A 40690-nucleotide genomic window follows, 5' to 3' on the forward strand; every position below is an offset into this window, starting at 1 on the left:
TGGGCAAGGTGCGCAACCTGAGCCGTATGCTGCAACGCCTGCAAGGGGCCAAGACCCTCACCGCACTGTATGAAATCTGCGTGCGCGAGATCCAGGCACTGACGGGCTACGACCGGGTTCTGATCTACCGTTTTCAGGATGAAGGCCACGGCCAGGTCATCGCGGAAGCCTCCTCGCCAGAGATGGAATTGTTCAACGGCATGTTTTTCCCTGCCTCCGACATCCCTGAACAAGCCCGCGAGCTGTACCGCACCCACTGGCTGCGCATTATTCCGAACGCCGATTACCAACCTGTGCCGCTGATTCCCACATTGCGCCCGGACACCGGCGAGGCACTGGATCTGAGCGGGGCCGTATTGCGCAGCGTTTCTCCGATTCACTGCCAGTACATGAAGAACATGGGCGTGCTGTCGTCCATGAGCATCTCGCTGATGGATGGCGAGCGCCTGTGGGGACTCATCAGTTGCGGGCATCGCCAGACGCTGCATGTCCCCCATGAACTGCGCATGGCCTGCCAGACCATCGGTCAGGTGCTGTCCCTGCAGATCAGCGCCCTGCAAACCCTGGAAATCAGCCGTCAGCGCGAAGCCAAGATGGATGCCCTGGTGCGCCTCAACGCCGCCATGGTGCAAAGCACCGCAGCCGTGCTTGAAGGCCTGGCACAAATGCCCGAAGCCTTGATGGATCTGACTGGCGCCAGCGGTGTGGCGATTCTGGAAGACAAGGTGCTGCACCGTTATGGTCAGTGCCCCTCCCCGGAAGACACTCGCGCGCTGTACCAATGGTTCAAGGACAGCGGCCAGCCAGTCTTCTCCAGCCACAACCTCAGCACCCTGCACGCCCCGGCAGCACAGTACAAGGACATCGCCAGCGGCCTGCTGGCCATGACCCTGCCCAAGCCCGTGGACAACGCCGTGCTGTGGTTTCGCCGCGAAGTCAAAGAAAGCATCCAGTGGAGCGGCGACCCCAATAAACCGCTGAACCTGGAAGCCGGCAGCAACGGCCTGCGCCTGAGCCCGCGCACCTCGTTCGAAATCTGGAAAGTCGAGATGGACGGCATCTCCAGCAAATGGAGCCACGGCGATCTGTTTGCTGCCAATGACCTGCGCCGCTCGGCCCTGGAAAACGACCTGTCGCGCCAGGTGCTGCGCGAGCAACAGGCCGTGCGCGCACGCGACGAGCTGGTGGCGGTGGTCTCCCACGACCTGCGCAACCCCATGACCATTATCTCGATGCTCTGCGGCATGATGCAAAAGGCCTTCAGTAGCGACGGCCCGCACACATCGCGACGCATCACCTCGGCCATCGACACCATGCAGCAGGCCAGCAGCCGCATGAACGTGCTGCTCGACGATTTGCTCGACACCTCGAAAATCGAAGCCGGACGCTACACCATCAGCCCGCAGCCACTGGAAGTCAGCCAGATTTTTGAAGAGGCACTGTCGTTGCTCGCGCCGCTGGCGCTGGACAAGGCCGTGGAACTGACTTTCCACGCCGAGCCCGACCTGAAAATCAGCGCCGACCCCGAACGCCTGTTCCAGGTGCTTTCCAACCTGATCGGCAATGCGATCAAGTTCACCCCCGCACAGGGCAAGATCGGCGTAGCAGCCATGTCCAACGGGGACGATATCGTGTTCAGCGTGCGAGATTCGGGCAAGGGCATAGCCCCCGAACAGCTGCCCCATATCTTCGACCGCTACTGGACGGCTAAAGAAGGCAACGCGCTGGGCACGGGCCTGGGGCTGTACATTTCCCAGGGCATCATCAAGGCCCATGGCGGCCAGCTACTGGCCGAAAGTACACCGGGAGAAGGCAGCGAGTTTCGCTTCACGGTCCCAAGAATGGTCTGATGGTTAACAGCACAATGCCCTGCAGCTATCACACCTGAATGCTGCATAAAAACGGCCGCCTCCTTGACGGGAGAGCGGCCGTTTTACATTCAACCCGTCAGCTGAAGGCGTTGATAAACCAGGTGATCATCGGGATCGCCACGATATCGATCAGCACCGCCCCACACAGCGGCACGATGATAAAGGCCTTGTACGAGAAGACTTTGTAGTGATCGCAGATGGCCCCCATATTGGCCACGGCATTGGGCGTCGCGCCCAGCCCGTGCCCCATGAAACCAGCGCACAAGACCGCGGCGTCGTAGTTGCGGCCAAACAGGCGGAACAGGACGAACACGCACAGCAGGATCATGATCACCACCTGCACCACCAGAATCACCAGCAACGGCAAGCCGAGCTTCTCCAGCTCCCAGAACTTCAAGCTCATCATGGCCATGGTCAGGAACATGCCCAGGCACACATCACCGATAGTGCTGACGGCATGGTCGGGCACCTCGATCAGCTGAGCCCGGTCATTGAGGTTGCGCAGGATGATCGCGACGAACATGGCCCCCACATAGCTCGGCAAGACGATACCCAGATGCTGCTGCAAGCTGGAGCCCAGCCAGAACCCCAGCACCATGATCACCACAATGCAGGTCAGCAAACGCAGCAGGGTTGCGGCATCCAGCGCGGCCACAGGGGTGTGGACCACGTCTTCGAACGCCTTGAGACTGCCCGCGGCTTCGGCCTTGACCACCAGTTTGTTGCGCTCGATCAACCAGCGCGCCAGCGGGCTGCCGAGCAAACCACCGGCCACCATGCCAAAGGTTGCAGCGGCGAGCGCGGCAGTCGTAGCCCCGACCGCCCCCAGGTTTTCAGCAATCGGCCCAAAGGCTGCCGCCGCACCAAAGCCGCCCTCCAGTGACACCGCCCCGGCCATGATCCCCAGCAGCGGGTCGATGCCCAGCAGCTTGGCCACACTCACTCCCACCACGTTTTGCACCAGCGCCAGGCCCCAGCACGCGCCCAGGTAGATAAACAGCAGCTTGCCGCCCTTGCGCAACAACCCCAGGCTGCCACCCAAACCCACGGTGGTGAAGAACGCCACCATCAGCGGGGTTTGCAGGCTGGTGTCGAGGCTCAGGTTGAGCAGTTGCTGATCCCGTAATAACCAGATCACCAAGGCAAACCCAAAACCACCGATGACCGGTGCAGGGACACACAATTGACGCAGCCAGTAGCTGCGCTTTTTCAGTTGGGCACCCAGGCCCAGCAGGAGCAACGCGAGAGCAAGGGTGCTCAGCGCATCCAGTTCGAATGTCAGCATGGCGAATTTCTCTTTTTCTTATGATTCAACAAGCGGTTTCAGGGATTTGCGCAAAAATTAATCAATCAGGCTGGCGAGCAGACGCGCGCCAATGCGGGCGGTTCGGTTGTCGATGTCCAGGCTCGGGTTGAGCTCGGCGATGTCGGCCATGCGCAATTTGCCGCTGGCTTTGGCGTGGCGTACCAGGTGCTCGACGATCTGCATGTCCACCCCATGGGCAGACGGCGCACTGACGCCGGGGGCCTGGCTGGCGGGCAGGACATCGAGGCAAAGGGTCATGTAGAGGTGATCGACGTCTTGCAGAAAATCATCGATCAACGCTTCGCAGGCGGGGATGTCCCAGCTGTTCATTTGCCGGTCGAGGCGGTAACGCACATTCAGGCGCCCGGCCTGTTCAAACAGGGCCTGGGTATTGTTCAACTGGCTGACACCCAGGCAGCAATAGGTGAACGGCATATCGAAACGCTGGCAAGCCTCGGCAATCTGCCGGAAGGGTGTGCCTGAGCTGCTTTGTTCGGCGTGGCGCAAATCGAAATGCGCATCGAAATTGAGAATGCCAATGCGTGGCTGCGGGTGTTTGCGGCGCAAGTGATCGACCAGACCACTGAAACTGGCAAAGGCGATTTCGTGCCCGCCACCCAGGCCCAGCGGTAAATGCCCCTGGTCGAGCAAATGGCTGACCTGTTGGCCATAGCCTTGCTGCGCGCCCTCCAGATCATCGCCCGCGCAGCTCACATCACCGGCGTCGTACAGCGGCGCGTGACCGTGCCATGCCAGATTGGCCAAGGCCTTGCGCAAGGCCACCGGCCCCTTGCGGGCACCGGTACGGCCCTGATTGCGCCTGACCCCTTCATCGCTGGCCAAACCAATCAATGCAGCCCCCGCTGGCAGGCCATCGGCCACAGGCTTGACCCATTGATGCCAGCGCAACGCGCCCTGCCCTTCAGCGGCATCAATACGGCCTGTCCACAAGGACATGTCGGGTACAACCGTCATGTTTGAAACTCCAGTCAAATTCAGTCGAGCCGGGCGCTCAGGCGCAGGGCAACGTCCTGGGTCCAGCGGATCAGGCGTTCACTGCGGGTGTGTGCCCGGGTAGCCGGGGCCATGAGGCTGATGGCGCCTTGCAGGCGATTGCGGCTGTCGAGCAACGGCGCGCTGATGCCCCAGATACCGTCGTCGATCTCACTCACACTCACGGCATAACCGGCAGCACGGATTTGGGCAAAGCTGCGCTGATAGGTGGCCACTTCTTCAGGCTCGACGCCTTGCGCCAGAAGCGCCGACACACTGTGCGCTTCATCCATATACGCCAGCAGCACCCGCGCAGAAGCGCCGACCAGCAGCGGCTGGGCCAGCCCCTTCTGGTAACAGCAGCGCAGCGGCTGCGGGCTGTCGACCAGCTCAATGCAAATCGCCTGACCGTTGCTCGGCACCATCAAGGCCACGCTCTCCTGGCTTTGCTCGGCCAGACGCTTGAGTTCAGGATTGGCCAGCGTTACCAGCACCGCTTCGCGGTCAAACTTTTTCGCCAGCTGCAAACAGGCTGGCCCTGGCAGATAGCGGCCCTGGCCGTTCTCTTCGGCCAGGCCCCAACGCAACAGGGTGTTGAGGTGGCGATAGGTGCTGCTCAGCGGTTGCCCCAGTTGCTCGGAAAGCGCCTTGGCGGAGATCGCCTCGGCGGATTGCCCCAGGCTGACGAGGATTTGCAGCAAGCGATCAGTTGGCGTGTTGTAGTTCATTATCGGCCCCATGCTCTTGCCTGCATGGTGCACGGTGTTTCCCATTAGCTGAAATTCGATTCCCACTGAATGGGAAAAAACCGCCAGATAGTGATCAGCGGTCGCAAATTGCCCCCCTTACAGGCACAAAAAAACCGCCATCCCGAAGGATGACGGCTTTTCTGGGTATTCAACCGCGAGAACCGTCCTGGCCTCAGTTGAGTACCGGTGCCCCCAACTTCTCAATGCGACGACGGCGTGCCACCAGCAGGCCTGCCACCACCACCAGAATGCTCAGCATACCGGTCGCCATGATTTCAACGCGATGCGCTTCCTGGAACAGCATGACCGTCAGAATAGCCACGATAAAGACGATTACCGCATAGGTCAGGCCCGGGAACAGCCACATCTTGAACGAGATGTTCTCGCCCAGGGCCGTACGCTTCTGGCGCATGCGCAGTTGCGACACGGCAATCACCAGATACACCAGCAGCGCGATCGCGCCAGAGCTGGCCAGCAGGAACTCGAACACGGCAGCCGGCGCCACATAGTTGGCAAATACCGCTACAAAAGCTGCACCCGTGGACATCATCACCGCCCAGTAAGGCGTGCCCGCAGCATTGGTGCGCTTGGCCGCAGCCGGTGCATCACCACGTTTGCTCAGGGAGTAGAGCATGCGCGAAGAGGTGTAGAGCGCCGAGTTCAGGCAGCTGGTTACGGCGATCAGTACCACGATATCAACGATCAGCTTGGCATTCGGGATGCCCATGCGATCAAGTACGGTCTGGTAGGAACCCAACTGCGCCAGGCTCGGGTCGTTCCACGGCACCAGGGCCACAACGATGAAAATCGATACCAGATAGAACAGGCCAATACGCCAGATCACCGAATTGGTGGCCTTGGTGATCTGCTTGCTCGGATCTTTGGATTCCGCCGCCGCGATGGTGACAATTTCAGTGCCCATGAACGAGAACATGGTGGTCAGCATGGCAGCCAGAACAGCGCCCATGCCATTGGGCATAAAGCCGATGGTATCGGACAGATGCGCGACACCGCTGACCTGGCTGGTAGGCAGATAGCCGAAAATGGCCAGCAGACCCAAAATGATAAAGCCAATAATCGCCAGCACCTTGACCAGCGCAAACCAGAACTCGAACTCACCGTAGTTCTTGACGCTGAACAGGTTGGTGGCGGTCAGCAACAGGGTGATGACCAGGGTAAACACCCAGATCGCCGTACCCGGGAACCAGGCATGCAGGATGGTACCTGCGGCGACAGCTTCCAGCGGGATCACCAGGACCCAGAACCACCAGTACAGCCAGCCAATGGTAAAACCAGCCCAATGCCCGATGGCACGGTCGGCGTAAGTGGAGAACGAACCGGTATCAGGCGAGGCAACGGCCATTTCGGCCAGCATGCGCATCACCAGCACGACCAAGGTGCCTGCTGCGGCATAAGCCAGCAACACGGCAGGGCCCGCTTGGGCAATCGCGTGTCCGGAACCGACAAACAAACCGGCGCCGATAACACCGGCAATCGACAGCATGGTCACATGCCGTGGTTTGAGCCCTTGTTCCAGGCCGCTAGAGGATTGCGTATTGCTCATTGGGACTACCTTTCATTGAAGCCATTCCGAGCACCCGCGTTGACTTTCGTAAAAAGTAACCAACGGGGCGTTTAGAATCCTTGACGCAATAACTGAGCCAGAATGTGACATATGCACGGTTTCCGCGGGCTGCAACGATTTGCAACAGACATTGCAAGCCATTGAGCGCAATGGCATTTCGCCAAGTCGTTACCGAAACACTCAGCTACAAGGGTCTCGACGCACCAAAAATACCCAAAACACCCCATATGGCCCAAAAGCAGTGCACATCTTTAACCTTTAGTAGGTTCGCGCTTCCAACACCGGGCCAAAGCTGGCAACATCGCGACCTTTTTTAAGCGACACCTGTCTGGCCGAACGGCGAATTACAGGGTCGGTTGTTGTCGGCGCGACACTCTGCTGTAGCGATGCGACAAACTGCCACCCTCGCGCCTTTTGTGTCTTCAGGGCGGCTGGTTGCCTCTGCAACCCTATGCTAGCTTGGCCTGCGCCAGGAAGGCCGCCCAACAGCAGGATCGCACCCGAACACAAAGAGGAACGCACATGGCTTTGGCCACGCCCGCGCTTGAAATCCGCAACTTGCACAAACGCTACGGCGAGCTTGAGGTACTCAAGGGTATCTCGCTGACCGCACGCGACGGCGACGTGATCTCGATCCTGGGTTCTTCCGGTTCCGGCAAGTCCACTCTGCTGCGCTGCATCAACCTTCTGGAAAACCCCCACGAAGGCCAGATCGTGGTCGCCGGGGAAGAGCTCAAACTCAAGAAAGCCAAAAATGGCGAACTGATCGCGGCCGACGGCAAGCAGATCAACCGCATGCGCAGCGAACTGGGTTTTGTGTTTCAAAACTTTAACCTGTGGCCGCACATGACCATCCTCGACAACATTATCGAGGCGCCACGTCGCGTACTGGGGCAAAGCAAGGCCGAGGCCATCGAAGTGGCCGAAGCATTGCTGGCCAAAGTCGGCATTGCCGAAAAACGCCATGCCTATCCGTCCGAATTGTCCGGTGGCCAGCAGCAACGCGCAGCGATTGCCCGCACCCTGGCCATGCAGCCCAAAGTGATTCTGTTCGATGAACCGACATCGGCACTTGACCCGGAAATGGTTCAAGAAGTACTTAGTGTGATCCGCGCACTCGCCGAAGAAGGTCGCACTATGCTGTTGGTCACCCACGAAATGGGCTTTGCCCGTCAGGTGTCCAGCGAAGTAGTGTTTTTGCACCAGGGCCTGATCGAAGAGCAAGGGTCGCCAGAACAGGTGTTCGACAACCCGGTTTCGGCGCGCTGTAAACAATTCATGTCCAGCAACCGCTAACGGAGCAACACGAATGCAGAACTATAAAAAGCTTCTCATGGCCGCTGCCGCCACACTGGTTTTCAGCGCCAACGCCTTGGCTGCAGACAAGTACAAAGTCGGCATTGAGGGCGCTTACCCACCGTTCAACAACAAGAACGCCAGTGGTGAAGTCGTGGGCTTCGACCCGGATATCGCCATGGCCCTGTGCGCCAAGATGAAAGCCGAGTGTGAAATCGTCACCTCCGACTGGGACGGCATCATCCCGGCACTGAACGCCAAAAAGTACGATTTCATCGTGTCGTCGCTGTCGATCACTGACGAACGCAAGCAGGCGGTGGACTTCACCGACCCGTACTACTCCAACAAGCAGCAGTTCATCGCGCCGAAAAAAGTCGACTTCAAAACCGACCTCGCGTCCCTCAAGGGCAAGGCCCTGGGCACTCAGCGTTCAACCCAGGCTGCGACCTGGCTGGATGACAACCTGGGTACCGACGCCACCATCTCCCTGTACGACACTCAGGAAAACGCCTACCTCGACCTGACTTCGGGCCGTGTAGACGCGCTGCTGGCTGACAAGTACGCCAACTACGACTGGCTGAAAAGCCCGGCTGGCCAGGCATACGAGTTCAAGGGTGAACCGGTCAACGAAGACGACAAGGTCGGCATCGCCCTGCGCAAAGGCGACAACGAACTGCGTGCCAAGCTGAACCTGGCCCTCAAGCAAATCGTTGAAGACGGCACGTACAAGAAGATCAACGACAAGTACTTCCCGTTCAGCATCTACTGACCTGCCTGACCGGTGCGCCTGTAGGCGCGCCGGTCCCTAGCAAAGCCTGCCTACCCCATGACTATCGATTTATACGGATTCGGCCCGGCGCTTGCCGCTGGCGCGCTGATGACCGTCAAACTGGCACTTACCGCGCTGTGTCTGGGCCTGGTGCTCGGATTGCTCGGTGCCTTGGCCAAGACCTCCCCCTTCAAACCGCTTAGATGGTTGGGCGGCGCCTATTCGACCCTGGTTCGCGGCGTGCCCGAACTGCTCTGGGTGTTGCTGATCTACTTTGGCAGCGTGAACCTGGTGCGCACCATCGGCGAATACATCGGCATGCCCGACCTCACCCTCAGCGCCTTTGCGGCGGGTGTACTCGCGCTGGGCCTGTGCTTTGGTGCCTATGCCACCGAAGTGTTCCGCGGTGCCATCCTGGCCATTCCCAAGGGCCACCGCGAAGCGGGCATGGCACTGGGCTTGTCCAAACCGCGGATTTTCACCAAGCTGGTGCTGCCGCAAATGTGGCGTATTGCCCTGCCCGGCCTGGGTAACCTGTTCATGATCCTGATGAAGGACACCGCGCTGGTGTCGGTCATCGGCCTTGAAGAAATCATGCGTCAGGCGCAAAACGCCGTGACCTTCGCCAAACACCCGTTCACCTTCTACATGGTGGCAGCCGTGATGTACCTGGGCCTTACCGTACTGGCCATGGGCACCATGCACGTGCTTGAAAAACGCGCAGCGCGCGGCTTCGTGAGGAGGACGTAATGGAGTGGGAAGTAATCCTCAAGTGGCTGCCCAAGCTGATGCAGGGTGCGACCCTGACCCTGGAGCTGACCGCCATCTCGGTGATCGCCGGTCTGATCGTGGCCATCCCGTTGGGCATCGCCCGCTCATCCAAGCTCTGGTATGTGCGCTCACTGCCCTACGCCTACATCTTTTTCTTCCGCGGCACGCCGTTGCTGATCCAGCTGTTTCTGGTCTATTACGGCCTGGCGCAGTTCGATGTGGTGCGTGATAGCGCGTTGTGGCCGTACCTGCGCAGCCCGTTCTGGTGCGCGATCATCACCATGACCCTGCACACCGCTGCCTACATTGCCGAGATCCTGCGCGGCGCGATCCAGGCCATCCCGCCAGGTGAAATCGAGGCAGCACGGGCCCTGGGCATGTCGCGTTTCAAGACCCTGGTGCATATCGTCCTGCCACGCGCTGCACGCATCGGTCTGCCGGCCTACAGCAACGAAGTGATCCTGATGCTCAAAGCCAGCTCGCTGGCGAGTACCGTGACCCTGCTGGAACTGACCGGCATGACCCGCACCATCATTGCCCGCAACTACCAGACCGTGGACATGTTCCTGGCTGCCGGGGCAATTTACCTGGTCATGTCGTTTGTGCTGATCCAGGGCTTCAAACTGCTGGAGCGCTGGTTGCGCGTCGATGCCTGCCAAGGGCGCTGACCTGCTTGCCCGCTTCGAGGCGCTGGACGGGTTTCTGCAAAACCACCAGCACCTCTGGCGCCCACGGCCCTTCACTCAGTTGAACGTGCCGTGGGAAGCGCAACACCCGAAACTGGCGCAGTGGTTGCGCCAGCGTTCGCTGCAAGACGCCGAAGCCAGCCACAACCACCCCCAACACCTGCCCGCCCCTGCGCCGTTCCCTGAACTGGCGGCGACTTCCCTTGCCCTGAGCGCAGTGCCACGACTAGCGGCCCAAGCCCTTGCGCCCGCAAACCCGCGCTTACAAGTGGATGTACCCGGGCGCAAATGGCAACAGATCGAGGCCTTCGCCCAGAGCCTGACCTTTGCACAAGCGCCAACCCACTGGCTGGACTGGTGTGCGGGCAAGGGGCATTTGGGGCGCCGGCTGTTAAGTGCCGGGCAACAACTGACGTGCCTGGAATATGATCCGGCATTGATCGAATCCGGCCAACACCTGAGCCAGCGTCATCAACTGGCGGCCCGTCATGTTCAGCAAGATGTGCTCGCTGAAGCAGCAGCCCGGCAGCTCACACCCCAAATGACACCCGTGGCGCTGCACGCCTGCGGCGATTTGCATGTGCGCCTGCTGCAACTGGCCAGCGCGGCGGGTTGTGCACAACTTGCCGTATCCCCCTGCTGCTACAACCGCATCGGCGGGTCGCACTATCAAGCGTTATCCACAGCCGCCAAGGCATCTTCCCTGCAACTGTCGCTGGAAGACCTGAGCCTGCCCATGAGCGAAACCGTGACCGCCGGCACCCGCGTGCGCCTTCAGCGTGACCAGTCGATGGCACGGCGCTTGGGTTTTGATCTGTGGCAGCGCCAGCGCCGTCAGTGTGATGAGTACTTATCCACACCCTCGCTGCCCAGCAGTTGGCTGAACAAGCCGTTTGCCGAGTACTGCTCGGACTTGGCGGCGCTGAAGAACTTATCCACAAGTGGCGAAGAAGACTGGCCGGCGCTGGAAGCCGCAGGCTGGGAGAGGTTGGCGCAGGTGCGCAACCTGGAATTGGTGCGCGGGCTGTTTCGCCGCCCGCTGGAACTGTGGTTGGTGCTCGATCGGGCGCTCTACCTGGAGGAGAACGGCTATGCAGTGCAGGTTGGCGAGTTCTGCGACAGCCAGCTGACGCCGCGCAATTTGATGGTGCTTGCGCAGCGCTGTGGATAACCCTGTGGGAGCGGGCTTGCTCGCGATTCAGGCGCTGCGGTCTGACAGTTAAACCACAGCGATCTCATCGCGAGCAAGCCCGCTCCCACAAAGGGTTTCGCAGGACTACGACCCGCGATATGTCGAAAAACCATAAGGGCTGAGCAACAACGGAATGTGGTAATGCTGATCCACATTCTTCACTTCAAAAATCACCGGGATTTCCGGGAAGAACGTGTCACGCCCTGCCTTCTTGAAATAATCGCCGGTCTTGAATACCACCCGGTACTCCCCCGCCTCGAACGCCTGTTTGCCCGGGAACAACTCGCCAATACGTCCCTGCTCATTGGTCACGCCTTGCGCCAGCGGCTGCCAATCCTTGCCCACATGCTTTTCCAGGGTCACATTGACCCCCGGGGACGGCAGACCGTTTTCAAGATTCAGCACATGCACGCTCAACGGATTGCCGGCAGCCAGCGCCAGGCTCGACACAGCGCTCAGGCTTAAAGCCGCCAGGGTGATTCGCAACGATTTCATGGTAAGTCCTCAGTGGTTAAAATCTGATCAACGTTGAATGGTCAGGCCAACTTGCCCGGCAGCCTTGATCGCGCAGGCTTCGTCCTGCTCAGCACCGCCCGCCCCGGCCACGCCCAGCGCGCCCACCAGTTCACCTTCGGCGAACAACGGCACACCGCCGCCCAGCAGCAACAGCTCGGCAATGGAGTTGAGATTGGCGGCCTCGGGGTTGTTACGCGCACGCTCGGCAAACAGCCGGGTCGGGGTTTTGGTCGACAGCGCGGTATACGCCTTGCGCTGGCTCGCCAGCAGGTTGTGCGGGCCAACGCCTTCCGGACGCTGCGCCATCAGCACGTTGCCACCCCGGTCGAGCACGCTCAGCGCCCCGGTGCAGTGCTTGAGGGTCGCGTCGGCCAACTGGCGGGCGGTGGCTAGGTCCAGATCGGCATGGCGCGCCAGATTCGGCGCCGCCTGGGCCACGCCGGCAACGCCAACGGCAGTCCACAACAACAAGGTTTTCAACATCATGGGCAAGCTCCTGTACGAATGGGCCCACCTTAACCAGCGCTCCTCGTCAGAACCCCGTCAGTTGCATTACAAGTTTGTAATAGGCAACACCGACGAAGGCGCCTAGCCTGTGCAGACGATTGATCGAGGTGTGCGATGCGTTTGCTAGTGGTTGAAGATGAAGCCAAGACCGCCGATTTCCTGGCCAAGGGCCTCAAGGAGTCCGGCTTTGCCGTGGATGTGGCACTCAACGGCCTGGACGGGCGCTATTTTGTCGAACAGCAGGAATACGACCTGATCATCCTTGATGTGATGCTGCCGGGGCTCAATGGCTGGCAACTGCTGCAACTGATTCGCCAGCGCGGCGCCACACCGGTGCTGTTCTTGACCGCCAGGGATGCTATCGAAGACCGCGTGCGCGGTCTGGAGCTAGGCGCCGACGATTACCTGCTCAAACCTTTCGCCTTTGCCGAGTTGCTCGCCCGGGTACGCACGCTGCTGCGTCGCGGCCCGCTACGCGAGGCCGAGTCGTATGCCATCGCCGATCTTGAAATCGACGTGCTGCGCCGCCGGGTCAGCCGGGGTGGCCAGCGCATCAGCCTGACCAACAAGGAATTCGCCCTGCTGCAACTGCTGGCCAGCCGCCAGGGCGAGGTGCTGTCCCGCACCCTGATCGCCTCCCAAGTGTGGAACCTCAATTTCGACAGCGACACCAATATGGTCGAAGTCGCCGTGCGTCGCCTGCGGGCCAAGGTCGACGATCCCTACATGCCCAAGTTGATCCACACCGTGCGCGGCGTTGGTTATCAACTGGAAGCACCCGATGAGTAAATCCATCGCCTGGCGTCTGGCGCTGGCGATCGCCATGACCTGCGCGTTGGTACTGAGTGTGATCGGGGTGTTCCTGTATCGCTCCCTGGCCTCGGAACTGGCGTTTCGTGATGACCAGGCGCTGCTCGGGCGCCTTGAACAAGTGCGCGCCCTGCTGCATGACAGCGATAGCCTCGAAGCCCTGCAAGAACGCCCGCGCCTCTACCAGAACATGCTGGGCAACCTGGACAGTGTGCTACTGGTCAAGCGGGCAGATGGCAGCCCGCTTATCGCCATTAACCCGCACCGGCAGGACTTGCCTGATATACCGCCCATTGCTCAGGACCGGGCGTCACAGCGTGCCGATATCCAGACACTGGACCAGACGGTGCTGCTCGCCGGCATGGCCCGAGGCCCGGCCGATGAAATCCTCAGGGTGACCGTAGGCAAACGCCTGGATGAGCGTGAGCAAATGCTCGCTAGCTACCGTATGCGTTTATATGGCGCCGTGGGCCTGGGCGCGCTGCTGGCTTTCGGCCTTGGCCTGTTGCTGTTGCGTCGCGGCCTTGAGCCTTTGCGTGAGCTGGCCCACGCCATGGCTGGCATCGATCCGCGCAGCCTTGACCAGCGCATGGCCACACATGACGTGCCTGCCGAACTCAAGGAGCCGGTACAGGCTCTCAACGCCATGCTGACACGCCTTGAAGACAGCTTTGCGCGGCTGTCACAGTTCTCCGCCGACCTGGCCCATGAAATCCGCACGCCGTTGCACAACCTGCTGGGCAGCAACAGCCTGGCACTGAACCAGTCACGCAGCCCGACTGAGTACCAGGAAGTACTTGCGTCGAATATCGAAGAGTACGAGCGGCTCAACCGTATGGCCGAAAACCTGATGTTTCTCGCCCGCGCCGAACACGGCCAGCGCCCGTTGCAGTTGCAAGTGCTGGACCTTGGTGAGGTGGGCGACGAGCTGTGCGATTACTTCGAAGCACTCGCTGAGGACCGGCAGCTGCAGTTGGACAATCAGCTCAGCGGCTCGCTGATGGCCGATCAACAGCTGCTGCAGCGGGCACTGGGCAATTTACTGGCCAATGCCGTGCGCCATGCTCAACCGGGCTCTACCGTACGCTTGCAGCGCCATGACGATGCCGGGTTTTGCTGGATCGGTGTGCACAACCCTGGCCCGCCGATTGAGGCGCAGCATCTGGGCAAGTTGTTTGACCGTTTTTACCGGGTCGATCCTTCACGGGCCCAACCGGGGGACTCGGGCGGGCTCGGGTTGGCGATTGTGCATTCGATCATGCAATTGCATGGCGGCCAGGTGCGGGTGGTCAGTGATACCAGCGGCACGCTGTTTGAACTGGGGTTTGCTCAATAACCTTTTTAGTTTTCCTGTGGGCGCGGCGGTGCGACGAAGTGTCGGCGCTGACCAATTCGGCGAAAAATCGGGTCACGACGGAGCGCTTGCCCCCCTCCTTCACCGAGCGCCGGTCAGAAACGTGAAAATAGTCTGTTATCAGGGGTTTACAAGCCCAAACATCCGGGTATACTCGTCGCCCATAACGCCGGTATAGCTCAGTTGGTAGAGCAACTGACTTGTAATCAGTAGGTCCCGAGTTCGACTCTTGGTGCCGGCACCATACGCAACACCAGAAGAGGCTCACCGAAAGGTGGGCCTTTTTTGTTTTCAGGGTTTGGAGAAGACTCAAGAGCACCACATGGTGATGGTCTTGAGCCGATTAAAAATTCTGAACGCTCAGCTCGCGCAATGCAGCTGTTGCTAGAAACCCCGAACGGGATGCATAGCGGTGGTCCCTGCTCACTCGTTCATCAATGCGCTGCAACAGGTTTTCTGGCAAAGAAGCGTTGAACCGAACCGACTTGCCAAGGTAAGGCGTCAAATCGAAGTCAACGATTGCCCATATTCCACCGACAAAATCCGGGTTCTCCAGGTGGGCATCCACGTCCTTGCCCTGCGGCAGCTCGCCGCCGTCCGCAACAATGCCTTCCAGATGCAAAGCCAATGCTTCCTGCACGTTATCCAGCGCTTGCGAAAAAGTGCTCCCGGCAGAAAAACAGCCTGGCACATCAGGCACCGTTAGGCTGAATTCGGAATCTGCGTCTTTATGTATGACCACTGGAAATTTCATGACCGTAACTCTCCCTTGAGACCTGCGGATTTGAGAATGTTGTGCAGCGTCCCTATGGCAATTTCTGACTTGGGATGTGGAACCGTTACCCGACCCGCTTTGGCTGGATGCTTGAACTGATGGTGACTTCCCTTGATTGCGATCTCAAACCATCCATCTGCCACCAATAATTCAATAAGCTCACGACTTCGCACTTGATCACCACGCATTGTGTGTACGCTACACACCATTGAAAAATGGTGCAATCGGAAAATACACACACTACACACCAAAACACGCGATCGGCTTAGAGTTGTGTTACACCCTGTGCACCCGAACGACTCTATCTCCAGCAGTATTATCGCTGTCCGCCCCCCCCTCCAATGAACCTCCCCCTTGCATAAATACTGTCCCATCACAATAATGCGATCGATTACCAATTACATTTTGGTTGCATCATTATGTCGGCGCTCGACCCTTCAGCTCTTCATCGGTTGTACAGCGATCACAACAGTTGGCTAAAGGGCTGGTTGCGCGTGCGCCTGGGCAATACGGCGGATGCCTGCGACCTGGCCCAGGACACGTTCCTGCGGGTCATGACTGCACGCCATGACACACCCATTCGGGAGCCCCGTGGTTATCTGAGCGCCATTGCCCGCTCGCTGTTGATCGACAAAGTGCGCCGCCGCACCATCGAGCAAGCCTATCTGCAGGCGCTGGCACTCAAGCCCGAGCCTGTGGATATTTCGCCAGAAATACGCCTGTCGATTATCGAAACGCTGATTTCGATCGACAGCCTGCTCGATGAGCTGGGCCCCAGAACGCGGGAAATTTTCCTCGCCGTGCAGCTCGAAGGCTTGAGTTATGTTGCCGTCGCCGAGCGTTTCGAGGTGTCGGTTACCACGGTGAAAAATCATTTGATTCGCGCCATGACCCGCTGCCTGTTGCTGGTCGACAATTGATGTCCCCTGCCCCGGATCTCAAGGCGCTGGAGGCTGCTGCCACCTGGTATGTACAACTTAATGACGGCACCACCGACGAGGCTCGCACCCGGGACTGGCAGGCCTGGTTGAGAGCCTGCCCACAACATGAAGCGGCCTGGGCACGGCTTGAGAGGTTCCAGCGCCAATGGGCATTGATGCCCCAGGAGGCCGCTCTCTCCAGCCTCGACGCCGCGAAAACCCAACGCCGTGATGTGCTGAAAATCCTTGGCATGCTGCTGGCCGTTGGCAGCGGTACCTGGCTGGCGGCCGAGCAGGTGCCCTATCGCTCGATGCTTGCGGGGCAGCGTACCGGCGTCGGTGAGCGGCGTTCGCTGCGCCTTGAGGATGGCTCACAACTGGAGCTCAACGCCAACACGGCGCTGGATATCCACTTCGACGCCAAACAGCGTGTGATTCGTCTGCACCAGGGTGAAATCTTGATTCAGACCGCCAAGGATCCTGAGCAGCGTCCTTTTATCGTGCAGACCGAGGACGGCAGCGTGCGCGCCCTTGGCACCCGTTTCAGCGTGCGCCAATTGCCCGAGCACACGCGAGTCGGGGTGCTGCAATCCGCCGTGGAAATTCGCCCGCTTGAGCTGATCCATCAGCCCCTGCGTCTGGAGACCGGACAACAAGTCACTTTCGATAGCAATGCAATCGGCAGGGTTCAGCCTTTGCCTGCGGCCTCAACCGCCTGGGTACAGGGCATGTTGAGCGTGGACGACTGGCGCCTGGGCGATTTTATCGAGGAGTTGGGCCGTTATCGTCCGGGCGTGCTGCGTTGTGCAACAGCCGTTCAGAACTTACGCATCTCGGGGGCCTTTCGTATCGATGACACCGATACGGTGCTGGAGAATCTGGGTAAAACCCTGCCAGTCAACGTTCGTTTCTTCACCCGCTACTGGGCCAGCATCGAACCGGCATAAGCTCAGGTGCAAATGGCTTGAACTTTAACCTTGCTGATTTAGATTCTCATCCGTCAATGACATAAGCCGCGACTACAGCGCGTTTGTGCCATGACCACGCAAGGATCATCGAATGCCCCCGCTCCCCCTCAATACCACCACCAAAATAGCCCGCGCTGTGCGCCTGGCGGTATTTGGCGCGTCCCTCGCCAGCCTGTCCGGTCTGGCGCTGCTACCTACCCAGGCCGCAGCGCAAAGCCAGGCGCAGTACCAGATTGCCCCTGGCCCTCTGGGCAGCGCCCTGACCCGGTTTGGTGTGCAGGCTGGGGTTACGATTTCGTTTGATACCGAACAGGCCCGTCACCTCAAGACCGGCGGGCTTGAAGGTTCATACAGCGTCGAGGAAGGCCTGGAGCGCTTGCTTGCCAATAGCGGGTTGCAAGCCGAGCGCCAGAGCAACGGGGGTTATGTACTGGTCGCCAGCAACAGTGAAGCCGCGCTGGAGCTGGGGGCCACTCAAGTTGTCACCAACCAGTTGGGTACCGTTACCGAAGGCACCGGTTCCTACACGCCGGGCGCTATCGCCACGGCCACTCGCCTGGTGCTCACACCGCGGGAAACGCCGCAATCGATCAGCGTAATCACCCGCCAGCATATGGATGATTTCGCCCTCGACAATGTTGACGATGTGATGCGCCATACCCCGGGCATTACCGTCTCGGCCTACGACACGGACCGCACCAACTACTACTCGCGTGGTTTTTCGATCAACAACTTCCAGTACGACGGCATCCCCTCCGCCGTCCGCAACGTTGCCTATTCAGCGGGTAATACCCTGAGCGACATGGCTATTTATGACCGTATCGAGGTACTCAAGGGCGCTTCAGGTTTGCTCAGCGGGGCAGGGTCCCTGGGCGGCACCATCAACCTGGTGCGTAAAAAACCCACCCATGATTTTCACGGCCATATCACCGCAGGCGCAGGCTCGTGGGACAACTACCGGACTGAAGTAGACCTCAGCGGCCCATTGACCGAAACCGGTAATGTGCGCGGTCGTGCGGTAGCGGCCTATCAGGACCGGCAATCGTATATCGACCGCTACTCCAACCAGAGTTCGGTGTTCTACGGCATCCTCGAAGTCGACCTGACGCCAGACACCTTGCTGACCGTGGGCGCCGATTATCAGGACAACAAACCCCAGGGCTCCACCTGGTCGGGGAGCTTCCCGCTGTACAACTACGCGGGCGAGATCAACAGCGCCAAACGCTCATTCAGCAACGCCACCGACTGGAGCAGCTGGCAGCAATACACCCGCACGGTGTTCGCGACCCTGGAACAGGACCTGGGCAGAGGTTGGGTGGGCAAGCTGCAACTGGACCACAAGATCAATGGCTACGATGCCCAGCTGGGAGCGATTCAGTTCAACCAGCCTGCGGCTGATGGCACCGCCAATATCAATGCTCAACGTTACAAAGGCGAAACCACCAGCGACGCGGCCGACCTCTATGTCAGCGGCCCCTACGAATTTCTCGGCCGTGAACACGATTTGGTGTTGGGTGGCTCCATCAGTACCGCCAACTGGAAAGGCAAAGGCTATTGGGACGTGACCTTCTCCACCCCCAATCTGGTGGATTACTTCAACTGGGACGGCCATCTGGCCAAACCTGACTGGGGCAACGCATCTCAAATCAGCGATGACACCGTGCGCCAGACCGGCATGTATGCAACCACGCGTCTGAATGTCACAGATGAGCTGAAAGTGTTTCTGGGCGGGCGGGTGGTCGACTACACCCTTACGGGCACCACCAATACCTATCGCGAAACAGGACGCTTGATTCCCTATGCGGGCATTACTTATGACCTGACCGATTACCTGACGGCCTATGCCAGCTACACCGATGTATTCATGCCCCAGGAGTTCTACAACCTGGATCGCAACAGCAAAATGCTTGACCCAGACGAGGGTGAAAACTACGAGATCGGCCTCAAGAGCGAGTTCTTCGATGGCCGCCTGAACGCCAGCCTGGCGTACTTTGAGGTCAAGGAAAGCAACCGTCCCATCCCCGACGATGCCTGGAACAACCTGCAACCCACCCCGCCCAACTATGCCTTCAAGGGCACTGCGGCTAAAACCAAGGGCTACGAGCTGGAGATATCCGGCGAGCTGAGCCCGGGCTGGAGCCTGCAGGCCGGTTACACGCACAAGGTGGTACGCGATGACAACGGTAAAAAGATCTCGACCTTCGAACCCGAAGACCAACTGAGCTTCTACACCATCTACAAACTGAAGGGCGACCTCAACAAAGTCTCCGTGGGCGGTGGCGCACGCTGGCAGAGCACGGCCTGGCAAGAGATGTTCAACGGCCCCAAGGACAGGTACGAAGACTTCTCGCAAAAGCCCTACTGGGTGGTGGACCTGATGACCCGTTATCAATTCACGGAAAACCTGTCGACCACGCTTAACGTCAACAACGTGTTCGACAAGTATTACTACACCAATATCGGGTTCTATAACTCGGCGATTTATGGCGAGCCGCGCAACTTTATGCTGACCACTCGCTGGGATTTCTGACACGCATATCCAATTGTGGGAGTGAGCCCGCTCGCGAAGGCCTGCAGAGCTTCGCAAGCAGGGTAGCCCCACGATTTTGGGGCTTCGCGAGGTGGCCTTTACTCCGGCCTACGCTTGTTGCAGAACCTTTAATGCTGCCGAAGCCAGAAATCCTGAACGGCTCTTTTGCTCAGGATGATGTTTCACATAATCATCGATCCGATTCAGCAAGATTGCGGGCAAGGTGATATTCAGCTTTTCCGCCTTTCCGAGGTATCTGGTGATATCGATATCGACCAATGCCCAGATGCAGCCCTCATACTCGGGGTTGGAAACATGAGCGCTTACAGGGGTTGCAACAGGAATTCTGGCGCAATCCTCTGCCAAAATCTCCAGATGCCCTTCAATGGCTTCGCGTGCCATGGCCATCGCGTCGTCAAGATCCTCCCCCGCAGAGAAGCACCCAGGGATATCCGGCACGTCTACACCCCAGGCATGTTGTTCATCGCCAGGGCGAATCGCTATTGGGTAAAGCATGTTCAAAACCTCCACAGGGCGGGTTAAAGCAGCCTGCTAGTCAAAGCTGAGCTTGCTTCAAAATACTGTTGATCGTTTTGGTCAGTAAATCTTTCTTCGGATGAGGAATCGTTACCAGCCCCGGCTTCGTCGGGTGCTTGAAGTGGTGATGACTTCCCTTGCTCCGTACCAGATACCAACCGTCAGCTTCTATTGCGGTTATCAGCTGTCGGCTATTCAAATTCGTCATCCCCAATAGTGGTTACTATAACCACCGCATTCATAAAATGTCATCCCCAATCATGGCTCCGGTAGTCTTTGCGCATGGATACCTCCTGACAGATGACCCCACATCATCTGTACCGTGAAAAACCATCCTTTGTCAGCCTACGGAGATGTAACCTCTAATTGCCGGAAGCAAAGTGACGACGATCACTTATTTCAACAATAAAAGCGCTTCCCGGAGCACCTCCCATGCACAGCGGTCCCACTCTTTTGCTGGTGTTGTTTTGCGCCATCGCGCTGATCATTTTCCTTATCGTCAAAGTCCGCGTTCATGCCTTTCTGGCCTTGACCGCTGCGAGCTTTGTGGTGGGAATCGGGTCAGGCATGCCGTTGGTAAAAATTGCTTCGTCGTATGAAGCCGGTGTCGGCGGAACCCTCGGGTTTCTGGCCACGATCATTGGCCTGGGCGGGATTCTGGGCAAGATGCTGGAGGAGTCCGGCGGTGCGGAGCGCATCGCTCAGACGCTGTTGAACACCCTGGGCAAGGACCGCGCTTCGTGGGCGATGATGCTCGTCGGATTTATCGCAGGCATCCCGGTGTTTTTCGAGGTGGGGTTCGTGCTTCTGATTCCGCTGATTTATGTAGTGGCCAAAGAGACTCGCATCAACCTGCTGTACTTGGGCGTACCTCTGGCGGTGTCGCTGATGGCGGTGCATTGCATGTTGCCGCCACACCCTGCTGCGATGGCGATCACCGGGATGCTGGGCGCCGATGTCGGCAAAGTAATCATGTACGGTCTGATTGTCGCGCTGCCGACCGCCATGATTGCCGGGCCGCTGTGGGTCAAACTGGTGTGCAAGACCGAAGCACCAGCCACTCAGGAAGCTTTTTTGAACGAGCATTGCGATGACAGCAAAACCCGCGACCTGCCAGGCCTAGGCGTCACCCTGCTGACCATCGCCCTGCCGTTGCTGCTGATGGTCGGTAAAAGTTTCGCTGCCGGCCTGCCCCATGAATCCACCGCATTCAGCGTGATTTCGTTTATGGGCACCCCGCTGATCGCACTGTCGATTGCCGTGGTATTCGCTTATTGGGCACTGGGCTTGCGCCGCGGTTTGACCATGGCCGACCTGCTGGCTTACACGCAAAAAAGTTTTCCGCCGCTGGCCAGTATCCTGCTGATCATCGGTGCCGGTGGGGCATTCAATGGCATTCTGATCGACAGTGGCGTGGGTAGCGCGCTGTCCGCCTCGTTGACCCAATTGAATATGAACCCCATCGTGCTGGCCTGGCTGGTGGCCGGTTTGATGCACTTCGCGGTCGGCTCGGCAACAGTGGCCATGATCAGCGCCGCAGGCATGGTATTGCCTATGCTGGGAGCTCACCCGGCCGTGAGCAAGGAGATCATCTGCATCGCCATCGGTGCCGGAGCCATGGGCTGGACCCACGTCACGGATTCGGCCTTCTGGGTGGTCAAGGAGTACCTGGGTGTATCCCTGACCGACGCCCTGAAAACCTTTACCACCGCCACCGTACTGGCTTCATCGATCGCGCTGGGGCTGACCCTGCTGCTGTCGCGCTTTGTTTGATTCAAACCGTATATTCAGACTTATCGTTTAAAGGACCCCGCCATGATTTTGGGCAGAACACTTGAAAACTGGTGCGCCAGCTTCCCGCTGATCCGCGAACTGGTCGCGTTGCAAGAAACCACCTGGTTCAACCCCGGGGTGGCACCGGTGGCGCAGGCGCTTGGCGATACAGGCCTGACCAGTGCCGACGTGGCCGATGCCAGCGCACGCCTTGAGCGGTTTGCTGCCTACCTGCGGGTTGCCTTCCCTGAGACAGAGGGCAGTGCTGGCATTATCGAGTCGGACATTCTGCCCCTGACGCATTTGCAGCCGTTGCTCGGCGAGCGTTACGGGCAAAGCCTCAATGGCGCGCTGTGGCTCAAGCGCGACAGCCATCTGCCCATCTCCGGCTCGATCAAGGCCCGCGGCGGGATCTATGAAGTGCTCAAGCATGCCGAAGACCTGGCCCTGGCCGGTGGCCTGATTAAGCTCGACGACGACTACGCGCTGCTGCACAGCGACAAGGCCCGGGCCTTTTTTGGCCAGTACAAAATCGCCGTCGGCTCCACCGGCAATCTCGGTATGTCGATCGGCATCATGGGTGCTGCGCTGGGCTTTCAAGTGACCGTGCATATGTCGGCCGATGCCCGGCAATGGAAGAAAGACAAACTGCGCTCCCATGGCGTGACGGTGGTCGAATACGAAAGTGATTACAGCGTGGCCGTGGCCCAGGGTCGCCAGCAGGCTGAGTCCGACCCGAGTTGCCATTTTGTCGACGATGAAAACTCGGTCAATCTGTTCCTCGGCTACGCAGTGGCCGGCGAGCGTTTGAAACAGCAGTTCGCGGCGGCGCAAATCACCGTGGATGCCCAGCATCCCCTGTTTGTGTACCTGCCCTGCGGTGTGGGGGGCGCTCCCGGCGGCGTGGCTTTCGGCCTCAAGCTGGCCTTTGGTGATGCAGTGCATTGCATCTTCGCCGAACCGACCCACTCGCCCTGCATGCTGCTGGGTGTGTACACCGGGATGCACGACGAAGTCAGCGTGCAGGATTTCGGCATCGATAACGTCACCGCCGCAGACGGCCTCGCCGTGGGCCGCGCTTCCGGCTTTGTCGGCAAGGCCATGCAGCGCATGCTCGACGGCTTCTACACCGTCAGCGACGAGGAAATGTACAGCCTGCTGGCCCTGATGGAACGCAGTGAAGGCTTGCGCCTTGAGCCTTCCGCACTGGCAGGTGTGCCAGGTATTGCCCGGGTACTGGGCGAGCAGCAAGGCTATCTGGCCCGCACTGGCCTGAGCCCGCAGGCCATGGCCAACGCCACCCATCTGGTGTGGGCAACAGGAGGAAATATGGTGCCTGCGGCCGAGATGGACGCCTATCTGGCCAAGGGTCGTGAGTTACTGGGCTGACTCAGGCGTAAAGCGGATGTGGCAAGATGGACTCATTGCCACATTCTGCAAGAAGTCGGCCTTTGGCTTGAGGGCAAACTACCGTGCTTAATCTTCCTCCCCGCATCAGCTCACGGCTCAACAGCAGCCAGTTCGCCAACCTTCATACCTTTCTGGTGGCCGCCCGACACCTGAGTTTTGCCCGCGCTGCGCAGGAACTTTGCCTGACCGCCAGCGCCGTAAGCCACCGCATCAGCCGGCTGGAAACGGCGTTGAATATGAAGCTGTTCCAGCGCCTTACCCGCCAGGTCAGCCTGACTGACGAAGGCGAGCGAATTTTCGAAATACTGCAAAGTGCGATGGGGGAATTGTCCGAAGCCCTTGAACGCTCGTCACAGCCAGAAATTGCCGGAGCCATTGCGCTCTATGCCAGGCCATCGGTGGCCCAATGCTGGCTGGTGCCCCGGCTGGCCGACTTTATCGAGCGTTATCCGCTGGTCTCACTGGACCTGCGGGTGGGCAATGACAATGTCGACTTTCGCACACGCAAAATAGATCTGGCCTTGTACTACGCCAACGGCGAATTCCCCGGCCTCACCAGCCAGCGGCTGATGCGCGAATGCATGGCGCCGGTGTGCAGCCCGGAATATGCGCAGCGTCACCGTCTGCACGAAAACCCGCAAAACCTGAGCAACTGCACCACCCTGCACGACTCCCTGGCCTGGGACCATGCCGCCTATGATGCCGAGTGGACCCTGTGGGCCGAACAACACAACCTGCTCGCGGCACTGCCCAAACGTACCCTGACCTTCGACCGTTCGGACCTGTGCGTCACGGCCGCTATGAGCCACGCGGGGATCGCCATCGGGCGCCAGCAACTGGTGCAAAAACGTGTTGATCGCGGTGAACTGGTGCTGCCTTTTGGCGGTTTCAGGCAGTACGGTCACTATGATTATTATCTGGTGCACCCACCGCTCAATGTGGTGCCCAAGCGCTTGCAGGTGTTTATGAACTGGCTGCACATGTGCGCTCAGGAACAGACGATTGAGCAACGGCCAAACTGACCCTGATGGTGGTGTTTGGCGCCTGTACGAACGCTACATGACCACCTGCGTTTTGCACGATCTGACGCACAATCGCCAGCCCCAACCCGGTACCTTCGCTGCTTTGCCGGCCCTTGCGAAAGCGCAGGAACATGGCTTCGCGCTCCTCTGGCGCAATACCCTGCCCCTGGTCGCTGACCTCCAGCTGCAAGTGCCCGACAACCCTGCGCAGGGTCACCTGAACAGTGCCCATGCCGTGGACCAGCGCGTTTTCCAGCAGGTTGCCCAAGGCTTCACGCAACTGATCGGGATTGCCCCGGCATTCGCAACCTGCGGTGATATCCACCTCGATTACCCGACCACTGGCCTCAAAGAGCGGTAACAGCGCGGCACAGACTTCGCGAGTGAGACGCGAGAGATGGGTGCGCTGCTGCCCGTTATGGCCTTGGGCGGCCTCGCCTTCCTGACGCGCCAGTTCGAGTAGCTGAGTCACCAAACGGCGCATCTGGCGCATTTCCATGTCCAGCGCAGGCCACTCGACCTGCCCTGTGCGCCGGGCTGCTTGCAAGCGCAAATCCAGCACGGTCAACGGCGTGCGCAGTTCATGGGCTGCGTCGGCCACGAAACGCCGTTCGGCAGTGTAGGCCGCAGCCAAACGATCAAGCGCCGTATTGGCCGCAGCCGCCAGGGGCTGGATTTCACTCGGCAGGTTGTCCAGCGGGATACGTTGTTCTGGGTTTGCCGGCCCGATACTGCGCGCCAACTTGGCCGCCACCCGCACCGGACGCAAGGTCCAGTGCAGCAATAAAAGGATCAGGCCCAATGACAGCAAACCGATGGGTACCATCATCACCAGGCTCTGGCGCAAGCGGGCCGCCAGCAGGTTGCCAATCACTTCGCGCTCAAGATTATCCTGCTTGGCCACCATCAATATGGCACCGTCGGGCAACTCCACGGGCACGCTGACCACCCGCCCGCTGAAAGCGCTCCAGCGCATCCAGCCCGGGTCCGCACCTGGCTGCTTGAGCCGACGGGGATGTTTGAGGTTTTCGGACTTCCACAACAATCGACCATCGGCCGAATACAACGAATAAGACAGTTCGCCACCGGCATACTGGCGCGGCAGGCTGGCAGGGTCGCTGTCCACCCGAAAACCATCGGCAATCACCTGCGCTTCAATAGTCATTACCCCCCGGCGCAATTCGTCGCGGGTGCCGTACAGGTAAATCGCCAGGTTGCCGAAACCCAGAGCAAAGACCATCAGCAACGCGGTCAGCAGGCGCCAGCGCAGGCTGCGTTTAATCATGCCCGGTTATCGACGCTGAGCAGGCGATAACCCAAGCCGCGAACCGTTTCGATGCGGCTATGGGCGCCCGCCTCACTGAGCTTGCGGCGCAACCGCGAGACCAGCGCTTCGATGGCGTTGAGGGTCACCGGCTCATTGAAAGCATAAAGCCGCTCTTCGAGTTGCTCCTTGATCACGATACGCGGTGCAATGCGCAGCATTTCTTCCAGCAACATGGCTTCGCGCCGGGCCAGCACCGTTATCCGGGTGTTGCCATCAACGCTCAAGTGCCGGGTTTCAGGTTCGAATGCCAGGTTGTTGCAACGCAACAGGGTACTCACACGACTGCCGGGGCGACGCAAGACTGCGCGCAATCGCGCCTCCAGTTCCTGCATGTCGAAGGGTTTGAGAATGTAGTCGTCCGCGCCTGCATTCAGCCCGTTGACCCGGCTTTGCAGGGCATCCCGCGCAGTCAGGATGATGCACGGCAAATCGGCATTGGCGCTGTGCTGACGCATGGCCAGCAGTGACATGCCGTCCATGTCCGGCAAGCCAAGATCCAGGATCATCGCGTCATAGCTGCCGACTTCCAGCAAAGCCTGGGCCGTGCGCCCATCTTCGGCGCCATCCACGGCAAATCCGGCCTGCACCAGATGCTCGATCAGCAAACCGCGCAGTGCCCGGTGATCCTCAACAACCAGCACTTTCATTTACTTCAATCCACAAAAAGGTCAGCCACGACGATAAAAAACGGCGCAGGGGGAAATCAACAGGGGCTCGTCAGGTTCCGGTCAGGTTGAGCTGGCAACATTCGCAAACAAGAAACGCAACTGAGACAGCTTATTATTTTCATTTGCGCAATAGCAAGAATCCCAGGAACGCTGTTTATGAACTGCCACCGCCGCAGCACCGTTGCCCCCTCTCCTTTTGCCCGCAAGCCTCTGGCTATTTTTACCGCACTGGTCAGCCTTGGCCTGCCCCTGACGGCAGTTTGCGCCGATGAAGAAGAACAACCTTCCGGGGCAACGGCCAATGCCGCGCCACTGGAGGTCGGCTCAACGGTGGTTACAGCTTCGGGCTTCAGCCAGGACGTGCGCGATGCCCCCGCCAGTATCTCGGTCATCACCCGCGAAGAGCTGGAAAACAAGCAGTTCCGCTCGCTCGCCGATGCGGTACGCAATGTTGAAGGCGTGAGCATCATCGGCGGTGACAAGGGCGAGATTTCCATTCGCGGCATGGAGTCCAGCCACGTCCTGATCCTGATTGACGGTCGTCGCCAGAACACCAGCCAGGTCACGCTCAAGGGCGGCACCTCCGAAGGCCTGGGCATGAACTGGATACCGCCCGTCGAAGCGATTGATCGTATTGAGGTGGTGCGCGGCCCGATGTCCACGCTCTACGGCTCCGAAGCACTGGGCGGGGTGATCAACGTCATCACTCGCAAAGTGGCGCGGCAATGGTCAGGGTCGGTATCCGCGGACCACACCTTCCAGGACAGCTCCAAAGCAGGTGACAGCACGCAACTGGACGGGTACGTGTCCGGTCCGCTGGTCGAAGACAGTCTCGGCATTCAGCTCTGGGGCTACGACAAGCAACGCGACGAGGACAAAATCCTCAACGGCTTCTCCAAATCGACCCGCCACAGCGGCACCGCACGCCTGTGGCTGACCCCTGATGAGCAACAGGAGTTCATGCTCGAAGCCGGCCGCACCGAGCAGGAGTTCTGGAACAACCCGGGCAAAAGCCTGGCGCCTACAGCCGCGAAAAACAACAACCAGTACACCCGCGATACTTATGTTTTGGCCCACACCGGCAACTGGGATTTCGGTACTACCGATATCAGCCTGTATCGCGAAGAAGCGACCCGCGCCAGCGATGTCCAGGCCGGCAATCAGAGCGTCACGCCTGAAGTCACCAACTCGGTATTCGAAAGCAAAATCAGCCTGCCGTTTGACCGCAACGTCTTTGTTGCCGGCGCCCAGTGGAAAAAAGACGAGCTGGAGGCAGACGGTTATTACGCCAGCCCGCAGGGTGCTGGGATTGGCACTTCGATGACAGAAAAATCGCTGTTCGCCGAGAACGAATGGAGCATGACTGACAGCTTCAGCCTGACCACCGGTATTCGCATGGACGACAACGAGTTCTTCGGTCGCCATTGGACACCACGCTTTTACGGCGTATGGCGCCTCAATCCGGACTGGACGCTAAAAGGCGGCGTGGCCAAGGGCTTCAAGTCGCCGACCATCACCCAGACCAACCCCAATATCGGCCTGCCGCAACGCGGTGGTGCTTACACCTGGGGCAACCCGGATTTGAAACCGGAAGAAAGCGAAAACCGCGAAATCGGCCTTTACTACGACGCCGGTGGAAAATTCAGCGGTAATGTCACGCTGTTCGACACCGACTACGAAAACAAGATCGCCAACACCGGCACCCGCCAGCTGTACTACCCGGACGGCAGCCCGGTACCCGCAGACCCGATCACCGGGCGCATCTACAGCACCTATTTCAATATCACCGGTGCCACGGTGCGCGGCATCGAGACCGCTGCCCGTTATCGCTTCAACGACCGGGTGCAGCTCAAGGGCGAGTACACCTACCTGCACTCCAAAGTGTCGAGCGGCGAGGCAACCATTCTAGGCTTTGGCTACCCACTGGCCGAGGGCCAGCCTCTGGTAGCCACGCCCAAGCACTCTGGCAGCGCGACGCTGGACTGGCAAATCATCGACTCGGTTTCCAGCTTCGCCACCGTCAGCTATCGCGGTGAAGAAACCAGCATTGCCTGGGGTCAGGGCGGCGCCGTGTCACAAAGCGAGCAAGCCATCACTACCGTGGATGTGGGCGCCACCTGGCAAGCTACCCAGGATCTGTCCTTGAGCCTGGTCGGCTATAACCTGACCAATCAGGTCAGGGAGCAGGATGTGGACTCCGATTATTCCTATGCCGAAGACGGCCGACGCTTTTGGGTCAAAGCCAACTATACGTTCTGACCCTGAACCGGGCTGCGCGCCCAAGGTATTCATATGAGCGATGCCCTTAATCCTGCGCCGCAGACGGCCTACCGTCTGGCCATTGCCGCACGCACCGTACTGGCCATTTTTGGCAGTTACCTGTTTGCCGCCTTGGCGGCGGCGAGCCTCAGTCTGTTGCTGCCCGGGCCTCGGGCGCAGGCAGTGCTGAGCGCCACCATGCTGGCCTTTGCGCTGTATTGCGCGATGGCAATCTGGGCATTTAGCGCCGCATCTGCAATCCGGGCCTGGCTTGTTGCCTTGGCTTGCTGTGTGCCGCCGGCCCTCCACCTGCTGCTGCGGGAAGTCATGCCATGAAGGCCCTCGGTTTTCGTCAGGCCAACGCCTGGCTGCACACATGGGTCGGGCTGTTACTCGGCTGGTTGCTGTATGCCGTGTTCCTGACCGGTACCCTGAGTTTTTTTCAGGAAGAAATCACGTTCTGGATGAAACCTGAACTGCACGCCTCTGTGCCCGACAACCAGACCGCGCAGCGCCTTGCGCAAGCCATGCAAAGCCTGGCGCCCAACGCTGCACAATGGACCCTCACCCTGCCCGGCGAACGCAATGCCGGGGCGCAGGCACAGTGGTTCGACATCGGCCAGCCGGTCGTCAAAAGGGGCGGCCAAAGCGTGGCCCTGGATGCGGGCACGGCCGAACCGGTGACCCCGCGGGAAACCCGTGGCGGCGGTTTTCTTTGTCGTTTTCACTTTGAGCTGTACGGCATGCCGCGAGTGCTGGCGCGCTGGATCGTCGGTATTGCGACCATGGTGATGCTGGTGGCGATTGTCAGCGGGGTGATCGCCCACAAAAAAATCTTTAAGGAGTTCTTCACTTTTCGTCCACGCAAGGGACAACGCTCATGGCTGGACGCGCACAATGCCACTGCAGTGCTGGCCCTGCCGTTTCACTTGATGATCACCTACAGCGGTTTGTTGCTGCTGATGTTTATGTTGATGCCCTGGGGCGTTGAAAGCGCCTATCGCGGTGATACCCAAAAGTTCTTCAACGAAAGCGGCGGACGCGGTGCCCGTACTGCGCCAGCAATGGGTGCAGGTGATCAGCCATTGGGCGAGCAGGTGCCACTGACGGACGTTGCCCCCCTGCTGGCCCAGGCCGAGCAGCGCTGGCCCCGAGGAGTCAGCAGCATCAGCGTGACCCGGCCCGGCACATCGGATGCCGTCATCGAGCTGCGTGAACGCGGTGGCGACAGCCTGATCGACCGGGGCAACAGCGAACGGCTGCGTTTTGACGGTGTGAGTGGTGCTTTGTTGAACAGCCCACCCGCCCCTGCGATCAGCACGCCCAACGCAATCTATAACGTGTTTTCCAGCCTGCACCTGATCCGCTTTGCCGGTGCTCCGCTGCGCTGGTTCTTCTTTATCAGCGGGGTCGTGGGTACGGCGATGATTGCCACCGGGCTGGTGCTATGGGTGGTCAAACGCCTGCCGGAACGGCAGAAACTGGGGCGCACCCCCATCGGCCATCGTCTGGTCGAGGTGCTCAATGTCGGCACTGTTGCGGGTCTGCCGCTGGCCATTGCCGCCTATTTTTGGGCTAATCGGTTATTACCCGTGGACATGACCCAGCGCAGCGCCTGGGAAATTCGCAGCTTCTTTATCATCTGGTTGCTGTGCCTGGTTCATCCACTGCTGCGCAGCCACAAACGAGCCTGGCTTGAACAGCTCTGGGTAGCTGCAGGGTTATTTGCAGCCTTGCCGCTGTTCAGTTTCGGCCTTGCACACAGCCATCTGCTGGCCAGCCTTGCACAGGGCCAATGGTTGCTGGCGGGCATGGACCTGACCTTGCTCGCCAGTGCAGCGCTGCTTGGCTACGCGGCCTGGAAACTCAACCGCCATCAACCGCTGCAAAGGCCACAGCGCCAACCGCGTACGGTCAACACCCGACAAGAGAGGGCAGCATGATCTGGATATGCCTGGCGTTGAGCTTCAGTGGTTTCAGCGCACTCAGCCTGAGTACCGAGCGCCATCATGGGCAGGTGTTTGCAGACAAAGGCAGCCCGTTCAAGCGCCAGCTATTGCGCCTGCTGGGCTGGCTGCTGCTGGTTGGCGCGGTGATCCCCGGCGTTATCGAACTGGGCCCGTCAGTGGGTATCGCCTTGTGGGCGGCAGTGCTCAGCGTTGCGGCTGGCGGGCTGGTGATATTGCTGACATACCGGCCGCGCCTGATCGTGCCGCTGGCCGTTGCAGGGCCTTCAATGGCATTGGCGGTTTGGGTATTTTAGAACGCGTTATTTGTGCGCGAAGTTTTCTATTTTTACCTGACCATCCGGGAAAGTCGCGATGATTTCCAGCTCGCCACCCATGGCTTGAATGTAATTACGCAACGTACTGATATACATATCAGTGCGCCGCTCCATTTTGGAAACTGCCGCCTGGTTGATATTCAGCGCTTTGGCCAGTGTCTCCTGGCTCAGCGCCTGAGCTTTGCGCAACTCGTGCAAAGGCATTTCCTGCAAATGCTGATGGTATAAAGCCTGGGTTTGCTCACGCGCCTCTGGGGACATGCGCGCTTCAAGTTCGGCAAATTTTTTAGCCATTTTCCTGGCCCTCTTCAATCAGTGTCTGCAAATGGACTTCGTAGAGAATTTCCGCCAAAGGGACATTCTCTTCATACCATCGGTCGTGACCGGTCTTGTCGCCGCCCGTCAACAGCAAGGCGCAGCGGCGTGGGTCAAAGGCATAAAGCACCCGGTAGGGGCGACCTCCATGCTGCACGCGTAGTTCGCGAAGGTTACCGTAGCGTGCCCCATTGATATCGCTGCAATGGGGGAAGCGCAGGGCCGGACCGAGCAGCTCTAGCAATTTGACACTGGCCGCCACGCTGACCTGTTCCTTTTCACTGAGCGTTTCCCACCATAGGCCAAATTCGTCGGTGTACTCAACGTTCCATGTCATGCTCAAAATATTCCACCAAAGGAATATAATCTCAAGGGAATAATCTTAAACACTTCAGATAATGGCCAACTAGTTCTCGGTCCAACCCAAGTGTGAGTGATGGTTTCATCCGGATGCGTTCCTCACGCCGCGGTTAATCGCGGCCAAAAAAAAACGCCCCGAACCAGTCGGGGCGTTTTTATTCAGATGTCCAACCTGTTCAACAGGTCGGTAGCATCAGAAAATGCTGATCGGGTAATCAACAAATACACGTACTTCGTTGCCGCCCACGTTGTACTCGCTGGCGTTGTTCGATACGCGCAACCACGAGCCACGCAGACGCACGCTCAGGTCTTTGACCGGGCCGCTTTGTACGACGTACTTGGCCTGGTTGAAGATTTCGCGCTCGGTACCACGACCACGGTCGGAACCGTCGTCGATGTTGGTGCCGCGCACGTAGGCGATGTTGTAGGTCAGACCCGGAATACCAACGGCACCGAAGTCGAAGCCATAACCCAGCTGCCACGAACGTTCGTCCTTGGCATTGAAGTCGGACCAGTAGGAGTTGGCCAGCAGGATGGTGTTGCCACCGTCGCCCACGCCGCCTGCGTTGCGATAGCCGCCGTACGGGTAGCCGATTTCGCCGGTGCTGCTCTGGTACGCCAGGGTCACCGTGTGCGCGCCGAAAGCGTAGGTGCTTGCCAGGCTCCAGATCTTGTTGTCCTGGCCATCAACCTTCAGCACGTCACGGGCGTAGTCTTCTTTTACGTGAGTACGGTAGCCGTTGAAGTCAAACGTCAGGGACTGTTTGTCTTGCAGCGGGATTGCGTAGGTTACGCCCACGTATTGCTTGTTCAGCTCGTCTTCCATCTCGGAGCCGTACAGGGACGCCGACAGGTTGTCGGTGAACTTGTAGCTACCGCCGAACACGTTGATGCTTTTCAAGTCACCGCTGTCGCGTGCTTCAGCACTTTTACGCGACTCTGCAGTGAAACGACCGACGTTGATTTCCAGACCGTTGATCTCCTTGGAGGTCAACAGGGTACCGGTGAAGCTTTCCGGCATCAGACGCGAATTGTCATACATCAACACCGGCAGCGCAGGCATTTGATCGCCGTACTTGAGCACAGTGTTGGACACGCGAACCTTCACCGCAGCGCCAGCCTTGGCGATGTCGTCAGCCGCTTTACCGCTGGCGCCCTGCTTGAAGAAATCGATACCGCCCGCGCCGCTGTTGCCGCGACCGCCATCCAGACGCAGTGCGTAGATGCCGAAAGCATCCACACCCACACCTACGGTGCCCTGGGTGAAGCCCGAAGTGAATGTGCCGAGGAAACCCTGGCCCCATTCAGCTTTGTCTTGTTGGTGGTTTTTGTAGTCACGGCTGATGTAGGCGTTGCGCGCCAGTACATTGAGGTGGCTGTCTTCTACAAAACCTTTTGCGTCAGCTTGATCGTTAGCCATAGCCTGGGTAGCACTGAGTACGCCCAGAGCGAGAAGACCTATCCGTTTGTTCAACATATTATTTTCCTTATTTCTGAATAGAAGCGCGCTGTGGGGTTCAAGCTGAAACATTGAGTGGTGGTTGCTTCACATAAACAAAAAGACCCGCACGAAGACTGTGTGCAGGTCTTTCGAAAAGTTGGTGTATGGCTTATCGCCACAGGCGTTGGCAGGGATCCTAGCTGCCGTGAAGGCGAGGTGTCAATTTCGTGAAAAATTTGTTAATTGCCAAGGCTTTTCAAAGCTTTGACCGAAGTGTCAGAAATTGTTACTGACAACCATCCAGGCCACAGGCTGGCGCTGAAACGATTGTGTCTGTACCGGTGACGCCAGCGCACTGGCGCAACCAGGCAGCAAAAGCTTCAGGCTTGCCCAAATACTCCCCAAGGTCGATCACCTGATACTGGCCGGACTGCTCCAGTACAACAGTCGGAAAGCCCTGCCCAGCAACCCGGGACAACAATGCCCGGCTGGCCTTGAAGTGGGCCTGCGTTACATCGCCGCTCATCGCAGCGTAAGCGGCGCGGAATGCATCGACATCCAGGCCCATTTCGGTCGCCACTGCCAGCAATACGTCTTTATCGGCAATCCGCCGCCCTTCTGCGTAATGCGCCGTTTGCAGGCGCCCCAACAGCTCCAGGCCGCGCCCGGCCAATTGTTCGGCAACCAGCACGGCGGTGGTCGGCGGCGCCGAATCGAATACTGCCGTGGTGTCGCGCAGCAAGCCTTCGAAGTACCCCTCGCCAAATGGTTGCCCGGTGCATTGGGCAATGCGCTGGTCATGGGGCATCACGTAATCGCGCAGTTGCGCCGACACAGCTCGGCGATGTGCGCCTGCCATCATCCCGCCACCGTGGGCCACGACCGGCAAAATATCGCGCGCGGCGTCGATCAGCGGCTTGGCGCCATAGCACCAGCCGCACAGGGGGTCGTAGATGTAATGCAGGACAGGTGTAGCGGTCATGTAGGGCTCCGGGTCATCACTAAAACAGAACGCCAGCCTAGTCTTGCAGGGCCAGGGGAAAAACATCGGTATGCCTTTTAGTGTGTTGCGCGAACCGGGCGAATCAGGTGCTGTAAGGGCTGCAGGGCAGAGAAACAAACAGAAACATATTTGCAGGGCACGTTATTGGTAATTCTTAACATAAGGCAACAAGAACCATTACCATTCACGCCCTAAAAATATAACGACCCTCTCAACCGCCCGGACACCCCTCAACCATGCTCTCCCCCTGCCGTTTAACACCCTTGAATCTGGGGCTGTGTGCCTTGCTGTACGCCGGATTCAGTAACGCCACCACTGTGCTCCCGGAGCTGTCGATCAGCGCCAGCGAAGCTGAGGCCGATGACCCACGGGTCAAGGATGTCACCACCGCGACTCGCACCTCGACTCCGGCGCGTTATGTGCCGCAAGCCATCGACTCGGTAAAAACCAGCAACGTCCTCGATTACGGCATCAACAGCATCGGCGAAGCCCTGAGCGGGATTCCCAACGTCAGCAGCACTGCCGACACCCGTTTTGACAGCCTGCGCATCCGCGGCTTTGACGCCAGCAACGACTTTTATCTGGACGGTATTCGCGACGACAGCCAATACGTACGCGACCTGCACAATATCGAACGTATTGAAGTGCTCAAGGGCCCGGCGGCCGTGCTGTATGGCCGTGGCAGCCAGGGCGGGATCATCAACCGCGTCAGCAAGATGCCCCAGTCCGGCCGCCAGTCGAGCATTCAGGCCCAGGGCGGCAGCGAGGATTTGCGCAGCCTGTATGCCGACCTTAGCGCTGACCCGAGTGACACCGTGAGCCTGCGCCTGAACATGGGCAACGAAGACAAAAACAGCTTTCGCGATCACGTCAGCGGTAACCGTCAGCTGTTCGCGCCATCGATAAGCTGGCAAATTACCCCCGACCTGAACTGGCTGGTGCAATACGAATACAACCGCTACAACCGTACCCCGGATCGCGGCATTCCGAGCATCGACGGGCGCCCGGCGGATGTCAGCCGTGGCACCACCTACGGCGGGCAAAACGATTTTATCGACGATAAAGTCCAGAACCTGCGCTCGCGCCTGAGCTATGAACTGAGCGACAACTGGCAACTGCGCCATACCCTGGGCGTGTTCAAGCTCGACAGCCAGTTCGAAAACACCTACCTGACCGGCTACGACCCGAAAATCAACAAGGTCAACCGCCAGAGCTGGCAGCAGGACATGACCACCCGCAATATTTTCAACAACCTCGAAATCGAAGGCGGCTTTGACACCTTTGGCCTGGAGCACCGCCTGCTGACCGGGCTGGAACTCGGCAGCCAGCGCCGCGACCCCAAACTCTACAAAGCCGGGGGCGTACCGCCAGTAGATGTGTACAACCCCGATCGTAGCCTGCGCCCGACCGGGCCGATGGTAATTTCCAGCGACAACCACACCGAAGTCGAGAGCCAGGGCCTGTATGTCCAGGACCAGCTTCGCCTCAACGATCAATGGCAGGTACTGGCCGGCTTGCGTTACGACCGCTTTAACGTCGAGACCACCAACCATCTCAGGCCCTTGATCCCGACCGAAGAACGCCAAAGCCACAGCACCAGCCCGCGACTTGGCGTGGTCTGGACGCCGCTGCAAAACCACTCGTTCTACGCCTCGTGGACCAAGACCTTCTCACCGGTGGGCGGCGGCCTGATCGGCATCACCCCCGGTGCTGCAGGCAACACCAACGACCTGAGTCCGGAGCTGACCAAGCAAAAGGAAATCGGCGTCAAAAGCGACTGGCTGGACGAGCGTCTGAGCACCACCCTGGCGGTGTATGAGCTGGAACTCTACAACCGCCGCACCAAGGACCCGGACGACCCGACCATCACCCTGCTCTCCGGCCTGCAACGCTCACGCGGCATCGAACTGACCGCCAGCGGCAAGCTGGGCGGCAACTGGTACATGCGCGGCGGCGTGGGTGTGCAGGATGCAACGGTGGTCAAGGACAACAACGGGCTTGAGGGCAAACGCATCAATGGCGTGGCCAAGCACAATGGCAGCCTGTTTATTACCTGGAAGCCGGAGATGGGCTGGTACGCCGAAACGGGCCTGACCCTGGTGGGCCAGCGTTATGCCGATAACCAGAACACCGTGGTATTGCCGGGCTACGGGCGCTGGGATGCGTTGGCGGGGTATCGCGAAAAAGACTGGGATGTGAGCGGTGCGCTGACCAACCTGACCGACCGTTACTACTATGCGTCGGCCACCAGCGCCGCGCAGATCATGCCGGGCGAGCCGCGCAGCCTGGTGATGACGGGGACGTACAAGTTCTGAATAAGTACTGACCCTGTGGGAGCGGGCTTGCTCGCGATTGAATCACTGCGGTATGTCAGAGAGACCGCAGCGCATTTATCGCGGGCAAGCCCGCTCCCACATCCCTCAGATTTTGTACGGCGCAGGCTGCTGCTGGGTCAGGCAATGGATATTGCCACCACCCAGCAGCAACTCACGACCCGGCACCATCACCACTTCGTGCTGCGGGAAAATTTTCTGCAGGATGTCTTTTGCCTGCGCATCCATAGGGTCATTAAAGCTCGGTGCGATGATGCCACCGTTGACGATCAGAAAGTTCACATAGGAACCGGCCAGACGCTCAGTCGGATTACGGTCCTGGCTTCCAGCCACTTTATCAACACCGTCACACTCTTCCTGGGTCGCATACATCGGCCCCGGGATCGGCATTTTGTGCACCACAAACGGCCGCCCCTTGGCGTCAGTGCTGGTCGCCAACACCTTCATCGCCGCATGGCAGCGCACGTAGTTAGGGTCACGCTCGTCGTCAGTCCAGGCCAGCAATACCTCACCCGGAGCAACGTAGCAGCAGAAGTTATCCACATGGCCGTCGGTTTCGTCGTTGAACAGGCCGTCCGGCAGCCAGATGATCTTGTCCACAGCCAGATGCGAGCGCAGCACGTCTTCGATTTCTTCGCGTGACAGATGCGGGTTGCGGTTGCGGTTCATCAGGCATTCGGCCGTGGTGATCAGCGTGCCTTCACCATCGACGTGGATTGAGCCGCCTTCAAGCACAAAACCTTCGGTGTAGTAACGCGGGCAACGTTCGATTTCCAGTACCTTGCTGCCCACTTGCTGGTCACGGTTCCACGGGAAGTACAAACCACCGTCGAAGCCGCCCCAAGCGTTGAAATCCCAGTTTACGCCGCGCACTTCGCCACTGCGGTTGATCACGAAGGTCGGACCGCTGTCGCGTACCCAGGCATCGTCGCTGGATATTTCGACCACACGAATATTCGGCACATCGAGCTGAGCGCGGGCGTTTTCGTACTGGGCTGCCGACACCCCGACGGTCACCGGTTCAAAACGCGCAATGGCCTTGGCCACAGCCGCGTGTGCCGCCTGGGCCGGCTTGCCGCCCAGGCGCCAGTTGTCCGGACGTTCAGGCCAGATCATCCACGTCTGGGTCTGCGCAGCCCATTCGGCAGGCATGTAAAAGCCGTCAGCGCGCGGCGAACTGTGCAAAGTGGTCATCTGGACTCCTGGAAAACGTCTTGGGTTTTGAGTGCGAAACAAACAGGACAGTGGACGCAGCTCAGCTTTGCGTCAACGGCGAGCACACTTATAGCCGATAAATATCGGCAAAAAAAACACTTTATAAGTTTTAACGCGTATTTAAACCGTGAATAAACAGATATTAATCTGCATCTTTATCCCTACCGCTATTTTCCCGACAGCTCCCACTTGCACCCCCCGCCGCATCCCCACAAGCTATACCTCATACGTTTAAGTGCCTTCGGGGAATAAGGGATCACCACATGCGCATTTTAGTCACCGGCGGCGCCGGTTTTATTGGTTCAGCGTTGATCCGTCATCTGATCAAAAATACCGGGCATGAAGTGCTCAACCTCGACAAGCTGACCTACGCCGGTAACCTGGAATCGCTGCAAAGCATTGCCACCGATACCCGCTACGAATTCGTGCAGGCCGATATCGTCGATCAGGCAGCGGTCAGCGCGATCATTGCGCGTTTCCAGCCGCAGGCGATCATGCACCTGGCGGCCGAGTCCCACGTTGACCGCTCCATCGATGGCCCGTCGGACTTTATCCAGACCAATATCGTCGGTACCTACAGCCTGCTGGAAGCCACCCGCGCTTACTGGTTGACCTTGCCTGAGCCGGAAAAAAGCGCATTTCGCTTCCACCATATTTCCACCGACGAAGTGTATGGCGACCTGCACGGCGTCGACGATCTGTTCACCGAGACTACCCCCTACGCGCCAAGCTCGCCGTACTCGGCCAGCAAGGCGGCGTCCGACCATCTGGTCCGCGCCTGGAACCGTACCTACGGTTTGCCGGTGTTGCTGACCAACTGCTCGAACAACTACGGGCCGTTCCACTTCCCGGAAAAACTGATCCCGCTGGTGATCCTCAACGCCCTCGCCGGCAAGCCGCTGCCGGTGTATGGCAATGGCCTGCAAGTGCGTGACTGGCTGTTCGTCGAGGATCACGCCCGCGCCCTGCTGAAAGTCGTGACCGAAGGTGTCGTAGGCGAGACCTACAACATCGGCGGGCATAACGAGCAAAAGAACATCGACGTGGTGCGCAGCATCTGCGCCCTGCTCGAAGAACTGGCGCCCGAGCGTCCGGCGGGCGTCGCGCAGTTTGCCGACCTGATCACCTTCGTCCAGGACCGCCCGGGCCACGACCAGCGCTACGCGATCGACGCCGGCAAAATTGAACGCGAGCTGGGCTGGGTGCCCGAAGAAACTTTCGCAACCGGCCTGCGCAAAACCGTGCAGTGGTACCTGGACCATCTGGAGTGGTGCCAGCGCGTGCAAGACGGCAGCTATCAGGGCCAGCGCCTGGGCTTCACCGAGCCCAGGGACCTGATCGCGTGACTGACCTTAAAACCCCGTTGAACATCCTTATCAGCGGCAAAACCGGCCAGGTTGCCGTTGAGTTGCAAAAGCACCTTGCCGGTCTGGGCAACCTGATTGTGCTGGGCCGCGATGTACTCGATCTGAGCCAGCCCGAGCAAATCCGTGCCCAGGTGCGGGCGCACAAGCCGGACTTGATTATCATTGCCGCAGCTCACACTGCCGTGGATCAGGCTGAAAGCGAGCCGGAACTGGCCTTTGCCATCAACGCCACCGCACCGGGTGTGTTTGCTGAAGAAGCGGCGGCCCTGGGCATCCCCTTGATTCACTACTCCACCGACTACGTGTTTGATGGCAGCAAACCTGCGCCCTACACCGAAGACGACGCCACCAACCCGCTCGGCGTATACGGCAAAAGCAAGCTGGCGGGAGAACTGGCCATCGCGGCGAGCGGTGCCCGACACTTGATCCTGCGCACCAGTTGGGTGTACTCGACCCATGGTAAAAACTTCCTGCTGACCATGCAGCGCTTGCTGCAAGAACGCCCGGAATTACGCGTAGTGGCTGACCAGATCGGCGCACCGACCTGGGCCGGCACCATAGCCCGAAGCACGCGGGCATTGATCGAGCGCTGGCAAGCCGGTGAAACCGGGGCATGGGGCACCTACCACCTGACTGCTCAGGGTGAAACTTCGTGGTTTGGCTTTACCCAGGCCATCGCCGCGCACCTGAGCGCCCAGGGCAAGGCCTGCGCGACGCTGGAACCCATTCCTGCCAGCGCCTACCCGACACCCGCAGCACGGCCGCAAAACTCGCGCCTGGATTGCAGCAAGCTGGCCCGCGAATGGCAAGTCACCCAACCCGAATGGACCGCCGCGCTGAGCGATTGCGTGGCCGAGCAACCACGCTAACGCCAATCCCCTTGTGGGAGCGGGCTTGCTCGCGATGACATCACTGCGGTCTGCCTGACAAACCGCGCCGTTTGCATCGCGAGCAAGCCCGCTCCCACAGGGTTCGTTGGGTATACTGCAACGTATTCTTGCAGCGCAGCTCAACGATGATCACCTCTTCCTCAGTTCCTCGCAGACCCCGCTGGCGTAGCCTGGCCTTATTGGCGCTGTGCCTGGCGCCTTTGCTGTGGCCGCTGCAACACCTGGCCGAGCGCTATTACCGCAGCGAACTGGCCGGGCAAAACCGCCAGACGCTCGACCTGTACGTGGCCAACCTGCTGGGCACGCTGCATCGCTATGAGGTGCTGCCGCAGATTCTGGGCCAGTTGCCTGACCTGCGCGAGCTGCTGGCTGACCCAGAAAGCCCGCAAGCCCTGAGTAAAGCCAATCAGTTGCTCAGTGAAATCACCAGCCAGACCGGCGCTGAAGTCATGTACCTGGTGGATGCTCATGGTGACACTATTGCGACGTCGAACTGGAATAAAAGCGATAGTTTTATCGGACGTAACTTTGCCTTCCGCCCCTATTTCAGCGAAGCGATGCAAGGCAAGCTCGGGCGCTTTTTCGGCCAGGGCACGACCTCCGGAAAACGCGGCTACTACTTTGCCGCACCGGTTGAGGTAGACAACCAAAAGCTTGGCGTACTGGTGGTCAAGGTCGACCTCGACCACACCGAGCGACTCTGGGGCAAAACACCGGAACAACTGTTGCTGACCGACAGCAATGGGGTGGTCATTCTCACTTCGCGCCCTGAATGGCGCTTCAGGTCCACCCGTGATCTGTCTGAGGACTGTCTCTTATACACATCTGGGTTTGGGGGGTGTGGGTTTAAAAAAAAAATGGGGGGGGGGGGGGGGGGGGGGGGGGGGG

Annotated in this window: 39 protein-coding genes and 1 tRNA gene; 23 read left to right on the plus strand and 17 right to left on the minus strand. The window is 59.3% G+C overall.

The features are described from left to right. On the plus strand, window positions 1-1850 hold a 1850-nt coding region (locus QN377_RS16095; RefSeq protein WP_323567642.1), incomplete at its 5' end, for an ATP-binding protein. Window positions 1851-1947: 97 nt separating this feature from the next. Here QN377_RS16095 and gltS read toward each other — a convergent pair. The 4 genes from gltS to gabP form a co-directional block, all read right to left on the minus strand. Further along, entirely contained in the window at window positions 1948-3156 is a 1209-nt protein-coding gene (gene gltS / locus QN377_RS16100; protein ID WP_095000775.1) for a sodium/glutamate symporter, read from the minus strand. A gap of 57 nt (window positions 3157-3213) precedes the next feature. Further along, window positions 3214-4152 carry a formimidoylglutamase gene (hutG, locus tag QN377_RS16105; RefSeq protein WP_095000774.1) on the minus strand — a complete coding sequence of 313 codons (939 nt, stop codon included), beginning with the start codon at window positions 4150-4152 and terminating at the stop codon, window positions 3214-3216. Window positions 4153-4172: 20 nt separating this feature from the next. Beyond that, window positions 4173-4898 (minus strand): IclR family transcriptional regulator, encoded by a 726-nt coding sequence (locus tag QN377_RS16110; RefSeq protein WP_095017764.1) that lies wholly within the window; start codon window positions 4896-4898, stop codon window positions 4173-4175. Window positions 4899-5091: 193 nt separating this feature from the next. Beyond that, a complete protein-coding gene (gabP, locus tag QN377_RS16115) occupies window positions 5092-6483 on the minus strand; it encodes a GABA permease (RefSeq protein WP_095017765.1) in 1392 nt (463 codons plus the stop codon). A gap of 543 nt (window positions 6484-7026) precedes the next feature. Here gabP and QN377_RS16120 point away from each other — a divergent pair. From QN377_RS16120 to QN377_RS16140, 5 genes are read left to right on the plus strand one after another with little or no spacing between them, the layout of a single operon-like run. Next, window positions 7027-7800: an ABC transporter ATP-binding protein gene (locus QN377_RS16120; protein ID WP_095017766.1), complete on the plus strand. Its 774-nt coding sequence runs from the start codon at window positions 7027-7029 to the stop codon at window positions 7798-7800. Window positions 7801-7813: 13 nt separating this feature from the next. After that, a complete protein-coding gene (locus tag QN377_RS16125; RefSeq protein ID WP_095000771.1) occupies window positions 7814-8569 on the plus strand; it encodes an ABC transporter substrate-binding protein in 756 nt (251 codons plus the stop codon). A gap of 57 nt (window positions 8570-8626) precedes the next feature. Then, a complete protein-coding gene (locus QN377_RS16130; protein ID WP_095000770.1) occupies window positions 8627-9319 on the plus strand; it encodes an ABC transporter permease in 693 nt (230 codons plus the stop codon). Then, on the plus strand, window positions 9319-10008 hold the full coding sequence (locus QN377_RS16135) for an ABC transporter permease (protein ID WP_095000769.1): 690 nt from the start codon (window positions 9319-9321) through the stop codon (window positions 10006-10008). Before QN377_RS16130 ends, QN377_RS16135 begins: the two co-directional genes overlap by 1 nt. Beyond that, the gene (locus tag QN377_RS16140) at window positions 9989-11197 is read left to right on the plus strand and encodes a methyltransferase (protein ID WP_095017767.1); all 1209 of its coding nucleotides are present in this window, start codon (window positions 9989-9991) and stop codon (window positions 11195-11197) included. Before QN377_RS16135 ends, QN377_RS16140 begins: the two co-directional genes overlap by 20 nt. Window positions 11198-11302: 105 nt before the next feature. Here QN377_RS16140 and uraH read toward each other — a convergent pair whose 3' ends face one another. Then, the gene (gene uraH, locus QN377_RS16145) at window positions 11303-11713 is read right to left on the minus strand and encodes a hydroxyisourate hydrolase (protein ID WP_095017768.1); all 411 of its coding nucleotides are present in this window, start codon (window positions 11711-11713) and stop codon (window positions 11303-11305) included. Window positions 11714-11740: 27 nt separating this feature from the next. Continuing rightward, entirely contained in the window at window positions 11741-12220 is a 480-nt protein-coding gene (locus QN377_RS16150; protein ID WP_095000766.1) for a GlcG/HbpS family heme-binding protein, read from the minus strand. Window positions 12221-12355: 135 nt separating this feature from the next. On the opposite strand from QN377_RS16150, the gene QN377_RS16155 reads away from it, so the two are divergent. The 3 genes from QN377_RS16155 (at window position 12356) to QN377_RS16165 (ending at window position 14649) form a co-directional block, all read left to right on the plus strand. Then, complete coding sequence (locus tag QN377_RS16155; protein ID WP_095000765.1) at window positions 12356-13030, plus strand: heavy metal response regulator transcription factor; 675 nt, start codon at window positions 12356-12358, stop codon at window positions 13028-13030. Continuing rightward, a complete protein-coding gene (locus QN377_RS16160; RefSeq protein WP_095017769.1) occupies window positions 13023-14387 on the plus strand; it encodes a heavy metal sensor histidine kinase in 1365 nt (454 codons plus the stop codon). Before QN377_RS16155 ends, QN377_RS16160 begins: the two co-directional genes overlap by 8 nt. 186 nt (window positions 14388-14573) lie before the next feature. Next, window positions 14574-14649, plus strand: a tRNA-Thr gene (locus tag QN377_RS16165). Between the two features lie 99 nt (window positions 14650-14748). Here QN377_RS16165 and QN377_RS16170 read toward each other — a convergent pair. Both QN377_RS16170 and QN377_RS16175 read right to left on the minus strand, forming a co-directional pair. Continuing rightward, a complete protein-coding gene (locus QN377_RS16170) occupies window positions 14749-15159 on the minus strand; it encodes a type II toxin-antitoxin system HicB family antitoxin (protein ID WP_095017770.1) in 411 nt (136 codons plus the stop codon). After that, window positions 15156-15353 carry a type II toxin-antitoxin system HicA family toxin gene (locus QN377_RS16175; RefSeq protein ID WP_095017820.1) on the minus strand — a complete coding sequence of 66 codons (198 nt, stop codon included), beginning with the start codon at window positions 15351-15353 and terminating at the stop codon, window positions 15156-15158. Before QN377_RS16175 ends, QN377_RS16170 begins: the two co-directional genes overlap by 4 nt. Window positions 15354-15599: 246 nt before the next feature. Between QN377_RS16175 and QN377_RS16180 the strand changes: the two genes are divergently transcribed. From QN377_RS16180 to QN377_RS16190, 3 genes are all read left to right on the plus strand, one after another. Next, window positions 15600-16100 (plus strand): sigma-70 family RNA polymerase sigma factor, encoded by a 501-nt coding sequence (locus QN377_RS16180; RefSeq protein WP_095000762.1) that lies wholly within the window; start codon window positions 15600-15602, stop codon window positions 16098-16100. Further along, complete coding sequence (locus QN377_RS16185; protein ID WP_095017771.1) at window positions 16100-17047, plus strand: FecR domain-containing protein; 948 nt, start codon at window positions 16100-16102, stop codon at window positions 17045-17047. The genes QN377_RS16180 and QN377_RS16185 overlap by 1 nt, the downstream gene beginning before the upstream one ends. Before the next feature lie 112 nt (window positions 17048-17159). Beyond that, window positions 17160-19598, plus strand: a complete 2439-nt coding sequence (locus QN377_RS16190) for a TonB-dependent siderophore receptor (RefSeq protein ID WP_095017772.1) — start codon at window positions 17160-17162, stop codon at window positions 19596-19598. A gap of 108 nt (window positions 19599-19706) precedes the next feature. Here the strand turns inward: QN377_RS16190 and QN377_RS16195 are convergent, their stop codons facing one another. Further along, window positions 19707-20114, minus strand: coding sequence for a type II toxin-antitoxin system HicB family antitoxin (locus tag QN377_RS16195; protein ID WP_095000759.1), 408 nt, complete (start codon window positions 20112-20114; stop codon window positions 19707-19709). Between the two features lie 40 nt (window positions 20115-20154). Next, the gene (locus QN377_RS16200) at window positions 20155-20334 is read right to left on the minus strand and encodes a type II toxin-antitoxin system HicA family toxin (RefSeq protein WP_095001085.1); all 180 of its coding nucleotides are present in this window, start codon (window positions 20332-20334) and stop codon (window positions 20155-20157) included. 233 nt (window positions 20335-20567) lie between these two features. Between QN377_RS16200 and QN377_RS16205 the strand changes: the two genes are divergently transcribed. From QN377_RS16205 to dsdC, 3 genes are all read left to right on the plus strand, one after another. Then, complete coding sequence (locus QN377_RS16205; RefSeq protein ID WP_095017773.1) at window positions 20568-21908, plus strand: gluconate:H+ symporter; 1341 nt, start codon at window positions 20568-20570, stop codon at window positions 21906-21908. A gap of 42 nt (window positions 21909-21950) precedes the next feature. Then, window positions 21951-23297 (plus strand): D-serine ammonia-lyase, encoded by a 1347-nt coding sequence (dsdA, locus tag QN377_RS16210; RefSeq protein ID WP_095017774.1) that lies wholly within the window; start codon window positions 21951-21953, stop codon window positions 23295-23297. Window positions 23298-23380: 83 nt separating this feature from the next. Continuing rightward, window positions 23381-24340, plus strand: coding sequence for a DNA-binding transcriptional regulator DsdC (gene dsdC, locus QN377_RS16215; RefSeq protein WP_095000756.1), 960 nt, complete (start codon window positions 23381-23383; stop codon window positions 24338-24340). Here dsdC and QN377_RS16220 read toward each other — a convergent pair. Both QN377_RS16220 and QN377_RS16225 read right to left on the minus strand, forming a co-directional pair. Further along, window positions 24282-25625 (minus strand): sensor histidine kinase, encoded by a 1344-nt coding sequence (locus QN377_RS16220; protein ID WP_095017775.1) that lies wholly within the window; start codon window positions 25623-25625, stop codon window positions 24282-24284. The genes dsdC and QN377_RS16220 overlap by 59 nt on opposite strands. Beyond that, complete coding sequence (locus tag QN377_RS16225) at window positions 25622-26314, minus strand: response regulator transcription factor (RefSeq protein ID WP_095000754.1); 693 nt, start codon at window positions 26312-26314, stop codon at window positions 25622-25624. Before QN377_RS16225 ends, QN377_RS16220 begins: the two co-directional genes overlap by 4 nt. Before the next feature lie 177 nt (window positions 26315-26491). Between QN377_RS16225 and QN377_RS16230 the strand changes: the two genes are divergently transcribed. From QN377_RS16230 to QN377_RS16245, 4 genes are read left to right on the plus strand one after another with little or no spacing between them, the layout of a single operon-like run. Next, a complete protein-coding gene (locus QN377_RS16230) occupies window positions 26492-28594 on the plus strand; it encodes a TonB-dependent receptor domain-containing protein (protein WP_095017776.1) in 2103 nt (700 codons plus the stop codon). 33 nt (window positions 28595-28627) lie between these two features. Then, complete coding sequence (locus tag QN377_RS16235; RefSeq protein WP_095000752.1) at window positions 28628-28930, plus strand: hypothetical protein; 303 nt, start codon at window positions 28628-28630, stop codon at window positions 28928-28930. Then, the gene (locus QN377_RS16240) at window positions 28927-30537 is read left to right on the plus strand and encodes a PepSY-associated TM helix domain-containing protein (protein ID WP_322213955.1); all 1611 of its coding nucleotides are present in this window, start codon (window positions 28927-28929) and stop codon (window positions 30535-30537) included. Before QN377_RS16235 ends, QN377_RS16240 begins: the two co-directional genes overlap by 4 nt. Beyond that, the gene (locus tag QN377_RS16245) at window positions 30534-30857 is read left to right on the plus strand and encodes a DUF3325 domain-containing protein (protein ID WP_095000750.1); all 324 of its coding nucleotides are present in this window, start codon (window positions 30534-30536) and stop codon (window positions 30855-30857) included. Before QN377_RS16240 ends, QN377_RS16245 begins: the two co-directional genes overlap by 4 nt. A 6-nt stretch (window positions 30858-30863) precedes the next feature. Here QN377_RS16245 and QN377_RS16250 read toward each other — a convergent pair whose 3' ends face one another. The 4 genes from QN377_RS16250 to QN377_RS16265 all read right to left on the minus strand — a co-directional run bounded on the left by QN377_RS16250 (window position 30864) and on the right by QN377_RS16265 (window position 33976). Continuing rightward, complete coding sequence (locus QN377_RS16250) at window positions 30864-31172, minus strand: XRE family transcriptional regulator (protein ID WP_095017778.1); 309 nt, start codon at window positions 31170-31172, stop codon at window positions 30864-30866. Continuing rightward, entirely contained in the window at window positions 31165-31530 is a 366-nt protein-coding gene (locus QN377_RS16255; protein WP_095017779.1) for a type II toxin-antitoxin system RelE/ParE family toxin, read from the minus strand. Before QN377_RS16255 ends, QN377_RS16250 begins: the two co-directional genes overlap by 8 nt. 216 nt (window positions 31531-31746) lie before the next feature. Further along, a complete protein-coding gene (locus QN377_RS16260) occupies window positions 31747-33030 on the minus strand; it encodes an OprD family porin (RefSeq protein WP_095000747.1) in 1284 nt (427 codons plus the stop codon). A 250-nt stretch (window positions 33031-33280) separates the two neighbouring features. Further along, on the minus strand, window positions 33281-33976 hold the full coding sequence (locus QN377_RS16265) for a DsbA family protein (RefSeq protein ID WP_095000746.1): 696 nt from the start codon (window positions 33974-33976) through the stop codon (window positions 33281-33283). Between the two features lie 257 nt (window positions 33977-34233). Between QN377_RS16265 and QN377_RS16270 the strand changes: the two genes are divergently transcribed. Continuing rightward, window positions 34234-36312 (plus strand): TonB-dependent receptor, encoded by a 2079-nt coding sequence (locus QN377_RS16270; protein ID WP_095017780.1) that lies wholly within the window; start codon window positions 34234-34236, stop codon window positions 36310-36312. A gap of 105 nt (window positions 36313-36417) precedes the next feature. Here QN377_RS16270 and aguA read toward each other — a convergent pair whose 3' ends face one another. Beyond that, window positions 36418-37524 carry an agmatine deiminase gene (aguA, locus tag QN377_RS16275; protein ID WP_095000744.1) on the minus strand — a complete coding sequence of 369 codons (1107 nt, stop codon included), beginning with the start codon at window positions 37522-37524 and terminating at the stop codon, window positions 36418-36420. Window positions 37525-37808: 284 nt separating this feature from the next. Between aguA and rfbB the strand changes: the two genes are divergently transcribed. From rfbB to QN377_RS16290, 3 genes are all read left to right on the plus strand, one after another. Beyond that, on the plus strand, window positions 37809-38891 hold the full coding sequence (gene rfbB / locus QN377_RS16280; RefSeq protein WP_095000743.1) for a dTDP-glucose 4,6-dehydratase: 1083 nt from the start codon (window positions 37809-37811) through the stop codon (window positions 38889-38891). A 17-nt stretch (window positions 38892-38908) separates the two neighbouring features. Further along, entirely contained in the window at window positions 38909-39781 is an 873-nt protein-coding gene (gene rfbD, locus QN377_RS16285) for a dTDP-4-dehydrorhamnose reductase (RefSeq protein ID WP_095001084.1), read from the plus strand. A 146-nt stretch (window positions 39782-39927) separates the two neighbouring features. Further along, window positions 39928-40690 (plus strand): cache domain-containing protein (locus QN377_RS16290; protein ID WP_323567643.1); only part of this gene is annotated, 763 nt, incomplete at its 3' end.

The organism is Pseudomonas sp. CCC4.1, assembly GCF_035019225.1.
GTDB classification, from domain to species: domain Bacteria; phylum Pseudomonadota; class Gammaproteobacteria; order Pseudomonadales; family Pseudomonadaceae; genus Aquipseudomonas; species Aquipseudomonas bubulae.

Bases quoted from the DNA above. Each gene is read 5' to 3' on its own strand.
- QN377_RS16225 (WP_095000754.1), bottom strand. From the start codon at position 26,314: ATGAAAGTGCTGGTTGTTGAGGATCACCGGGCACTGCGCGGTTTGCTG.
- QN377_RS16255 (WP_095017779.1), bottom strand. From the start codon at position 31,530: ATGACATGGAACGTTGAGTACACCGACGAATTTGGCCTATGGTGGGAA.
- gltS (WP_095000775.1), bottom strand. From the start codon at position 3,156: ATGCTGACATTCGAACTGGATGCGCTGAGCACCCTTGCTCTCGCGTTG.
- QN377_RS16245 (WP_095000750.1), top strand. From the start codon at position 30,534: ATGATCTGGATATGCCTGGCGTTGAGCTTCAGTGGTTTCAGCGCACTC.
- QN377_RS16265 (WP_095000746.1), bottom strand. From the start codon at position 33,976: ATGACCGCTACACCTGTCCTGCATTACATCTACGACCCCCTGTGCGGC.
- QN377_RS16150 (WP_095000766.1), bottom strand. From the start codon at position 12,220: ATGATGTTGAAAACCTTGTTGTTGTGGACTGCCGTTGGCGTTGCCGGC.
- dsdA (WP_095017774.1), top strand. From the start codon at position 21,951: ATGATTTTGGGCAGAACACTTGAAAACTGGTGCGCCAGCTTCCCGCTG.
- QN377_RS16240 (WP_322213955.1), top strand. From the start codon at position 28,927: ATGAAGGCCCTCGGTTTTCGTCAGGCCAACGCCTGGCTGCACACATGG.
- QN377_RS16110 (WP_095017764.1), bottom strand. From the start codon at position 4,898: ATGAACTACAACACGCCAACTGATCGCTTGCTGCAAATCCTCGTCAGC.
- gabP (WP_095017765.1), bottom strand. From the start codon at position 6,483: ATGAGCAATACGCAATCCTCTAGCGGCCTGGAACAAGGGCTCAAACCA.
- QN377_RS16230 (WP_095017776.1), top strand. From the start codon at position 26,492: ATGAACTGCCACCGCCGCAGCACCGTTGCCCCCTCTCCTTTTGCCCGC.
- uraH (WP_095017768.1), bottom strand. From the start codon at position 11,713: ATGAAATCGTTGCGAATCACCCTGGCGGCTTTAAGCCTGAGCGCTGTG.
- QN377_RS16160 (WP_095017769.1), top strand. From the start codon at position 13,023: ATGAGTAAATCCATCGCCTGGCGTCTGGCGCTGGCGATCGCCATGACC.
- QN377_RS16260 (WP_095000747.1), bottom strand. From the start codon at position 33,030: ATGTTGAACAAACGGATAGGTCTTCTCGCTCTGGGCGTACTCAGTGCT.
- QN377_RS16190 (WP_095017772.1), top strand. From the start codon at position 17,160: ATGCCCCCGCTCCCCCTCAATACCACCACCAAAATAGCCCGCGCTGTG.
- QN377_RS16205 (WP_095017773.1), top strand. From the start codon at position 20,568: ATGCACAGCGGTCCCACTCTTTTGCTGGTGTTGTTTTGCGCCATCGCG.
- QN377_RS16220 (WP_095017775.1), bottom strand. From the start codon at position 25,625: ATGATTAAACGCAGCCTGCGCTGGCGCCTGCTGACCGCGTTGCTGATG.
- QN377_RS16270 (WP_095017780.1), top strand. From the start codon at position 34,234: ATGCTCTCCCCCTGCCGTTTAACACCCTTGAATCTGGGGCTGTGTGCC.
- QN377_RS16120 (WP_095017766.1), top strand. From the start codon at position 7,027: ATGGCTTTGGCCACGCCCGCGCTTGAAATCCGCAACTTGCACAAACGC.
- rfbB (WP_095000743.1), top strand. From the start codon at position 37,809: ATGCGCATTTTAGTCACCGGCGGCGCCGGTTTTATTGGTTCAGCGTTG.
- QN377_RS16235 (WP_095000752.1), top strand. From the start codon at position 28,628: ATGAGCGATGCCCTTAATCCTGCGCCGCAGACGGCCTACCGTCTGGCC.
- hutG (WP_095000774.1), bottom strand. From the start codon at position 4,152: ATGACGGTTGTACCCGACATGTCCTTGTGGACAGGCCGTATTGATGCC.
- QN377_RS16140 (WP_095017767.1), top strand. From the start codon at position 9,989: ATGCCTGCCAAGGGCGCTGACCTGCTTGCCCGCTTCGAGGCGCTGGAC.
- QN377_RS16195 (WP_095000759.1), bottom strand. From the start codon at position 20,114: ATGCTTTACCCAATAGCGATTCGCCCTGGCGATGAACAACATGCCTGG.
- aguA (WP_095000744.1), bottom strand. From the start codon at position 37,524: ATGACCACTTTGCACAGTTCGCCGCGCGCTGACGGCTTTTACATGCCT.
- QN377_RS16130 (WP_095000770.1), top strand. From the start codon at position 8,627: ATGACTATCGATTTATACGGATTCGGCCCGGCGCTTGCCGCTGGCGCG.
- QN377_RS16250 (WP_095017778.1), bottom strand. From the start codon at position 31,172: ATGGCTAAAAAATTTGCCGAACTTGAAGCGCGCATGTCCCCAGAGGCG.
- QN377_RS16180 (WP_095000762.1), top strand. From the start codon at position 15,600: ATGTCGGCGCTCGACCCTTCAGCTCTTCATCGGTTGTACAGCGATCAC.
- QN377_RS16155 (WP_095000765.1), top strand. From the start codon at position 12,356: ATGCGTTTGCTAGTGGTTGAAGATGAAGCCAAGACCGCCGATTTCCTG.
- QN377_RS16170 (WP_095017770.1), bottom strand. From the start codon at position 15,159: ATGAAATTTCCAGTGGTCATACATAAAGACGCAGATTCCGAATTCAGC.
- QN377_RS16135 (WP_095000769.1), top strand. From the start codon at position 9,319: ATGGAGTGGGAAGTAATCCTCAAGTGGCTGCCCAAGCTGATGCAGGGT.
- QN377_RS16125 (WP_095000771.1), top strand. From the start codon at position 7,814: ATGCAGAACTATAAAAAGCTTCTCATGGCCGCTGCCGCCACACTGGTT.
- QN377_RS16185 (WP_095017771.1), top strand. From the start codon at position 16,100: ATGTCCCCTGCCCCGGATCTCAAGGCGCTGGAGGCTGCTGCCACCTGG.